At 66.7% G+C, this 55,762-nt stretch carries 57 protein-coding genes and 1 tRNA gene (1 of these 58 cut by a window edge); 49 read left to right on the forward strand and 9 right to left on the reverse strand.

From position 1 onward, the window contains the following. Positions 1 to 18: 18 nt before the first annotated feature. From F1599_RS24000 to F1599_RS24010, 3 genes are read right to left on the reverse strand one after another with little or no spacing between them, the layout of a single operon-like run. Positions 19 to 666, reverse strand: coding sequence for a DUF3106 domain-containing protein (locus F1599_RS24000; protein WP_223819858.1), 648 nt, complete (start codon positions 664 to 666; stop codon positions 19 to 21). Beyond that, positions 641 to 1,069: a DUF3619 family protein gene (locus F1599_RS24005; RefSeq protein WP_149319397.1), complete on the reverse strand. Its 429-nt coding sequence runs from the start codon at positions 1,067 to 1,069 to the stop codon at positions 641 to 643. Before F1599_RS24005 ends, F1599_RS24000 begins: the two co-directional genes overlap by 26 nt. Beyond that, entirely contained in the window at positions 1,066 to 1,632 is a 567-nt protein-coding gene (locus F1599_RS24010; RefSeq protein ID WP_006577025.1) for an RNA polymerase sigma factor, read from the reverse strand. The genes F1599_RS24005 and F1599_RS24010 overlap by 4 nt, the downstream gene beginning before the upstream one ends. A gap of 305 nt (positions 1,633 to 1,937) precedes the next feature. Between F1599_RS24010 and F1599_RS24015 the strand changes: the two genes are divergently transcribed. The 7 genes from F1599_RS24015 (at position 1,938) to F1599_RS24045 (ending at position 9,713) form a co-directional block, all read left to right on the forward strand. Further along, entirely contained in the window at positions 1,938 to 3,701 is a 1,764-nt protein-coding gene (locus tag F1599_RS24015; RefSeq protein ID WP_149319396.1) for an acetolactate synthase 3 catalytic subunit, read from the forward strand. Continuing rightward, entirely contained in the window at positions 3,701 to 4,192 is a 492-nt protein-coding gene (gene ilvN, locus F1599_RS24020; protein ID WP_006577027.1) for an acetolactate synthase small subunit, read from the forward strand. Before F1599_RS24015 ends, ilvN begins: the two co-directional genes overlap by 1 nt. Before the next feature lie 35 nt (positions 4,193 to 4,227). After that, positions 4,228 to 5,334: a ketol-acid reductoisomerase gene (gene ilvC, locus F1599_RS24025; RefSeq protein ID WP_223819863.1), complete on the forward strand. Its 1,107-nt coding sequence runs from the start codon at positions 4,228 to 4,230 to the stop codon at positions 5,332 to 5,334. A gap of 194 nt (positions 5,335 to 5,528) precedes the next feature. Then, positions 5,529 to 6,173, forward strand: coding sequence for a phosphatidylserine decarboxylase (locus tag F1599_RS24030; protein WP_149319395.1), 645 nt, complete (start codon positions 5,529 to 5,531; stop codon positions 6,171 to 6,173). A 25-nt stretch (positions 6,174 to 6,198) separates the two neighbouring features. Continuing rightward, on the forward strand, positions 6,199 to 7,086 hold the full coding sequence (pssA, locus tag F1599_RS24035) for a CDP-diacylglycerol--serine O-phosphatidyltransferase (protein ID WP_150084772.1): 888 nt from the start codon (positions 6,199 to 6,201) through the stop codon (positions 7,084 to 7,086). Positions 7,087 to 7,299: 213 nt separating this feature from the next. Then, a complete protein-coding gene (gene lysM / locus F1599_RS24040; protein ID WP_149319393.1) occupies positions 7,300 to 7,806 on the forward strand; it encodes a peptidoglycan-binding protein LysM in 507 nt (168 codons plus the stop codon). 368 nt (positions 7,807 to 8,174) lie between these two features. Continuing rightward, entirely contained in the window at positions 8,175 to 9,713 is a 1,539-nt protein-coding gene (locus F1599_RS24045) for a 2-isopropylmalate synthase (protein ID WP_006577032.1), read from the forward strand. Positions 9,714 to 9,876: 163 nt separating this feature from the next. Here the strand turns inward: F1599_RS24045 and F1599_RS24050 are convergent, their stop codons facing one another. Continuing rightward, positions 9,877 to 10,401 carry a hypothetical protein gene (locus F1599_RS24050; protein ID WP_149319392.1) on the reverse strand — a complete coding sequence of 175 codons (525 nt, stop codon included), beginning with the start codon at positions 10,399 to 10,401 and terminating at the stop codon, positions 9,877 to 9,879. Positions 10,402 to 10,531: 130 nt separating this feature from the next. On the opposite strand from F1599_RS24050, the gene F1599_RS24055 reads away from it, so the two are divergent. Next, a complete protein-coding gene (locus F1599_RS24055; protein ID WP_150084773.1) occupies positions 10,532 to 11,779 on the forward strand; it encodes a branched-chain amino acid ABC transporter substrate-binding protein in 1,248 nt (415 codons plus the stop codon). Positions 11,780 to 11,989: 210 nt separating this feature from the next. Next, a complete protein-coding gene (gene rpsO / locus F1599_RS24060) occupies positions 11,990 to 12,259 on the forward strand; it encodes a 30S ribosomal protein S15 (protein ID WP_149319390.1) in 270 nt (89 codons plus the stop codon). Between the two features lie 315 nt (positions 12,260 to 12,574). Here the strand turns inward: rpsO and F1599_RS24065 are convergent, their stop codons facing one another. After that, entirely contained in the window at positions 12,575 to 12,814 is a 240-nt protein-coding gene (locus F1599_RS24065) for a hypothetical protein (protein ID WP_149319389.1), read from the reverse strand. Between F1599_RS24065 and pnp the strand changes: the two genes are divergently transcribed. The 39 genes from pnp (at position 12,813) to ureG (ending at position 51,282) form a co-directional block, all read left to right on the forward strand. Then, positions 12,813 to 14,984 carry a polyribonucleotide nucleotidyltransferase gene (pnp, locus tag F1599_RS24070; protein ID WP_149319388.1) on the forward strand — a complete coding sequence of 724 codons (2,172 nt, stop codon included), beginning with the start codon at positions 12,813 to 12,815 and terminating at the stop codon, positions 14,982 to 14,984. The two genes, F1599_RS24065 and pnp, sit on opposite strands and share 2 nt — an antisense overlap. Positions 14,985 to 15,197: 213 nt before the next feature. After that, positions 15,198 to 16,202 carry an NAD(P)H-quinone oxidoreductase gene (locus tag F1599_RS24075; protein ID WP_149319387.1) on the forward strand — a complete coding sequence of 335 codons (1,005 nt, stop codon included), beginning with the start codon at positions 15,198 to 15,200 and terminating at the stop codon, positions 16,200 to 16,202. 320 nt (positions 16,203 to 16,522) lie between these two features. Continuing rightward, complete coding sequence (gene tpiA, locus F1599_RS24080; protein WP_150084774.1) at positions 16,523 to 17,263, forward strand: triose-phosphate isomerase; 741 nt, start codon at positions 16,523 to 16,525, stop codon at positions 17,261 to 17,263. Between the two features lie 45 nt (positions 17,264 to 17,308). Then, positions 17,309 to 17,677: a preprotein translocase subunit SecG gene (gene secG / locus F1599_RS24085; protein ID WP_149319385.1), complete on the forward strand. Its 369-nt coding sequence runs from the start codon at positions 17,309 to 17,311 to the stop codon at positions 17,675 to 17,677. Positions 17,678 to 17,876: 199 nt separating this feature from the next. Continuing rightward, positions 17,877 to 17,961: transfer RNA gene (locus tag F1599_RS24090), tRNA-Leu, on the forward strand. A gap of 169 nt (positions 17,962 to 18,130) precedes the next feature. Further along, positions 18,131 to 18,490: an NADH-quinone oxidoreductase subunit A gene (locus F1599_RS24095; protein ID WP_144828915.1), complete on the forward strand. Its 360-nt coding sequence runs from the start codon at positions 18,131 to 18,133 to the stop codon at positions 18,488 to 18,490. A 6-nt stretch (positions 18,491 to 18,496) separates the two neighbouring features. After that, complete coding sequence (locus tag F1599_RS24100) at positions 18,497 to 18,979, forward strand: NuoB/complex I 20 kDa subunit family protein (protein ID WP_006156837.1); 483 nt, start codon at positions 18,497 to 18,499, stop codon at positions 18,977 to 18,979. 1 nt (position 18,980) lies between these two features. Beyond that, a complete protein-coding gene (locus tag F1599_RS24105) occupies positions 18,981 to 19,580 on the forward strand; it encodes an NADH-quinone oxidoreductase subunit C (RefSeq protein WP_149319384.1) in 600 nt (199 codons plus the stop codon). Positions 19,581 to 19,599: 19 nt separating this feature from the next. Next, entirely contained in the window at positions 19,600 to 20,853 is a 1,254-nt protein-coding gene (locus F1599_RS24110) for an NADH-quinone oxidoreductase subunit D (RefSeq protein ID WP_149319383.1), read from the forward strand. Between the two features lie 166 nt (positions 20,854 to 21,019). After that, positions 21,020 to 21,520 (forward strand): NADH-quinone oxidoreductase subunit NuoE, encoded by a 501-nt coding sequence (gene nuoE, locus F1599_RS24115; protein ID WP_149319382.1) that lies wholly within the window; start codon positions 21,020 to 21,022, stop codon positions 21,518 to 21,520. A 1-nt stretch (position 21,521) separates the two neighbouring features. Beyond that, complete coding sequence (nuoF, locus tag F1599_RS24120) at positions 21,522 to 22,817, forward strand: NADH-quinone oxidoreductase subunit NuoF (RefSeq protein WP_053821438.1); 1,296 nt, start codon at positions 21,522 to 21,524, stop codon at positions 22,815 to 22,817. Between the two features lie 12 nt (positions 22,818 to 22,829). Further along, entirely contained in the window at positions 22,830 to 25,196 is a 2,367-nt protein-coding gene (nuoG, locus tag F1599_RS24125; RefSeq protein ID WP_150084775.1) for an NADH-quinone oxidoreductase subunit NuoG, read from the forward strand. A gap of 30 nt (positions 25,197 to 25,226) precedes the next feature. Beyond that, complete coding sequence (gene nuoH, locus F1599_RS24130) at positions 25,227 to 26,291, forward strand: NADH-quinone oxidoreductase subunit NuoH (protein ID WP_150084776.1); 1,065 nt, start codon at positions 25,227 to 25,229, stop codon at positions 26,289 to 26,291. A gap of 98 nt (positions 26,292 to 26,389) precedes the next feature. Further along, positions 26,390 to 26,881: an NADH-quinone oxidoreductase subunit NuoI gene (nuoI, locus tag F1599_RS24135; RefSeq protein ID WP_149319379.1), complete on the forward strand. Its 492-nt coding sequence runs from the start codon at positions 26,390 to 26,392 to the stop codon at positions 26,879 to 26,881. 127 nt (positions 26,882 to 27,008) lie between these two features. After that, the gene (locus F1599_RS24140; RefSeq protein WP_149319378.1) at positions 27,009 to 27,650 is read left to right on the forward strand and encodes an NADH-quinone oxidoreductase subunit J; all 642 of its coding nucleotides are present in this window, start codon (positions 27,009 to 27,011) and stop codon (positions 27,648 to 27,650) included. A 15-nt stretch (positions 27,651 to 27,665) separates the two neighbouring features. Then, entirely contained in the window at positions 27,666 to 27,971 is a 306-nt protein-coding gene (nuoK, locus tag F1599_RS24145) for an NADH-quinone oxidoreductase subunit NuoK (protein ID WP_006576687.1), read from the forward strand. Between the two features lie 72 nt (positions 27,972 to 28,043). Next, entirely contained in the window at positions 28,044 to 30,152 is a 2,109-nt protein-coding gene (nuoL, locus tag F1599_RS24150) for an NADH-quinone oxidoreductase subunit L (RefSeq protein WP_150084777.1), read from the forward strand. Positions 30,153 to 30,166: 14 nt separating this feature from the next. Then, entirely contained in the window at positions 30,167 to 31,633 is a 1,467-nt protein-coding gene (locus F1599_RS24155) for an NADH-quinone oxidoreductase subunit M (RefSeq protein WP_149319376.1), read from the forward strand. An 18-nt stretch (positions 31,634 to 31,651) separates the two neighbouring features. Then, positions 31,652 to 33,127: an NADH-quinone oxidoreductase subunit NuoN gene (gene nuoN, locus F1599_RS24160; RefSeq protein WP_149319375.1), complete on the forward strand. Its 1,476-nt coding sequence runs from the start codon at positions 31,652 to 31,654 to the stop codon at positions 33,125 to 33,127. A 45-nt stretch (positions 33,128 to 33,172) separates the two neighbouring features. After that, positions 33,173 to 33,481 carry a DUF2818 family protein gene (locus F1599_RS24165; protein ID WP_053821445.1) on the forward strand — a complete coding sequence of 103 codons (309 nt, stop codon included), beginning with the start codon at positions 33,173 to 33,175 and terminating at the stop codon, positions 33,479 to 33,481. Between the two features lie 48 nt (positions 33,482 to 33,529). Beyond that, positions 33,530 to 34,165 carry an NUDIX domain-containing protein gene (locus F1599_RS24170; protein ID WP_223819859.1) on the forward strand — a complete coding sequence of 212 codons (636 nt, stop codon included), beginning with the start codon at positions 33,530 to 33,532 and terminating at the stop codon, positions 34,163 to 34,165. A 146-nt stretch (positions 34,166 to 34,311) separates the two neighbouring features. Then, entirely contained in the window at positions 34,312 to 34,776 is a 465-nt protein-coding gene (locus F1599_RS24175; protein WP_149319374.1) for a DUF1178 family protein, read from the forward strand. An 89-nt stretch (positions 34,777 to 34,865) separates the two neighbouring features. Next, positions 34,866 to 36,068 carry an acyl-CoA dehydrogenase family protein gene (locus tag F1599_RS24180; protein ID WP_149319373.1) on the forward strand — a complete coding sequence of 401 codons (1,203 nt, stop codon included), beginning with the start codon at positions 34,866 to 34,868 and terminating at the stop codon, positions 36,066 to 36,068. A gap of 13 nt (positions 36,069 to 36,081) precedes the next feature. Continuing rightward, entirely contained in the window at positions 36,082 to 37,200 is a 1,119-nt protein-coding gene (locus tag F1599_RS24185; protein ID WP_149319372.1) for an acyl-CoA dehydrogenase family protein, read from the forward strand. 99 nt (positions 37,201 to 37,299) lie between these two features. Continuing rightward, positions 37,300 to 37,752, forward strand: coding sequence for a MaoC family dehydratase (locus F1599_RS24190; protein ID WP_149319371.1), 453 nt, complete (start codon positions 37,300 to 37,302; stop codon positions 37,750 to 37,752). 55 nt (positions 37,753 to 37,807) lie between these two features. After that, entirely contained in the window at positions 37,808 to 38,287 is a 480-nt protein-coding gene (locus F1599_RS24195) for a MaoC family dehydratase (RefSeq protein ID WP_006576677.1), read from the forward strand. Between the two features lie 200 nt (positions 38,288 to 38,487). Next, on the forward strand, positions 38,488 to 39,744 hold the full coding sequence (gene urtA, locus F1599_RS24200; RefSeq protein WP_149319370.1) for an urea ABC transporter substrate-binding protein: 1,257 nt from the start codon (positions 38,488 to 38,490) through the stop codon (positions 39,742 to 39,744). 185 nt (positions 39,745 to 39,929) lie between these two features. After that, positions 39,930 to 41,567, forward strand: a complete 1,638-nt coding sequence (gene urtB / locus F1599_RS24205) for an urea ABC transporter permease subunit UrtB (RefSeq protein WP_150084778.1) — start codon at positions 39,930 to 39,932, stop codon at positions 41,565 to 41,567. Continuing rightward, positions 41,564 to 42,883, forward strand: a complete 1,320-nt coding sequence (gene urtC, locus F1599_RS24210; RefSeq protein WP_223819860.1) for an urea ABC transporter permease subunit UrtC — start codon at positions 41,564 to 41,566, stop codon at positions 42,881 to 42,883. The genes urtB and urtC overlap by 4 nt, the downstream gene beginning before the upstream one ends. After that, positions 42,880 to 43,758 (forward strand): urea ABC transporter ATP-binding protein UrtD, encoded by an 879-nt coding sequence (gene urtD / locus F1599_RS24215; protein WP_150084779.1) that lies wholly within the window; start codon positions 42,880 to 42,882, stop codon positions 43,756 to 43,758. The genes urtC and urtD overlap by 4 nt, the downstream gene beginning before the upstream one ends. 49 nt (positions 43,759 to 43,807) lie before the next feature. Next, positions 43,808 to 44,500 (forward strand): urea ABC transporter ATP-binding subunit UrtE, encoded by a 693-nt coding sequence (gene urtE, locus F1599_RS24220; protein ID WP_149319367.1) that lies wholly within the window; start codon positions 43,808 to 43,810, stop codon positions 44,498 to 44,500. A gap of 58 nt (positions 44,501 to 44,558) precedes the next feature. Then, positions 44,559 to 45,443 carry an urease accessory protein UreD gene (locus tag F1599_RS24225; protein ID WP_150084780.1) on the forward strand — a complete coding sequence of 295 codons (885 nt, stop codon included), beginning with the start codon at positions 44,559 to 44,561 and terminating at the stop codon, positions 45,441 to 45,443. Between the two features lie 235 nt (positions 45,444 to 45,678). Then, on the forward strand, positions 45,679 to 45,981 hold the full coding sequence (locus F1599_RS24230) for an urease subunit gamma (RefSeq protein WP_149319365.1): 303 nt from the start codon (positions 45,679 to 45,681) through the stop codon (positions 45,979 to 45,981). Positions 45,982 to 46,251: 270 nt separating this feature from the next. After that, entirely contained in the window at positions 46,252 to 46,941 is a 690-nt protein-coding gene (locus F1599_RS24235) for a HupE/UreJ family protein (RefSeq protein WP_150084796.1), read from the forward strand. Between the two features lie 160 nt (positions 46,942 to 47,101). Beyond that, positions 47,102 to 47,407 carry an urease subunit beta gene (locus tag F1599_RS24240; RefSeq protein ID WP_149319363.1) on the forward strand — a complete coding sequence of 102 codons (306 nt, stop codon included), beginning with the start codon at positions 47,102 to 47,104 and terminating at the stop codon, positions 47,405 to 47,407. After that, positions 47,407 to 49,125, forward strand: a complete 1,719-nt coding sequence (ureC, locus tag F1599_RS24245) for an urease subunit alpha (protein ID WP_150084781.1) — start codon at positions 47,407 to 47,409, stop codon at positions 49,123 to 49,125. The genes F1599_RS24240 and ureC overlap by 1 nt, the downstream gene beginning before the upstream one ends. 2 nt (positions 49,126 to 49,127) lie before the next feature. Continuing rightward, complete coding sequence (ureE, locus tag F1599_RS24250) at positions 49,128 to 49,799, forward strand: urease accessory protein UreE (protein ID WP_150084782.1); 672 nt, start codon at positions 49,128 to 49,130, stop codon at positions 49,797 to 49,799. A gap of 15 nt (positions 49,800 to 49,814) precedes the next feature. Continuing rightward, positions 49,815 to 50,507 (forward strand): urease accessory protein UreF, encoded by a 693-nt coding sequence (locus F1599_RS24255; protein ID WP_150084783.1) that lies wholly within the window; start codon positions 49,815 to 49,817, stop codon positions 50,505 to 50,507. Between the two features lie 151 nt (positions 50,508 to 50,658). Next, a complete protein-coding gene (gene ureG / locus F1599_RS24260; RefSeq protein ID WP_006578011.1) occupies positions 50,659 to 51,282 on the forward strand; it encodes an urease accessory protein UreG in 624 nt (207 codons plus the stop codon). A 42-nt stretch (positions 51,283 to 51,324) separates the two neighbouring features. On the opposite strand, the gene F1599_RS24265 is transcribed toward ureG, so the two are convergent. The 3 genes from F1599_RS24265 to F1599_RS24275 all read right to left on the reverse strand — a co-directional run bounded on the left by F1599_RS24265 (position 51,325) and on the right by F1599_RS24275 (position 54,322). Continuing rightward, entirely contained in the window at positions 51,325 to 51,708 is a 384-nt protein-coding gene (locus F1599_RS24265) for a helix-turn-helix domain-containing protein (protein WP_149319359.1), read from the reverse strand. A gap of 463 nt (positions 51,709 to 52,171) precedes the next feature. Then, positions 52,172 to 52,864 carry a glutathione binding-like protein gene (locus F1599_RS24270; RefSeq protein WP_150084784.1) on the reverse strand — a complete coding sequence of 231 codons (693 nt, stop codon included), beginning with the start codon at positions 52,862 to 52,864 and terminating at the stop codon, positions 52,172 to 52,174. A 195-nt stretch (positions 52,865 to 53,059) separates the two neighbouring features. Next, positions 53,060 to 54,322, reverse strand: coding sequence for an acyl-CoA dehydrogenase family protein (locus F1599_RS24275; RefSeq protein WP_149319357.1), 1,263 nt, complete (start codon positions 54,320 to 54,322; stop codon positions 53,060 to 53,062). Between the two features lie 196 nt (positions 54,323 to 54,518). On the opposite strand from F1599_RS24275, the gene F1599_RS24280 reads away from it, so the two are divergent. Beyond that, complete coding sequence (locus F1599_RS24280) at positions 54,519 to 55,448, forward strand: LysR family transcriptional regulator (RefSeq protein ID WP_149319356.1); 930 nt, start codon at positions 54,519 to 54,521, stop codon at positions 55,446 to 55,448. Between the two features lie 73 nt (positions 55,449 to 55,521). Here F1599_RS24280 and F1599_RS24285 read toward each other — a convergent pair whose 3' ends face one another. Then, positions 55,522 to 55,762 carry the end of a hypothetical protein gene (locus tag F1599_RS24285; RefSeq protein ID WP_149319355.1) on the reverse strand. 1,202 nt of this gene lie beyond the right edge of the window, so only the last 241 of its 1,443 coding nucleotides appear in the window; its start codon lies beyond the right edge, outside the window; it ends in the stop codon at positions 55,522 to 55,524.

A 55,762-nucleotide genomic window follows, 5' to 3' on the forward strand; every position in this document is an offset into this window, starting at 1 on the left:
TCTCTCCGCCGCCTTTACCTAGGCGGCGCTCGCCGCGTGGGGCGGCACCGCCCGCGCCGGCGTCGTCGTCGAAATCGGCGGCTTGCGGCTGGAGGGCAGCGCGCTGACCGCGCCGGGTCGCGGCGGCACCTTGGCGGCCTCGGCCAACTGGCGCTTCTGCGCTTCGGGCAGTTGCTGGTAGCGGTCCCAGGCCTCGGTCTTGCGCTCGACCGGCACGGTGCGATGGATCTGGAAGTTCTCGCGCGCCAGCCTGCGCTGCTCCGGCGTCAACTGCGCCCACTCGGTCATGCGCGCATGCACGCGCTGCTGCTCGGCCGGCGACAGTTCCTGGAAGCGGGCGGCGATGCGCAGCCATTTGCGGCGATGGACCTCGGTCAGCGTGTTCCACTGGCCGGCCAGCGGCGCGAGCACGCGCTGCTGGGCCGCCGTCAGCTCGGACCAGGCGGGGCGGGCCGTACGGACTGCCGCGCTGGTGGCCGCGCTGGTGCCCGGCCTGGCCGCCGGGCTCGAAGCCTTGGCCCCCGGCTCGACGGCATCGTGGGCATGCGCGGCGGGCGGCGTCAGGCACCACAGCACCATGGCGCCAAGGCCGGCGCCCAGCAGCAGCGCCAGGCCGCGGCGCGTGCGGATCCTCGCCGGCTTATTCGCCATGCTTGAGGAAGACATGGAAGCCCTCGTCCGCGTAGGCGGCGGGCGGCAGTTCGTCGAGCAACATGGCGGCGTCGACATCGGCGAGTTCCTCGATCCGCTGCTGCTGTTGCCATTGGTAGATGCCGGCGAGTCCGCCGGCCAGCGCGACCAGCGTCCATACCAGGCCGAGCCGGCGCACCCAGTCGCCCAGCGGCCGCATGGCGCGGCGAGCGTCGCCGTGCAGCGACGGGCCGGCCGCGGCAAGGCGGGGTGATGTTTGAGGCGCTTCGACGCGGCGGCGCGACAGCGCCACGCGGCGTGCGGCGGCCAGCCGGTCGGCGATGTCGGCCGGCACCTGGTGGGCGGAGGCGTCCAGCATGGCGGTGATCTGCCGGGCCAGGCGGCGTTGCTCGATCTCGGATGCGTTTCTGCTGTTCATAGTCGGAGTCCCCGGGCGCGCAGCGCCTGCGCCAGGGCATGCGTGGCGCGCGAACAGTGGGTCTTGACGCTGCCTTCGGAACATCCCATGGCAGCGGCCGTTTCCGCGACGTCCATATCCTCCCAGTAACGCAGCAGGAAGGCCTCCCGTTGACGGGTGGGCAGGCGCTGCACTTCTTCCTCGATGATGCGCATGGTCTGCACGCGCTCGAACCGGTCTGCGCTGCTCTCGGCGGCCTGCGAACCCGGCTCGCTCTCCAGCGCCTCGAGCAGGTCGGCGTCCTCGCCGTCGCGCTCGTCGCGCAGGTTCGAGAACAGCGTGACCCAGGTATTGCGCACCTTCTGGCGGCGAAACCAGTCGTGGATGGTGTTCTGCAGGATGCGCTGGAACAGCGGCGGCAACTCGGCCGGGCCGCGGTCGCCGTATTTTTCGGCCAGCTTGATCATCGCGTCCTGGACGATGTCCAGGGCCGCCTGTTCGTCCCGTACCGCGAATACCGCGTGCTTGAAGGCGCGGCGTTCGGCGCTGGCGAGAAAATCGGATAGTTCCTGTTCGGTTGCCATGCGGCGGGCAAGGGCGGCCGGCGCGCATGCCGCACCATGGCGGGGCGGCCGGCAGCCCGGAAATCAGCAAAATGCGCCGATGCTAGCAAATAACCGGGCGGCCGTGTCGCCCCGGCGACACGATACGAGACCATAGACCGTGCTGGTGCGATGCAGTATCATCGACGGTTCACGACATCAGTGGTTGTCTCATCTGGCCGCTTATGAGGCGGTCTCCCATGCAGACGCGCACCGCTTGAACCCGTGCCACAAGCCCGGCAGAGAGCATCCAAACAATTTTTTGCCGAAAATTGCAAAGGACTGACATGAACATGCCCAGCGCGGAATTCTCCCACGCCGACAGCAATTCATCCGCCGCACCCGAAATGATCGGGGCGGAAATCCTCGTCCACGCACTTGCCGAAGAAGGCGTCGAATACGTCTGGGGTTATCCCGGCGGCGCAGTGCTGTATATCTACGACGAGCTGTACAAGCAAAAGAAAATCGAGCACATCCTGGTGCGCCACGAGCAGGCCGCGGTCCACGCCGCGGACGGCTATGCGCGCGCGACCGGCAAGGTGGGCTGCGCGCTGGTGACCTCGGGTCCCGGCGTGACCAATGCCGTTACCGGCATCGCCACAGCCTATCTGGACTCCATTCCGATGGTCGTGATCACCGGCAACGTGCCGACCCACGCGATCGGCCAGGATGCCTTCCAGGAGTGCGACACCGTCGGCATCACGCGCCCGGTGGTCAAGCACAACTTCCTGGTCAAGGACGTGCGCGATCTGGCGGCGACGATCAAGAAGGCCTTCTATATCGCGGCGACCGGCCGTCCCGGCCCGGTGGTGGTCGACATCCCGAAGGACGTGTCGCGCAATGCCTGCCGCTACGAGTACCCGAAGGCGATCGACATGCGCTCGTACAACCCCGTCAACAAGGGGCATTCGGGCCAGATCCGCAAGGCATTGGCGCTGCTGCAGAGCGCCGAGCGGCCGCTGATCTATTCCGGCGGCGGCGTGGTGCTGGCCAATGCCAGCGACGAGCTGCGCCAGCTGGCCGCGCTGACCGGCCATCCGGTCACCAACACGCTGATGGGCCTGGGCGCGTTCCCCGGCACCAGCAAGCAGTTCGTCGGCATGCTAGGCATGCACGGCACCTACGAAGCCAACATGGCGATGCAGAACTGCGACGTGCTGATCGCCATCGGCGCGCGCTTCGACGACCGCGTGATCGGCAATCCGGCGCACTTCACCTCGCAGCCGCGCAAGATCATCCATATCGACATCGACCCCTCGTCGATCTCGAAGCGGGTCAAGGTCGACATCCCCATCGTCGGCAACGTCAAGGACGTGCTGCAGGAGCTGATCGCGCAGCTGCAGGCCAGCGACGTCAAGCCCCGCCGCGAGGCGCTGTCGCGCTGGTGGGAGCAGATCGAGCAATGGCGCTCGGTCGACTGCCTGAAGTACGACCGCAACTCCGAGATCATCAAGCCGCAGTACGTGATCGAGAAGATCTGGGAACTGACCGGCGGCGATGCCTTCATTTGCTCGGACGTCGGCCAGCACCAGATGTGGGCCGCGCAGTTCTACAAGTTCGACCAGCCGCGCCGCTGGATCAACTCGGGCGGCCTCGGCACGATGGGCGTGGGCCTGCCGTACGCGATGGGCATCAAGAAGGCGTTCCCGGACAAGGAGGTCGTCACCGTGACCGGTGAGGGCTCGATCCAGATGTGCATCCAGGAACTGTCGACCTGCCTGCAGTACGACACCCCGGTCAAGATCTGCGCGTTGAACAACCGCTATCTGGGCATGGTGCGCCAGTGGCAGGAGATCGAGTACGACAACCGCTACTCGCATTCCTACATGGACGCGCTGCCCGACTTCGTCAAGCTGGCCGAGGCCTATGGCCACATCGGCATGCGCATCGAGAAGACCGCCGACGTCGAGCCGGCGCTGCGCGAAGCCTTCCGCCTGAAGGACCGCACCGTGTTCCTGGACTTCCAGACCGACCCGACCGAAAACGTCTGGCCGATGGTGCAGGCGGGCAAGGGCATTTCGGAAATGCTGCTCGGCGCGGAGGACCTGTGATGCGACACATCATTTCGGTCCTGCTGGAGAACGAACCGGGTGCGCTGTCGCGCGTGGTCGGGCTGTTCTCGGCGCGCGGCTACAACATCGAGACGCTGACCGTGGCGCCCACCGAGGATGCCTCGCTGTCGCGGATGACGATCGTGACGACCGGCTCGGATGACGTGATCGAACAGATCACCAAGCATCTGAACCGGCTGGTCGAGGTGGTCAAGGTGGTCGACCTGACCGAGGGCGCGCATATCGAGCGCGAGCTGATGCTCGTCAAGGTGCGCGCGGTCGGCAAGGAGCGCGAGGAGATGAAACGCACCGCGGACATCTTCCGCGGCCGGGTCATCGACGTCACCGAGAAGACCTACACGATCGAGCTGACCGGCAACGGCAGCAAGCTCGATGCCTTCCTCGATGCGATCGATCGCAGCGCGATCCTGGAGACCGTCCGTACCGGCGGCTCGGGAATCGGCCGCGGCGAGCGCATCCTGAAGGTCTGACGCCGGTCTCTCGCGCGGCAACCCCACCACACCACATTGCAGTATCGACGGCGGCGCGCACGCGCCGACTACATGCGCGGCGCGTCGTCGACTCCCAACATCGGAAAAAGAGCGAAGGAATCATCATGAAAGTGTTTTACGACAAGGACGCCGACCTGTCCCTGATCAAGGGCAAGAACGTCACCATCATCGGCTACGGCTCGCAGGGTCACGCCCACGCGCTGAACCTGAACGACTCGGGCGTCAAGGTGACGGTCGGCCTGCGCAAGAACGGCGCGTCGTGGAACAAGGCCGTCAACGCCGGCCTGCAGGTCAAGGAAGTCGCCGAGGCGGTCAAGGACGCCGACGTGGTGATGATCCTGCTGCCGGACGAGCAGATCGCCGACGTCTACAAGAACGAAGTGCACGACAACATCAAGGAAGGCGCCGCGCTGGCCTTCGCCCACGGCTTCAACGTGCACTACGGCGCGGTGATCCCGCGCGCCGACCTCGACGTGATCATGATCGCGCCGAAGGCCCCGGGCCACACCGTGCGTTCGACCTACAGCCAGGGCGGCGGCGTGCCGCACCTGATCGCGGTGCACCAGAACAAGTCGGGCGCCGCCCGCGACATCGCGCTGTCGTATGCCACCGCCAACGGCGGCGGCCGTGCCGGCATCATCGAGACCAACTTCCGCGAAGAGACCGAGACCGACCTGTTCGGCGAGCAGGCCGTGCTGTGCGGCGGTACCGTCGAGCTGATCAAGGCCGGTTTCGAGACGCTGGTCGAAGCCGGCTACGCGCCCGAAATGGCCTACTTCGAGTGCCTGCACGAACTGAAGCTGATCGTCGACCTGATCTATGAGGGCGGCATCGCCAACATGAACTACTCGATCTCCAACAACGCCGAGTACGGCGAGTACGTGACCGGCCCGCGCGTCGTCACCGAGGAGACCAAGAAGGCCATGAAGCAGTGCCTGAAGGACATCCAGACCGGCGAATACGCCAAGAGCTTCCTGCTCGAGAACAAGGCCGGCGCCCCGACCCTGATCTCGCGCCGCCGCCTGACCGCCGAGCACCAGATCGAGGAAGTGGGTGCGAAGCTGCGCGCGATGATGCCCTGGATCGCCAAGAACAAGCTGGTCGACCAGTCGAAGAACTAAGCGTGCCGAACGCCGCGCCGCCGGGTTTGCCGGCCGGCGCGGCCTCAGCCCCGCAGCCGTTCAGCCTTCCGTCCCCCAGAGGCGGTGGCCATGGCCAGACCATGGTCCGCCGAGGGAAAACGGGCGAGGGCTGGGCGGCTTTTTGTTATCCTTGTCAGACTTGACTGACCTCCATTGACCTCTTTCCCACCTGCATGAACTATCCCCATCCGCTGATCGCCCGTGAAGGCTGGCCGTTTCTGGCCGGCGCTTTTGTCATTTCGCTGCTGGTGCATGCCAGCGCGGGATTCTGGTGGGCGCTGCCGTTCTGGATCGTCACGGTGTTCGTGCTGCAGTTCTTCCGCGATCCGCCGCGGCCGATTCCGACCCAGCCCAACGCGGTGCTGGCGCCGGCCGACGGACGCATCGTCGCGGTCGAGAAGACCCAGGATCCCTACGCCGGCCGCGAGGCGCTGAAGATCAGCGTGTTCATGAACGTCTTCAACGTGCATTCGAACCGCGTGTCGGTCGACGGCACCGTCGAGAAGATCGATTATTTCCCCGGCCAGTTCGTCAACGCCGACCTGGACAAGGCCTCGACCGAGAACGAGCGCAACGCGGTGGTGATCCGCCGCACCGGCGACGGCAAGGTCGTCACGCTGGTGCAGGTCGCCGGCCTGATCGCGCGGCGCATCCTGTGCTACACGCGCGTCGGCGACACGGTGGCGCGCGGCCAGCGCTACGGCTTCATCCGCTTCGGCTCGCGCGTCGACGTCTATCTGCCGCTGGACGCCCGGCCGCGCGTGACGATCGGCGAGAAGGTGTCGGCCTCGTCGACGGTCCTCGCCGAGCTGGATTGAGCCACGGCGATCGAGGAGATTCGGCATGGGTGCATTCAACCGGCGCAACAAGCGCGTGATCGGCGGCAACGTGACCCATCTGCGGCCGTTCCGCCATAACCAGATGCGGGGCGCGGAGATCGATCCGGTGGACGACGACGAGCTCGAGGTCGAATACGTGCGCCCGCGCCGGCGCGGCATCTACCTGCTGCCGAACGCCTTCACCACGGCGGCGCTGTTTGCCGGCTTCTTCGCCATCGTGCAGGCGATGAACATGCGCTTCGATGTCGCCGCGATCGCGATCTTCGCGGCGATGGTGCTCGACGGCATGGACGGCCGCGTGGCGCGCATCACCAATACGCAGAGCGCCTTCGGCGAGCAGTACGACTCGCTGTCGGACATGACCTCGTTCGGCGTCGCGCCGGCGCTGGTGATGTACGAATGGATCCTGAAGGACCTCGGCAAGTGGGGCTGGATCGCGGCCTTCGTCTATTGCACCTGCGCGGCGCTGCGGCTGGCGCGCTTCAACGCCAATATCGGCGTGGTCGACAAGCGCTTCTTCCAGGGCCTGCCGAGCCCCGCGGCGGCGGCGCTGGTGGCGGGCTTCGTCTGGCTGGCGATCGACAACAAGCTGCCGGTGCGCGAGCTGTGGATGCCATGGGTGGCGTTCACGATCACGCTGTACGCGGGGCTGTCGATGGTCACCAACGCGCCGTTCTACAGCGGCAAGGCGCTCGACGTGCGCCACCGCGTCTCCTTCGGCGTGATGATCCTGGTGATGGTGCTGTTCGTGGTGGTGTCGAGCGATCCGCCGGTGGCGCTGTTCGGGCTGTTCGTCGGCTATGCGATCTCCGGCTACGTGCTGTGGGGCTGGCGCGCGATGCACGGCGAGCAGGGCGGCGTGGCGCGTGCCCGGGCGGACGGCTCGGACTGACACCGTCCTCGCCGGAACCATGGCGGATGTCGATTTGATGAACGGGAAAGGCGCTTCGGCGCCTTTTTCGTTTTTGCGTTTCCTTGCGATTCCCCGCTTGTGATGTGCGTCCGATTCGCGGTATGTTGCCGTTGCGTCATGCCGCGAGGGCATGGCGGCCCGCCGCGTAGCCATGCCCGGCTACCGACTTGCCACTGACACAAGGAGAATCCCATGAGCGTGCTGGATTTCATCAAGGAAGCAGGCGAGAAGCTGTTCGGCCGCGAAGCCAAGGCCGCCGAGCCGGCCCAGGCCGCGCCCGCCGCGGATGCCGCGCAGAAGGCCGAGGCGGCCAACCGCACCGCCGGCGAAGCGATCGAAAACTACATCCGCAAGATGGGTCTCGATGCGACCGGGTTGTCGGTGCAGGTCGACGGCGCCCAAGGCAAGGTCACGGTATTTGGTGTCGCGCCGGACCAGGCCACGCGCGAGAAGATCATCCTGTGCTGCGGCAACGTCGAGGGCGTCCAGCAGGTCGAGGACAAGATGTCGGTCAACGTCGAGTCCGAATCGGCCCAGTGGCACACCGTGGCCAAGGGCGACACGCTGTCGGCGATCGCGCAGAAGTACTACGGCAAGGCCTCCGCCTACAACGCGATCTTCGAGGCCAACCGGCCGATGCTGTCGCATCCGGACAAGATCTATCCGGGCCAGAAGCTGCGCATTCCGCCGCAGGCCTGATGCTCCTGCCGCGGCCCCGCATCGCGCGGGGCAGGCCGGCGCGCGGCCGCTGGGGAAAACCCGCGTGTTGCGCGCCGTTGCCATCTCGGCTATATTCGCTGCCATGATTTCGCGCCAAGCCCGACTCGCCCGTACCCTGCTAGGTAGCCTACTAGGCAGCCAGGTCGGGACGCGCGCGCGCTGAGGAAGCGATACCTTAACGCGAAGTCGCACAGGATTTATCCACGCCCCGGCCTGCATCCCTGCACGCCGGGGCGTTTTGCATTGTGCCGCAGCGATCGGCGACGATGCGAACAGCCGGCAGCGGGGCACCCGGAACAGAAACCGCCGAAACCCGTTCGAGCACTTATCCCCCAGGAGCGTTTTCCATGTCGGACAAACTGATCATTTTCGATACCACCTTGCGCGACGGCGAGCAGTCGCCCGGCGCCTCGATGACGCGCGAGGAGAAGATCCGCATCGCGCGCCAGCTCGAGCGCCTGAAGGTCGATGTGATCGAGGCCGGCTTCGCCGCCAGCTCGAACGGCGACTTCGAGGCGATCCGCGCGATCGCGCAGACCGTCAAGGACTCGACCATCTGCTCGCTGGCCCGCGCCAACGACAAGGACATCGCCCGCGCCGCCGAGGCGCTCAAGCCCGCCAACTCCTTCCGCATCCATACCTTCATCGCCACCTCGGCGCTGCATATGGAAAAGAAGCTGCGCATGACGCCGGACCAGGTCTACGAGCAGGCGCGCCTGGCGGTGCGTTTCGCGCGCCAGTTCACCGACGACATCGAGTTCTCGCCGGAAGACGGCAGCCGCTCCGACATGGACTTCCTGTGCCGCGTGCTCGAGGCCGTGATCGACGAGGGCGCGACCACGATCAACCTGCCGGACACGGTCGGTTATGCGGTGCCCGAAGGCTATGCCGCGCTGATCCGCTCGGTACGCGAACGCATTCCGAATTCGGACAAGGCGGTGTGGTCGGTGCACTGCCATAACGACCTGGGCATGGCGGTGGCGAACTCGCTGGCCGCGGTCAAGCTCGGCGGCGCGCGCCAGATCGAATGCACGATCAACGGCCTGGGCGAGCGCGCCGGCAACACCAGCCTCGAAGAGGTGGTGATGGCGGTCAAGACGCGGCGCGACTACTTCAATCTGGATGTGGGCGTCGATACCACGCAGATCGTGCCGGCGTCGAAGCTGGTCTCGCAGATCACCGGCTTCGTGGTGCAGCCGAACAAGGCCGTGGTCGGCGCCAACGCCTTTGCGCACGCCTCCGGCATCCACCAGGACGGCGTGCTGAAGGCGCGCGACACCTACGAGATCATGCGGGCCGAAGACGTGGGCTGGACCGCGAACAAGATCGTGCTGGGCAAGCTGTCGGGCCGCAACGCGTTCAAGCAGCGCCTGCAGGAACTCGGCATCGAGCTCGACAGCGAGAGCGAGGTCAATGCCGCCTTCGCGCGCTTCAAGGAGCTGGCCGACCAGAAGGCCGAGATCTTCGACGAGGACATCATGGCCATCGTCTCGGACGAGGCCCATGACGCCAACGAGCACTATCGCTTCATCTCGCTGTCGCAGCGCTCGGAAACCGGCGAGCGGCCGCATGCACGCGTGGTGTTCAACATGGACGGGCAGGAGTACACCGGCGAAGGCGAGGGCAACGGCCCGGTCGATGCCACGCTGCACGCGATCGAAGGCAAGGTGAACAGCGGCGCCGAGCTGGTGCTGTATTCGGTCAACGCGATCACCACCGGCACGCAGGCACAGGGCGAGGTCACGGTGCGGCTGTCGAAGGCCGGCCGCATCGTCAACGGCGTGGGCACCGATCCGGACATCGTCGCGGCCTCGGCCAAGGCCTATCTGGCCGCGCTGAACAAGCTGCACGACAAGGCGGTGCAGAAGATCAATCCGCAGATCTGATCGCGTCGCCTGCGGGCGCGCCGGACCGCAACGCCGGTCGTTCGCGAGCATGGCTCGCGGACGCCCGGCGTTTTTTTCATGGGCGCCGGCCCAGGCCTGAAACGTGTGGTCCCGCGCCGGCCATCCCTTTCGCAGGTTTCGCTGTCCGCGCCGTGAGCGCTACCTAGCGGATCGTTTCGCGCGGATCGGCCAGCGGATCGGGCGTGATCTGGGTCTGCCGCAGCACGCCGGCGTCGTCGAAATAGAAGTGGAACAGCGACGGCCAGTTCTCCTCGTGCAGGAAGCGGTACGACCAGACATCGCGGCGCATCAGCGGAAAATACTGCGTCGGCTCGCGCGGCAGGCCGAAATGCTCGGCGACGTCGCGCTTGGTCCAGGTGCCGATCCGCGCCTTGTACAGCTCCGTGGTGGTCAGCATCTGGCGGAAGCGCGTCAGCTTGCCGCCGGTATCGAAGTCGGCCGCATAGGCCTGGCGCCCGAGCGGCTGCTTCGAATAGATCCAGCGCACGGTGCCGTCGTCGAGCCGGTAGATGTCGGTGGGCTCGCCGAAGGTCGCGCGTACCGTGCTCTCGGGCGCGCCGATCAGCTTCTGCGCCTCCTGTACCGGCTGCAGGTAAACGCACGCCGTCAACAGGGCGCCGCAGGTGCCGAGCGCCAGCCAGCGGCCAATGCTTTCCAGTGCTTTCATTGCGATCCTCGATCCTTTATTGCAACGGATAGCGGCAGTGTAGCGCCGCAGGCGCCGCATCGCACCGCCGGCGCGATTGCAAGGCGGTGAGCGCTGGCTTACCATGCTGCGCTTTCGCGGAGGTTGTTCGATGGTTGGGAAGGGGTGGCTGGGGGCTTGCCTGTTGGCCCTGGCGGCGGGTGCCGCGTCGGCGCAGGAGCCGATCCGGCTCGGCATGATCGACGGGCTGTCCGGCCCGTTCGCCAATGCCGGCGAGGCGGTGGTGCGCAATCTTCGGCTCGCCATCGACCGGGTCAACGCCCGCGGCGGCGTGCGCACCGCGGAAGGGCAGCGCCCGCTGGAGCTCGTCACCTTCGACAGCAAGGGCAATGTCGACGAGAGCCTGATCCAGTTCCGCGCGCTGCTGGACCGCCGCATCCCCTTCGTGCTGCAGGGGAACAGCTCCGCGGTCGCCGCCGCGCTGGTCGGCGCGGTGAACCGCCACAACGCGCGCCAGCCCGATGCGCGCGTGCTGTTCATGAACTATTCGGCGGTCGATCCGGCCCTGACCAACGAGAACTGCAGCTTCTGGCATTTCCGCTTCGATGCCGGCGCCGACATGCGGATGGAGGCGCTGACCGAGGTCATCCGCGCCGACGCCAGCGTGCGCCGCGTCTACCTGATCGCGCAGGACTACAGCTTCGGCCACCAGGTCTCGCGGCTGGCGCGCGACATGCTGGCGGCCAAGCGCCCCGATGTGAAGATCGTCGGCGACGAGTTCCACCCGATCGGCAAGATCAAGGACTTCGCGCCGTATATCGCCAAGATCAAGGCCAGCGGTGCCGACGCGGTGATCACCGGCAACTGGGGCAACGACCTGACGCTGATGGTCAAGGCGGCGCGCGAGGGCGGCCTCGGCGCCAAGTTCTACACCTTCTACGGCAATGGCCTGGGCGCCCCGGCGGCGATGGGCGAGGCCGGCGTGGGCCGGGTGCTGGCAGTGGCGGAATGGCATCCGAACGTGGGCGGCGCCGCCTCCGATGCCTTCTATCAGGCCTTCCGCAGCCGCTATCCCGAGCCGAAGGACGACTACGTGCATCTGCGCATGCAGATGATGGTCGAGATGCTGGCGCGCGCGATCGAGCAGGCCGGGTCCACCGATGCGGTCAAGGTCGCGCGGGCGCTGGAGGGCATGCGCTACGTCAACGACTTCCATGACGCCACCGTGCGCGCGGACGACCACCAAGTGCTGCAGCCGCTCTATGTGTCGATGATGGAGCGCCAGGGCGGCGAGGTGCGCTTCGACAACGAGGGGTCGGGATTCGGCTTCCGCACGGTCAAGCGGCTGAAGTCGGCGCAGACCACGCGCGCTACCACCTGCAAGATGGAGCGCCCCTAGGTATCTGCCCGCCGGTATTGGAAGGGCACGGGCAGGCGGTTTTGCCCGGCCACCCCAGTTGCGCTATAATGCGCGGCTGTCGTTCAGGCGGCACTCGCGGTAACGCGGGCGCGCCAGGCGGCAATGCAGTGTGCGGCGCAAGCCGCACGTTTATCCCGCACGACGATCGCGGCCCTGGCGCTGCGACGTTCGCAAGTGAAAGGAAACATCATGTCCGTAGCCGATATCAACAAGTCCGAAGTCATCAAGCAGTTCGCCCGCGGCGCCAACGACACCGGCAGCCCCGAAGTCCAGGTCGCTCTGCTGACCACGCGCATCAACGAACTGACCCCCCACTTCAAGGCCAACATGAAGGATCACCACAGCCGCCGCGGTCTGCTGCGCATGGTGAGCCGCCGTCGCCGCCTGCTGGACTACCTGAAGTCGAACGACGCCGATCGTTATCGCGCGCTGATCGAGAAGCTGGGCCTGCGCAAGTAAATTGCGCCAGGCTGCTCGGATCGGGGAAGGGAAGAGGATGGCGATGCCGATGCCGGCATGGTCGGCACTGTCGGTCCTCGCACCGCACGCCCCGGCGTGACGCCAGGATGCCTGCGTCAGCTCTGCTGATGCAGGCATTTTGTTTTTTGCGGCGGCGAATCGGCCGTGGCGGCAAATGCCGCGAAGCCGAATGACGCCGCGGGCGGCCGGCTTGACCGGGCGCCGTTGCCGTTGCGCCACGATGCGCAACGGAGTAAGTTAATTCGTTCTTTTCATTCATGACACCGGAGTCCGGCAAGGAAACAGGGCCTTGTGTCATTCCAGCGCCTCATCGAATATCGGCAGCGATCGTTTCACCTTGATCGCTGCGCGTCGATCGTCGTGCATCGATGCCGCGGCGGCGACCGCGGTGACGCGCTGGAATGGCATAGCACTTCCCTGCGACCGCGCCTGACAGCGATCCGGCAGCAATGCCCGCGGCTGCATCACGCGGGCGCCGGCACGCCGGCGGGCCCGATGGCCCGTCGCCGTGCAAGCACACAGGGGAACGCTCATGTCCATGTTCAATAAGGTCGTCAAGCAATTCCAGTGGGGCCAGCATACGGTCCGCATGGAAACCGGCGAAATCGCCCGCCAGGCCGGCGGCGCGGTGCTCGTCGATGTCGAGGACACCGTGGTGCTCGCCACCGTGGTGGCCGCCAAGCAGCCCAAGCCGGGCCAGGATTTCTTCCCGCTGACGGTCGACTACATCGAGAAGACCTATGCCGCCGGCAAGATCCCGGGCGGCTTCTTCAAGCGCGAAGGCCGTCCGTCGGAGAACGAGACGCTGACCTCGCGCCTGATCGACCGTCCGCTGCGTCCGCTGTTTCCGGAAGGCTTCTATAACGACGTGCAGGTGGTGATCCACGTCGTCTCGCTGAACCCCGAAGTGCCGGCCGATATCCCGGCGCTGATCGGCGCCTCGGCCGCGCTGGCGGTCTCTGGCATTCCGTTCAACGGCCCGGTCGGCGCCGCCCGCGTCGGCTACCAGAACGGCCAGTACCTGCTGAACCCGACCCGCAGCCAGCTGGCCAGCTCGGACCTCGACCTGGTCGTTGCCGGCACCGAGCGTGCCGTGCTGATGGTCGAATCGGAAGCCAACCAGCTGTCCGAGGACGTGATGCTGGGCGCCGTGGTCTACGGCCACGAGCAGATGCAGGTCGCGATCAACGCGATCCACGAGCTGGTGCGCGAAGGGGGCAAGCCCGAGTGGAACTGGGCGCCGGCGCCCAAGAACGAGGCGCTGATCGCCAAGGTTGCCGAGGTCGGTTCGCCGCTGCTGCAGGAGGCCTATCAGATCCGCCAGAAGTCGGCGCGTTCGCAGAAGGTCAAGGAAGCCTACGCCGCGGTCGAGGCCCGTCTGGCCGAAGCCGGCGTCGAGTTCGACAAGGTCGAGGTCGGCAACATCCTGTTCGATCTGGAAGCCAAGATCGTCCGTGGCCAGGTGCTGGCCGGCGAGCCGCGCATCGACGGCCGCGACACGCGCACCGTGCGCCCGATCGAGATCCGCTCGTCGGTGCTGCCGCGCGCGCACGGCTCGGCGCTGTTCACCCGCGGCGAGACGCAGGCGCTGGTGGTGGCCACGCTGGGCACCAAGAGCGATGAGCAGATCATCGACGCGCTGGCCGGCGAATACCGCGACCGCTTCATGCTCCACTACAACATGCCCCCGTTCGCCACCGGCGAAACGGGCCGCGTCGGTTCGCCCAAGCGCCGCGAGATCGGCCACGGCCGTCTGGCCAAGCGCGCGCTGATTCCGGTGCTGCCAGCCGAGGACGAGTTCGCCTACACGATCCGCCTGGTCTCGGAAATCACCGAGTCGAACGGCTCGTCGTCGATGGCTTCGGTCTGCGGCGGCTGCCTGGCGCTGATGGACGCCGGCGTTCCGGTCAAGGCGCACGTGGCCGGCGTGGCCATGGGCCTGATTCTGGAAGGCAACAAGTTTGCCGTGCTGACCGACATCCTGGGCGACGAGGACCACCTCGGCGACATGGACTTCAAGGTGGCGGGTACCGACAACGGCATCACCGCGCTGCAGATGGACATCAAGGTCCAGGGCATCACCAAGGAGATCATGCAGGTCGCGCTGGCGCAGGCCAAGGAAGGCCGCCTGCATATCCTGTCGAAGATGCAGGAAGCGATGGGCCATGCGCGCACCGAACTGTCGGAGCACGCGCCGCGCATGATCACGATGAAGATCCATCCGGACAAGATCCGCGAGGTCATCGGCAAGGGCGGCTCGACCATCCAGGCGCTGACCAAGGAAACCGGCACGACCATCGACATCCAGGAAGACGGCACGATCACGATCGCGTCGACCTCGACCGAGGGCATGGCCGAGGCCAAGCGCCGCATCGAGGGCATCACCGCGGAAGCCGAAGTGGGCAAGATCTACAACGGCACCGTGCTGAAGCTGCTGGACTTCGGCGCCATCGTCAACATCCTGCCGGGCAAGGACGGTCTGCTGCATATCTCGGAGATCGTCAACGAGCGCGTCAAGGACATCAAGGACTGGCTGAAGGAAGGCCAGCAGGTCCGCGTCAAGCTGATCCAGGCCGACGAGAAGGGCCGCCTGCGTCTGTCGCTGAAGGCGGCGATGGCCGAGGAGGGCGGTTCGATCGCGCCGCTGGCCAACGCGGAAGCGCCGGCAGCGCCGGCCGAACCGACGGGCGGCGAGCAGCAGTAAGCCGGTCCGGAGCCGCCGTGCCCGCACAAGCGGGGCGACGGTTTCTCGGTCGGACGCAATGCGTGTGGAAAAACGGCTGGGCGATGCCCGGCCGTTTTTTTGTTTACACTGCCGCCAGTCCCTCAGGGCAGGCGCGATCGTTCGCGCTTTCTTTTTTCCCTTTCCGCATCCCTACCGCGCGCCAGGCGCGGTTTCAGTTTTCAAGGAGCCAGCATGCAAGCCATCGAGATCCGCGAATACGGCGGCCCCGACGTGTTGCAGCCGACCGAGCGCCCCGATCCGGCGCCCGGTCCCGGTGAAGTCCTGATCCGCGTTGCCGCGGCCGGCGTCAATCGGCCCGACGTGTTCCAGCGTACCGGCAACTATCCGGTGCCGCCGGGGGCCTCCGATCTGCCCGGTCTCGAGGTCGCGGGCGAGATCGTCGGCGGCGATCTGTCGCATCCGGACAATCGCTTCGGCCTGAAGGTCGGCGACCGCGTGTGCGCGCTGGTGCAGGGCGGCGGCTACGCGCAGCTGTGCACCGCGCCGCTGGCGCAGTGCCTGCCGGTGCCGCAGGGCCTGAGCGATATCGAGGCCGCGGCCTTGCCCGAGACCTTCTTCACGGTGTGGAGCAATGTGTTCGACCGCGGCTATCTTGGACGCGGCCCGCGCGGCAAGGACGAGACGCTGCTGATCCAGGGCGGTTCGAGCGGTATCGGTACCACCGCGATCCAGATCGCCAAGGCGCTCGGCCACAAGGTCTTCGTCACCGCCGGCAGCGACGAGAAGTGCCGTGCCTGCGAGGCACTCGGCGCCGACCGCGCGATCAACTACAAGACGCAGGACTTCGCCGCCGAGGTCAAGACGCTGACCGGCGGCCGCGGTGTCGACGTGATCCTCGACATGGTGGCCGGGCCGTATCTGGCGCGCGAGCTGTCGTGCATCGCCGACGATGGCCGCATCGTCATCATCGCGCTGCTCGGCGGTGCCAAGGCGGAGATTCCGCTCGGCGACATCCTGCGCCGCCGCATCACCGTCACCGGCTCCACGCTGCGGCCGCGCCCGGCCTCGTTCAAGGGCGAGATCGCCCGCGCGCTGCACGAGCAGGTGTGGCCGCTGCTGGCCGACGGCAGCATCAAGCCGGTGATCCACCAGGTGTTCCCGGCCGCGCAGGCCGCCGACGCCCATCGTCTGATGGAGTCGAGCGAGCATGTCGGCAAGATCGTGCTGACCTGGTAACGGGTGGCCGGGCCGGGCCCGGCTCGGCTCGGCGCGGCCATCGGGCCGGGCTGATGGACTGGACGGCGCTGGGCGGGACCGTGCAGGACCGGGCCGATGGCTTGGGCGGGGTTGGGCTGGCCTGGGCTGGCCTGGGCTCGCCGGGGCTGACCGGGGCTGACCGGGGCTGACCGGGGCTGACCGGGGCTGACCGGGGCTGGTTTGGTCGGGCTTGGTCAGGCTTGGTCGGGCGCTAGGTTCGCGCGCTTTCCGGCCGATCGGCGTAGCGCCCCGTCCCCGCGCACGGTAGAATAGCGGGTTTGATTTTGAGAGGCGCTTTCGTGAGACAAAAGCTCGTCATCGGCAACTGGAAGATGCATGGCAGCCTGGCTGCCAACGAGGCCCTGCTGAACGGTATCAAGGCCGGCGCCCCTGCGGGTGCCAGCCTCGCGGTGTGCGCGCCGTTCCCCTATCTGGCGCAGTGCCAGGCGTTGCTGGCGGGCAGCCAGGTCGCCTGGGGCGCCCAGGACGTGTCGGCCGAGGCGCGCGGCGCGTTCACCGGCGAGGTGGCGGCGTCGATGCTGGCCGAGTTCGGCGTCAGCTACGTGCTGGTGGGGCATTCCGAGCGCCGCACCTATCATGGCGAGAGCGATGCCGGTGTCGCAGCCAAGGCGCTGCGGGCCCTCGAATTCGGCATCGTGCCGGTGATCTGCGTCGGCGAGACGCTGGCGCAGCGCGAGGCGGGCGAAACCGAGGCCGTGGTCGGCCGGCAGCTGCAGGCCGTGCTGGACGCGCTGTCGGTGGAGCAGCTGGGTCGCGTGGTGCTGGCCTATGAGCCGGTCTGGGCCATCGGTACCGGCAAGACCGCCAGCAAGGAGCAGGCCCAGGCCGTGCACGCCTTCCTGCGGGCCCAGGTGGCTGCGCGCGACGCCGGCGTGGCGCAGCGCATGGCGATCCTGTACGGCGGCAGCGTCAAGCCGGACAATGCGGCCGAGCTGTTCTCGATGGCCGATATCGACGGCGGCCTGATCGGCGGCGCCTCGCTCAAAACCGAAGATTTTCTCGCGATCGGCAACGCCTGATGCCGGCCGCACCGACCGTCTGAATCAGGCAAGCGAATCGAATCCATGGCAATTCTGAAAACTCTATTGATGGTCGCGCAGGTGCTGTCGGCACTGGGCGTGATCGGCTTGGTGCTGCTGCAGCACGGCAAGGGCGCCGACGTCGGCGCGGCGTTCGGCTCGGGCGCCTCGGGCAGCCTGTTCGGCGCCACCGGCTCGGCCAACTTCCTGTCGCGCACCACGGCCGTGCTGGCCACGCTGTTCTTCGTCTGCACGCTGGCGCTGACGCTGCTGGGCAACTACCGTCCGTCGGCCTCGCTGGGCGTGATGGGCGCGGCTCCGCAGACCGCTCCGGCCCCGGCCGCCTCGGTGCCGGCTGCATCGGCGCCGGCCGCTGCCGCATCGGCGCCGGCGGCTCCCGCCGTGCCGAAATAATCCGGCATTCGCGCCCGGGATTGCCGAACATTTTGCACTTGTGCATTGAACAAAGTGGCGATCATGGGTTAGAATGCAGGGCTTGAAACGATTCCCCAGCGACGGTTCCTGGCGGTGCGGCCAAATAGCAAAAATGGCCGCAAAACCAGCATACCGAAGGGCTTGAAACCCGGCGCCAGGCAATATTGTTTCTCCCCCAGCCGACGTGGTGAAATTGGTAGACACGCTATCTTGAGGGGGTAGTGGCGAAAGCTGTGCGAGTTCGAGTCTCGCCGTCGGCACCAAACAACTTGATCGGAGTCTGCTCCCGGGCAATGCCCCGGTGAGGGGCTCCGGCAGTCCGCAAGGCGGCGCCGTGATGTCTGCGCAATGGCGTTGGGCGCTTGGGGTGGGCAACAGGACGCCGCTTCAGCTGGTGCTGTTGACAACATTCCAGATAAGGCTGGCCGTACCTTGAATCTCGAAGCCTATTTCCCCGTTCTCATCTTCATCATCTTCGGCGTGGTGCTCGGCCTCGCGCTGATGTCGATCGGCCGGATCCTGGGTCCGAACAAGCCCGACGCCGCCAAGCTCTCGCCCTACGAGTGCGGCTTCGAAGCGTTTGAGGACGCGCGCATGAAGTTCGACGTGCGCTATTACCTCATCGCCATCCTTTTCATTCTGTTCGATCTCGAAACCGCTTTCCTTTTCCCGTGGGGCGTCGCCCTGCAGGACATCGGCTGGCCGGGTTTCATCGCCATGGGCGTGTTTCTGCTGGAATTCATCGTGGGCTTCGTCTACATCTGGAAAAAGGGCGCGCTCGATTGGGAGTGATGTGAAATGGCAATCGAAGGCGTTCTGAACGAAGGCTTCGTCACGACTACCGCTGACAAGCTGATCAACTGGACCCGCACCGGGTCGCTGTGGCCGATGACCTTCGGCCTGGCCTGCTGTGCCGTGGAAATGATGCATGCCGGCGCCGCGCGCTACGACATGGACCGCTTCGGCGTGATCTTCCGCCCGTCGCCGCGCCAGTCGGACGTGATGATCGTGGCCGGCACGCTGTGCAACAAGATGGCCCCCGCCCTGCGCAAGGTGTACGACCAGATGGCCGAGCCGCGCTGGGTCATCTCGATGGGCTCGTGCGCCAACGGCGGCGGCTACTATCACTACTCGTATTCGGTGGTGCGCGGTTGCGACCGGATCGTGCCGGTCGACATCTACGTGCCGGGCTGCCCGCCGACGGCCGAAGCGCTGATCTACGGCATCATCCAGCTGCAGAACAAGATCCGCCGCACCAACACCATCGCGCGCAAGGGTTGACATGGCCAAGCTCGATACCCTGAAGTCCGCGCTGGAGAAGGCGCTCGGCAATCGCATCGGCAAGCTGGTGGAGTCGTTCGACCAGCTGACGCTGATCGTCAAGGCCGACGACTACCTCGAAGTGGCCCGCATCCTGCGCGACGATCCGTCGCTGCGTTTCGAGCAGCTGATCGACCTGTGCGGCGTCGACTATTCCACCTATGGCGACGGCGCCTGGGACGGTCCGCGTTTCGCCGCGATCTCGCATCTGCTGTCGCTGACGCATAACTGGCGCCTGCGCGTGCGCGTGTTCGCGCCGGACGACGACATGCCGGTGATCCCGTCGCTGATCGACGTGTGGAACTCGGTCAACTGGTTCGAGCGCGAGGCGTTCGACTTCTTCGGCATCATCTTCGAAGGCCATCCGGACCTGCGCCGCATCCTGACCGACTACGGCTTCGTCGGCCATCCGTTCCGCAAGGACTTCCCGGTGTCCGGCTATGTCGAGATGCGCTACGACCCAGAGCAGAAGCGCGTCATCTATCAGCCGGTCACGATCGAACCGCGCGAGCTGACGCCACGGGTGATCCGCGAGGAAAACTACGGCGGCCTGAAGCACTGACCGGCACTGAGAACCCGCGATGGCAGATATCAAGAATTACACCCTGAACTTCGGTCCGCAGCACCCGGCGGCGCACGGCGTGCTGCGCCTGGTGCTGGAGCTGGACGGCGAAGTGATCCAGCGCGCCGACCCGCACATCGGCCTGCTGCACCGTGCCACCGAGAAGCTGGCCGAGCAGAAGACCTGGATCCAGAGCGTGCCGTACATGGACCGTCTCGACTACGTGTCGATGATGGCCAACGAACACGCCTACGTGATGGCGATCGAGAAGCTGGTCGGCATCGACGTGCCGATCCGCGCGCAGTACATCCGCGTGATGTTCGACGAGATCACGCGCCTGCTGAACCATCTGATGTGGATCGGCTCGCACGCGCTCGACGTCGGCGCGATGGCGGTGTTCCTGTACGCGTTCCGCGAGCGCGAGGACATGTTCGACATGTACGAGGCGGTGTCGGGCGCGCGGATGCACGCGGCCTACTATCGTCCGGGCGGCGTCTATCGCGACCTGCCCGACACGATGCCGCAATACAAGGCGTCCAAGGTCCACAACGAGCGGGCGATCAAGGCGATGAACGAGGCGCGCTCCGGCTCGCTGCTCGACTTCATCGAGGATTTCACCAACCGGTTCCCGAAGTACGTCGACGAGTACGAGACGCTGCTGACCGACAACCGGATCTGGAAGCAGCGACTGGTCGGCATCGGCGTGGTCAGCCCGGAACGCGCGCTGCAGATGGGCTTTACCGGCCCGATGCTGCGCGGCTCGGGGATCGAGTGGGACCTGCGCAAGAAACAGCCCTACGAGGTCTACGACAAGCTCGACTTCGACGTGCCGGTCGGCGTGGGCGGCGACTGCTATGCGCGCTATCTGGTGCGGGTGGAAGAAATGCGCCAGTCCAACCGCATCATCAAGCAATGCGTCGACTGGCTGCGCCGCAATCCCGGCCCGGTGATGAGCGACAACCACAAGGTCACGCCGCCGTCGCGCGTCGACATGAAGTCGAACATGGAAGAGCTGATCCACCATTTCAAGCTCTTCACCGAAGGCATTCGCGTGCCGGAGGGCGAGACCTACGCGGCGGTGGAGCACCCGAAGGGCGAGTTTGGCATCTACGCGATCTCCGACGGCGCGAACAAGCCGTACCGTCTGAAGATCCGCGCACCGGGCTTTGCCCACCTGGCCGCGCTCGACGAAATGGCCAAGGGCCACATGATCGCGGATGCGGTGACGATCATCGGTACGCAGGACATCGTGTTCGGCGAGATCGACCGCTAACGACGTGCCGCCGCCGGACGACGATCCGGACCGACCGCGGCAAGCCGGCATGGGGCTCATGCCTGCGAGGACAACGCAGCGACGGCTGCAACTGATGCGGACCGCGCCACCGGCTGGCGCGTTTCGCTTGTAAATCGGCGCATTAGGCAACACCACGGCAACGACCATGCTATCAGCAGAAGCTCTCAAGGAAATCGATCGCGCGATCGCCAAGTATCCGGCCGACCAGAAGCAATCGGCCGTGATGGCGGCATTGGCCGTGGCGCAGGGCGAAGTGGGCTGGGTGTCCCCGGAAGTCATGGAATTCGTGGCCAAGTACCTCGACATGCCGCCGGTGTGGGTGGAGGAAGTGGCCACCTTCTACAACATGTACGACACCAAGCCGGTCGGCCGCTACAAGCTGACCGTCTGTACCAACCTGCCTTGCGCACTGTCCGGCGGCGAGCGTGCCGGCGAGTACCTGAAGCGCAAGCTGGGCATCGACTACAACGAGACGACCCCGTGCGGCACCTTCACGCTGAAGGAAGGCGAGTGCATGGGCGCCTGCGGCGACGCCCCGGTGATGATCGTCAACAACACCCGCATGTGCAGCTTCATGAGCGACGCCAAGCTCGACGCGCTGGTCGACGAGCTCAAGGCCGAAGCCGCTGCCAAGGGGGACAAGTAATATGACCTGTCTGCACGACCGCCATATCCAGCCGCTGATCCTGGCCGGGCTGGATGGCAAGAACTGGCATCTGGAAGACTACGTCAAGCGCGGCGGCTATCAGCAGCTCAAGCGCATCCTGACCGAGAAGGTGCCGCCCGAGCAGGTGATCGCCGACGTCAAGGCCTCGGGCCTGCGCGGCCGCGGCGGCGCGGGCTTCCCCACCGGCCTGAAGTGGAGCTTCATGCCGCGTCAGTTCCCGGGCCAGAAGTACCTGGTCTGCAATACCGACGAGGGCGAGCCTGGCACGTTCAAGGATCGCGACATCATCCGCTACAACCCGCACGCGCTGATCGAAGGCATGGCCATCGGCGCGTACGCGATGGGCATCACCGTGGGCTACAACTACATCCACGGCGAGATCTGGAACGAGTACAAGATCTTCGAGGAAGCTCTCGAAGAGGCGCGCGCGGCCGGCTTCCTGGGTGACAACATCCTGGGCTCGGGCTTCAGCTTCCAGCTGCATGCCCACCACGGCTATGGCGCCTACATCTGCGGCGAGGAAACCGCGCTGCTCGAATCGCTGGAAGGCAAGAAGGGCCAGCCGCGCTTTAAGCCGCCGTTCCCGGCCAGCTTCGGCCTGTACGGCAAGCCGACCACGATCAACAACACCGAGACCTTCGCCGCGGTGCCGTTCCTGCTGGCCGTCGGTCCCGAGAATTACCTGAAGATGGGCAAGCCGAACAACGGCGGCACCAAGATCTTCTCGGTCTCGGGCGACGTCGAGCGTCCCGGCAACTACGAGATTCCGCTCGGCACGCCATTCGCGACGCTGCTGGAACTGGCCGGCGGCATGCGCGGCGGCAAGAAGCTCAAGGCCGTGATCCCGGGCGGCTCGTCGGCGCCGGTGGTGCCGGCGGACCTGATGATGGCGTCCGACATGGACTACGACTCGATCGCCAAGGCCGGCTCGATGCTGGGCTCGGGCGCGGTGATCGTGATGGACGAGACGCGCTGCATGGTTCGCTCGCTGCTGCGCCTGTCCTATTTCTACTTCGAAGAATCGTGCGGCCAGTGCACGCCGTGCCGCGAAGGCACCGGCTGGCTCTACCGCATGGTGAACCGCATCGAGCATGGTGAAGGCCGCCAGGAAGACCTGGACCTGCTCAACAACGTTGCCGAAAACATCATGGGCCGCACCATCTGCGCGCTCGGCGATGCGGCGGCGATGCCGGTCCGCGGCATGCTCAAGCACTACTGGAAAGAGTTCGAATATCACGTCGAACACAAGCAGTGCATGGTTCCGGCCTACATCTAAGCGTGGCAGAACATGGTTGAACTCGAAATCGACGGCAAGAAGGTTGAGGTTGCGGAAGGCAGCCTGGTGATGGAAGCGGCCCGCAAGCTGGGCACCTACATCCCGCACTTCTGCTATCACCGCAAGCTGTCCATCGCGGCCAACTGCCGCATGTGTCTGGTCGAGGTCGAAAAGGCGCCGAAGGCGCTGCCGGCCTGCGCCACGCCGGTTACCGCGGGCATGAAGGTCTTCACCAATTCGGAGAAGGCGGTCAAGGCCCAGAAGTCGGTGATGGAATTCCTGCTGATCAATCACCCGCTCGATTGCCCGATCTGCGATCAGGGCGGCGAGTGCCAGCTGCAGGATCTGGCGGTCGGCTACGGCGCCTCGGAATCGCGCTACAAGGAAGAGAAGCGCGTGGTGTTCCACAAGAACGTGGGCCCGCTGATCTCGATGGAAGAGATGACGCGCTGCATCCACTGCACCCGCTGCGTGCGCTTCGGCCAGGAAGTGGCCGGCGTGATGGAGCTGGGCATGCTGAACCGCGGCGAGCACTCCGAGATCACAACCTTCGTGGGCAAGACGGTGGACTCCGAGCTGTCGGGCAACATGATCGACCTGTGCCCGGTCGGCGCGCTGACCAGCAAGCCGTTCCGCTACACCGCGCGGACGTGGGAGCTGTCGCGCCGCAAGTCGGTGTCGCCGCACGACGGCCTGGGCACGAACCTGATCGTCCAGTCCAAGAACCACCGCGTGATGCGCGTGCTGCCGCTGGACAACGAGGCCATCAACGAATGCTGGCTGTCGGACCGCGACCGTTTCTCGTACGAGGGCCTGAACAGCGCCGACCGCCTGACGCGGCCGATGATCAAGCAGGACAACCAGTGGCTCGAGACCGACTGGCAGACCGCGCTCGAATACGTCGCCAACGGCCTGGCCGGCATCAAGCGCGAGCATGGCGCCGACCAGATCGCCGCGCTGGCCAGCCCGCACGCCACCGTCGAGGAGCTCTATCTGCTCGGCAAGCTGGTGCGCGGCCTCGGTAGCGACAATATCGACTTCCGCCTGCGCCAGGCCGATTTCTCGGCGCCGGTAGCGGGCGCACCGTGGCTCGGCATGCCGATCGCGGACGTGTCGACGCTGCAGGGCGCGCTGGTGATCGGCGCCTCGCTGCGCAAGGATCAGCCGCTGCTGGCCTCGCGCCTGCGCCAGGCCGCCAAGAAGGGTGCACGCGTCGCCGTGCTGGGCGCCAGCCCCGAAGATCTGCTGATGCCGCTGGCGGCGCGCATCGCCGTGGCGCCGTCGGCCTGGGCCGCCGCGCTGGCCGGCGTGGCGCGCGCGGTCGCGGCCGCCAAGGGCGTCGCCGCTCCGGCCGGTACGGACGGTTTCGACGGTGGCGCGCTGGCCGAGGCGGCCGCGCAGGCCCTGCTGTCGGGCGAGCGCCGTGCCGTGTTCCTCGGCAACGAGGCGGTCCGCCATCCGCAATTCGCCGCGCTGCACGCGCTGGCGCAGTGGATCGCGGACAACACCGGCGCCACGCTGGGCTTCCTGACCGAAGCGGCCAACACCGTCGGCGCGCATCTGGTCGGCGCGCTGCCGCGCCAGGGCGGGGCCGATGCCCGCGCCATGCTGGAGTCGCCGCGCAAGGCCTATGTGCTGCTGAACGCCGAACCCGAGTTCGACACCGCCGACCCGCAACGCGCGCTGGCCGCGCTGAGCCAGGCCGGCACCGTGATCGTGCTGTCGCCGTTCCGCTCCGACGCCGCGCTGCAATACGCCGACGTGATCCTGCCGATCGCGCCGTTCAGCGAGACCTCGGGCACCTACGTGAACTGCGAAGGCGTGCCGCAAAGCTTCAACGGCGTGGTGCGTCCGCTGGGCGAGACCCGCCCGGCGTGGAAGGTGCTGCGCGTGCTGGGCAATCTGCTCGACGTGCCGGGCTTCGACTACGAGACCGCCGAGTCGGTCCGCGACGAAGCGCTGGCCGAAGCGATCGCTCCGCGCCTGAACAACCGCACGTCCGCCGCGATCCAGGTCGCCGCGCCGTCGGCCAACGGTGCCGTGCCGGCGATCGAGCGCGTCGCCGACGTGCCGATCTACCACTCGGATGCGATCGTGCGCCGTGCCGATTCGCTGCAGCTGACCGCTGCCGCGCGCCGCGCGATGCAGGTGGGCCTGTCGGCCGACCTGTTCGCCGCGCTCGGCGTGGCCGCCGGCGATCCGGTGCGCGTGACGCAAGGGCAGGGCAGCGTCGTGCTGCCGGCCGTGCTCGAGGAAGGTCTGCCCGCCAATACGGTGCGCGTGTCGGCGGCCACGCCGGCCGCCGTCGGCCTCGGGCCGATGTTCGGCACCGTGCTGGTGGAAAAGGCGGTGGAACTGGCCCCGGTGGCCGCGGCTTAAAGAAGCGAATACGACAGGCGAGAGAGAAAGATGATCGATTGGATTACCTCGCAGGGACAGGCCGTCTTCGGTGGCGCATGGACGCCGCTGTGGATCCTGATTCGCGCCGTGGTCATCGTGGTGCCGCTGCTGCTGTGCGTGGCCTACCTGATCCTGTGGGAGCGCAAGCTGATCGGCTGGATGCACGTGCGGATCGGCCCGAACCGGGTCGGCCCGCTGGGCCTGCTGCAGCCGATCGCCGACGTGCTGAAGCTGCTGCTCAAGGAAGTGATGACGCCCTCGCAGGTCAGCAAGGGCCTGTACCTGATCGCGCCGCTGATGGTGCTGATGCCGGCCGTGGCGATCTGGGCGGTGATCCCGTTCCAGGCCGAGGTGGTGATGGCCGACGTCAACGCCGGCCTGCTGTATGTGATGGCGATCAGCTCGGTCGGCGTCTACGGCGTGATCCTGGCGGGCTGGGCCTCGAACTCGAAGTACGCCTTCATCGGCGCGATGCGTGCCGCCGCGCAGATGGTGTCGTACGAAATCGCGATGGGCTTCGCGCTGGTCACGGTGCTGATGGTGTCGGGCAGCCTGAACCTGTCGGCGATCGTCAACGGCCAGAACACCGGCTACTTCGCCAACATGGGCCTGAACGTGCTGTCGTGGAACTGGCTGCCGCTGCTGCCGATGTTCGGCGTCTACTTCATCTCGGGCGTGGCCGAAACCAACCGCCACCCGTTCGACGTGGTGGAAGGCGAATCGGAAATCGTGGCGGGCCACATGATCGAGTACTCGGGCATGGGCTTCGCGCTGTTCTTCCTGGCCGAATACATCAACATGATCATCATCTCGACGATGACCGCGCTGATGTTCCTCGGCGGCTGGGCGCCCCCGGTCGACAGCGTGGTCACCAACGCGATCCCGGGCTTCTTCTGGCTGCTGATCAAGGTGTTCCTGCTGCTGTCGGTGTTCATCTGGATCCGCGCCTCGTTCCCGCGCTACCGCTACGACCAGATCATGCGCCTGGGCTGGAAGGTCTTCATTCCGCTGACCGTCGCATGGCTGATCATCGTGGCGATCTGGATCAAGTCGCCCTGGAACATCTGGCACTGAAATCGCCGCCGATCCCGGCCACGAAGCCGGCCGGGACGGGCCAAACCGGGCCGCGGCGCACGCGCCGCGCCCGGTGGAATTACTAGGAAGCAATCGTCATGCTGCTCGCCATCAAGGACTTCTTCAACAGCCTGCTCCTGAAGGAACTCTTCAAGGGCATGGCCTTGACCGGCCGCTATCTCTTCGCCCGCAAGATCACGGTGCAGTTCCCCGAGGAGAAGACGCCGATCTCGCCGCGCTTCCGCGGCCTGCACGCGCTGCGCCGCTATCCGAACGGCGAGGAGCGCTGCATCGCCTGCAAGCTGTGCGAAGCGGTCTGCCCGGCGCTGGCCATCACGATCGAGTCGGACGTGCGCGCCGACGGCACCCGCCGTACCACGCGCTACGACATCGATCTGACCAAATGCATTTTCTGCGGCTTCTGCGAGGAAGCCTGCCCGGTCGACGCCATCGTCGAAACCCAGATTCTCGAGTACCACGGCGAGAAGCGCGGCGACCTGTATTTCACCAAGGACATGCTGCTCGCGGTGGGCGACCGCTACGAGCCGCAGATCGCGGCGGCCAAGGCGGCGGACGCGAAGTACCGCTGATCGCGCCGGGCGCGCGCATCGGGCCGCAAGGCTTCATATTGAATCGGGCCCCGCGAGGGGCAACTAGAAGGATGCCGCAAGGGCAGGCCGCCGGGGGTGGCCTGTGCCGTGCGGCACGACGAGAACCATGGAATTCACGACCACCATCTTCTACGTCTTCGCAGTGGTGCTGGTGCTCTCCGCACTGAAAGTCATCACCGCCAAGAACCCGGTGCACTCGGCGCTGTACCTCGTGCTGTCGTTCTTCACGGCAGCCGCGCTGTGGATGCTGCTGCAGGCCGAATTCCTCGCCATCCTGCTGGTGCTGGTCTACGTCGGCGCCGTGATGGTGCTGTTCCTGTTCGTCGTGATGATGATCGATATCGATATCGAGCACCTGCGGCGCGACTTCTGGACCTATGTGCCGCTGGCCTCGGTGGTGGGCGCGCTGATCATCGCGGAAATGGCGATCGTGCTGGTGCGCAACTTCATCGGCACCACGCAGCCGCTCAAGCCGATGCCGCAGGGTTCCGACTACTCGAACACCGGCGCGCTCGGCCAGGTCATCTACACCGACTACATCTACGCCTTCGAGGTGGCCGGCATCATCCTGCTGGTGGCCATCATCGCCGCGGTCGCGCTGACGCTGCGCCGCCGCAAGGACACCAAGGCGCAGGACGTGTCCGAACAGCTGCGCACCCGCCGCGCCGACCGCGTGCGGCTGGTCTCGATGCCGGCACAGACCGCGCAAGCCGCCGGCGAGCAAGCCGACGCCGCCAACAAGAACTGAAGATCGGGGAACGACGTGCTCTCTCTCGCCCATTTCCTGGTGCTCGGTGCGATCCTGTTTGCGATCAGCATCGTCGGCATCTTCCTGAACCGCAAGAACGTGATCGTGCTGCTGATGGCGATCGAGCTGATGCTGCTGGCGGTCAATATGAACTTCGTCGCCTTTTCGCACTATCTGGGCGATCTGGCCGGCCAAGTCTTCGTTTTCTTCATCCTGACGGTGGCCGCCGCCGAGTCGGCGATCGGTCTGGCAATCCTGGTCGTGCTGTTCCGCAATCTGGACACGATCAACGTCGACGACCTGGATGCGCTCAAGGGCTGATGCCCGCGAGCCGATCCTGTCGAAACACGTCACCCAACCGACCGCACCCGACCGCACACCAACAAGCGTCCTATGGCAACCACGCTCAACCCCAACCTGCTGCTCGCGATTCCGCTGGCGCCGCTCGCCGGCGCGGCCATCGCGGGATTGTTCGGCACCAAGTTCTTCGGATCGTTCTCGTCGGAGACGCGCGCCGGCCGCGCCATCGCCCACACCGTGACCATTCTCGGCGTGGCGATCGCCTGCCTGCTGTCGCTGCTCGTGCTGCGCGACGTGATGGTGGATGGGGCCAGCTTCAACGCCACCGTCTATGAGTGGATGGTGCTGCCGTTCAACGGCCATCCGCTGAAGATGGAGGTCGGCTTCCTGGTCGACTCGCTGACCGCAATGATGATGGTGGTGGTGACCTTCGTCTCGCTGATGGTGCACATCTACACCGTCGGCTACATGCAGGGCGACCCCGGCTACAACCGCTTCTTCGCCTACATCTCGCTGTTCACCTTCTCGATGCTGATGCTGGTGATGAGCAACAACTTCCTGCAGCTGTTCTTCGGCTGGGAAGCGGTGGGCCTCGTCTCGTATCTGCTGATCGGCTTCTGGTACACCCGTCCGACCGCGATCTTCGCCAACCTGAAGGCCTTCCTGGTCAACCGCGTCGGCGACTTCGGCTTCATCCTGGGCATCGGCCTGCTGCTGGCCTACAGCGGCAGCCTGAACTACACCGACGTGTTCGCCGCGCGCGACCAGCTGGCGACCGTGACCTTCCCGGGCACCGACTGGATGATGCTGACGGTGGCCTGCATCTGCCTGTTCATCGGCGCGATGGGCAAGTCGGCGCAGTTCCCGCTGCACGTGTGGCTGCCGGACTCGATGGAAGGCCCGACCCCGATCTCGGCGCTGATCCACGCGGCCACCATGGTGACCGCGGGCATCTTCATGGTCAGCCGCATGTCGCCGCTGTTCGAGCTGTCCGACGCCGCGCTGTCCTTCGTGCTGGTGATCGGCGCGATCACCGCGCTGTTCATGGGTTTCCTGGGCATCATCCAGAACGACATCAAGCGCGTGGTCGCGTACTCGACGCTGTCGCAGCTGGGCTACATGACGGTCGCGCTGGGCGCCTCGGCCTACCAGGTCGCGGTGTTCCACCTGATGACCCACGCCTTCTTCAAGGCGCTGCTGTTCCTGGCCGCGGGCTCGGTGATCATCGGCATGCACCATGACCAGGACATCCGCAACATGGGCGGCCTGCGCAAGTACATGCCGATCACCTGGATCACCTCGCTGGTCGGTTCGCTGGCGCTGATCGGCACGCCGTTCTTCTCGGGCTTCTACTCGAAGGACTCGATCATCGAGGCCGTGGCCGAGTCGCACATCGCCGGTTCGGGCTTCGCCTACTTCGCCGTGATGGCGGGCGTGTTCGTCACCGCGTTCTACTCGTTCCGGATGTACTTCCTGGTATTCCACGGCGAGGAGCGCTTCGGCAAGCCGCACCTGCACCACGACCACGCCGAGGAAGAGGAAGAGGCGCATGGCGACGACCATCACCATGGCCTGGCTCCGGGCGAGAAGCCGCACGAGTCGCCGTGGGTCGTGACGCTGCCGCTGGTGCTGCTGGCGATCCCGTCGGTGGTGATCGGTGCGATCGCGATCGAGCCGATGCTGTTCGGCGACTTCTTCAAGAACGGCGTGGCCTTCCAGAACGTGATCTTCGTCGGCGAGAACCATCACGCGATGCGCGAGCTGGGCGAGATGTTCCACGGCTGGGTCGCGATGGGCATCCACTCGCTGCAGACCCCGGTGCTGTGGCTCGCGCTGGCCGGCGTGGTGCTGTCGTGGTTCTTCTACATGAAGCGCCCCGACATCCCGGCGGCCATCCAGCAGCGCTTCAGCGGCGTGTACAAGTTGCTCGACAACAAGTACTACATGGACGCCATCAACGAGGCGGTGTTCGCCCGCGGCGCGCGCCTGCTCGGCACGGGCCTGTGGAAGGGCGGCGACCAGGGCCTGATCGACGGCCTGCTGGTCAACGGCGCCGCGCGCGTGGTCGGCTGGGTCGCCTCGGTCAGCCGCTACGTGCAGTCCGGCTATATCTATCACTACGCATTCGCGATGATCCTGGGCATGCTGGTGCTGCTGTCGATCACGATCTTCGGCTCGGCTAGCGCGGTGGGCGCCAAGTAAGGAATACAACGAAAATGGTTCTCTCTTTCGCTATCTGGCTGCCTGTCTTTTTCGGCTTGCTGGTGCTGGCTTTCGGCTCGGATCGCAGCCCGGGCTTCGTCCGCTGGACCGCGTTGTTCGGCTCGATCGTCAGCTTCCTGGTCACGCTGCCGCTGATTCTGAACTTCGACCGCGGCACCGCGCAGATGCAGTTCGTCGAGAAGTATTCGTGGATCGAGCGCTTCAACATCAACTACCACCTCGGCGTCGACGGCATCTCTATGTGGTTCGTGGTGCTGACCGCCTTTATCACGGTGATCGTCGTGATCGCCGGCTGGGAGGTCATCACCGAGCGCGTGGCGGCCTACATGGCCTCGTTCCTGATCCTGTCGGGCATCATGGTCGGCGTGTTCGCCTCGCTCGACGGCATGCTGTTCTACGTGTTCTTCGAGGCCACGCTGATCCCGATGTACATCATCATCGGCGTCTGGGGCGGTCCGAACCGGGTCTACGCGGCCTTCAAGTTCTTCCTCTACACGCTGCTCGGCTCGCTGCTGACGCTGATCGCGCTGCTGTACCTGTACAACAAGACCGGCAGCTTCGAGATCCTGCAATGGCATCAGGCCAGGCTGTCGATGAACGAGCAGGTGCTGCTGTTCCTGGCGTTCTTCCTGGCCTTCGCGGTCAAGGTGCCGATGTGGCCGGTCCACACCTGGCTGCCCGACGCCCACGTCGAGGCGCCCACCGGCGGCTCCGTGGTGCTGGCCGCGATCATGCTGAAGCTGGGCGCCTACGGCTTCCTGCGCTTCTCGCTGCCGATCGCGCCGGACGCCAGCCACAGCCTGGCCGCGTTCATCATCGCGATCTCGCTGGTGGCCGTGATCTACATCGGCCTGGTGGCGATGGTGCAGGCCGACATGAAGAAGCTGGTCGCGTACTCGTCGATCGCCCACATGGGCTTCGTCACGCTGGGCTTCTTCATCTTCAGCGAGATCGGCATCGAGGGCGGCATCGTGCAGATGATCTCGCACGGCTTCATCTCGGGCGCGATGTTCCTTTGCATCGGCGTGCTCTATGACCGCGTGCACTCGCGCCAGATCGCCGACTACGGCGGCGTGGTCAACACGATGCCGAAGTTCGCGGCCTTCGCGGTGTTCTTCGCGATGGCCAACAGCGGCCTGCCGGCCACCTCGGGCTTCGTCGGCGAGTGGATGGTGATCCTGGGCGGCGTCCAGTACAACTTCTGGATCGGCCTGGCGGCGGCCACCTCGCTGATCCTCGGCGCGGCCTATTCGCTGTGGATGGTCAAGCGCGTGGTGTTCGGCGATATCAAGCACCAGCACGTCGCCGAGCTGGTCGACCTGAACAAGCGCGAGTTCGTCATGCTGGGCCTGCTGGCCGCGATGACGCTGTACATGGGCCTGCATCCGAAACCCTTTACCGATGTGATGCACGCATCGGTGGTCAACCTGCTGTCGCACGTGGCGCAGTCCAAGCTGTAAGCAGGGAGAGAACGAATCATGGAATCGACCACGACTTGGGCGCCCGTCGCCCCGATCATCTTCCTGGCGATCGCCATCGCGGCGGTCAACTGGATCGACCTCGCGCGCGGCAAGAACCGCCCGAGCGTCGCCTATCCGCTGTCGCTGCTGATCACGCTGGTACTGACCGTCTGGTTCGGCCTGAACGCCGCCAACGGCGAGACCCACTACGCCTTCTCGAACCTGGCCGTGATCGACCCGATGGCGAACGTGCTGGCCTCGTTCTCGGCGCTGGCGCTGTTCGTGACGCTGGTCTACACCCGCCGCTACCTCGGCGACCGTGACCTGTACGCCGGCGAGTTCTACATGCTGGCGCTGTTCACGCTGGGCGGCCAGATCGTGATGATCACCGGCAACAACTTCCTGACGCTGTACCTCGGCGTGGAACTGCTGTCGCTGTCGTCGTACGCGCTGGTCGCGCTGCGCCGCGATTCGCGCGTGACGTCCGAATCGGCGATGAAGTACTTCGTGCTGGGCGCGCTGGCCTCGGGCTTCCTGCTGTACGGCATGTCGATGATGTACGGTGCCACCGGTTCGCTGAACCTGGGCGAAGTGTTCCGCGTGGTCGAATCCGGCCGCGTCAACACGACGATGCTGGCCTTCGGCGTGGTGTTCCTGGTCGCCGGCCTGGCCTTCAAGCTGGGCGCCGCGCCGTTCCACATGTGGATTCCGGACATCTACCAGGGCTCGCCGACCGCGGTGACGCTGCTGATCGCCGGTGCGCCGAAGCTGGCCGCCTTCGCGATGACGCTGCGCATCCTGGTCGAAGGCCTGCTGCCGCTGGCGGTGGACTGGCAGGTCATGCTGTCGGTGCTGGCGGTGGTGTCGCTCGCGATCGGCAACCTGACCGCGATCGTGCAGAGCAACCTGAAGCGGATGCTGGCGTATTCGACGATCTCGCACATGGGCTTCCTGCTGCTGGGCATGCTGTCGGGCGTGGCCGGCGGCCAGACCGACGGCGCCGCCAGCGCGTACGGCTCGGCGATGTTCTACGCGGTCACCTACGTGCTGACCACGCTGGGCACCTTCGGCATCATCCTGCTGCGCACCAACAAGGGCTTCGAGGCCGAGACGCTGGAAGACCTGAAGGGCATGTCGCGCAAGAACCCGTGGTTCGCGCTGCTGATGCTGGTGATGATGTTCTCGCTGGCCGGCATCCCGCCGACCGTGGGCTTCTACGCCAAGCTGGCCGTGCTCGAGGCGGTGGTCGCGGCGGGCATGTCGTGGCTGGCCGTGGTGGCGGTGCTGTTCTCGCTGATCGGTGCGTTCTACTACCTGCGCATCGTCAAGCTGATGTACTTCGACGTGCCGGCCGGCGAGGAAACGCTGGAAGCCTCCGGCGGCCTGCGTTCGCTGCTGAGCCTGAACGGCCTGGTGATCGTCGCGCTGGGCATCTTCCCCGCCGCGCTGATGAACCTGTGCTACCAGGTCGTGCGCACCACGCTGGGCGCCTGAGCGCCCGGCCGACGCGCACACGAAGCGAATCCCACCCAAACCGCAATGAGCGCATCCGCGGGCGGCTGGTTTGTCATCCTGCTGGCATTGGCCTGTGCCAATCTGCCGTTCGTCAACCAGCGCCTGTTTGCGGTCATTCCGCTCGGCAAGCCGCGCAAGCCGTTCTGGGTGCGGCTCGCCGAGCTGATCGTCTACTATCTGCTGGTCGGCGCGGTCGGGTTCGCGGTCGAGGCCGGCCTGGGCAACCGCTTTGCCCAGGGCTGGCAGTTCTACGCGATCACCGCCTGCCTGATGCTGGTGTTCGCCTTCCCCGGCTACACCTGGCAGTACCTGGTCAAACATCGCGCGAGCTGACGCCGAACCCGGCATGACCTTCGGCGGCCTCGCCATCCCGGAGGGTTCATGTCGTCATCCCATTCGAAAGCCGCCTCCCTGGTCTCTCCCGAAGCGCTCGACGCCGGCGGCGACGACCATCTGAAGGAAGTCCCCCTGGCGTCCGCGACGCTGCACCGGGGCAAGTTTCTGACGCTGAAGCAGGACATCGTGCGGCTGCCCGACGGCAAGCAGGCCGGCCGCGAGTATGTCGAGCACCCGGGCGCGGTGATGATGATCCCGCTGTTCGACGACGGCACCGTGCTGGTGGAGCGCCAGTTCCGCTATGCGGTGCGCGAGGTCATGCTCGAATTCCCGGCCGGCAAGCTGGACCCGCAGGAAGGGGCGCAGCGCTGCGGCGAGCGCGAGCTGCGCGAGGAAACCGGCTACAGCGCCGCGCGCTGGGACTACCTGACCCGCATCCACCCGGTAATCTCGTACTCGACCGAGTTCATCGACCTGTTCCTGGCGCGCGAGCTGACCGCCGGCGAGGCGGCGCTGGACGACGGCGAATTCCTCGAAACGCTGATCGTGCCGGCCGGGCAGGTGATCGACTGGGTCCGCCAGGGCCGCATCACCGACGTCAAGACCATCATCGGCGCGTTCTGGCTGGAAAAGGTGCTGTCGGGCGCCTGGCAGCCGGGCGAGCAGAAGGTGCCGGGCTGAGCGCCGCCCACCTTTAAATTCGCCGAAGCGCTACCATCTTCCCGACAGGCCAGCCTCCGGGCTGGCACCGGTCAGGAAAAAATTAGAACGACCGTTCACAAATTTGCGATTCACGGCTAATATTGCTTTGACGGGCTGGAAACATCATGAAGGTGCTCGACCTGCGCTGTGCGCATGACCATCGGTTCGAAGGCTGGTTTGCTTCGGAGGACGATGCGCAGTCGCAGATTTCGCGCGATCTCGTTCAGTGTCCTGTCTGCGGCGACCACGCGGTGACGCGGCTGCCGAGCGCCCCGCGCCTGAATCTGTCCGGCGCGGCCGAGCGAGCGCCGACGCCGCGGGCGCCGGCACCGCAGGCACAGGAGGCGGTCCCGCAGGCGGCGCAGGTTCTGCAATCGCTGTATCTGAAGGCGGTCAGGCAGGTGCTGGCGCAGACCGAGGACGTGGGGCCGCGCTTTGCCGAGGAGGCCAGGCGCATGCATTACGACGAGGCACCGGAACGCGGCATCCGCGGGACGGCGTCGCCGGAGGAAGTGCAGGCGCTCGCCGAAGAGGGCATCGAAACGTTTCCGCTCGTGGTGCCGGATGCGCTGAAGCAGACGGCTCACTGAATCGCGTCCCGTGCCCGCCTTCGCGCCGGTGCGAGGGCGCGTTGGCCAGAACAATTTGCCGGCCGCAGCCGGCATCACTGGAGACGGGCATGGATCTCAATTACACGGCGGCCGACAACGCCTTCCGCGAGGAAGTGCGCAGCTGGCTGGAAGCCAACCTGCCGGCGGACATTCGCGCCAAGATTCTGAATCACCGCCGGCCCAACCGCGACGATCTGGTGCGCTGGCACAAGATCCTGGCGGGCAAGGGCTGGTCGGCGCCGCACTGGCCGGTCGAGTTTGGCGGCACCGGCTGGAACGCGACCCAGCGCCATATCTGGGATGAGGAAAATGCCCGCGTCGGCGCGCCCGGCGTGCTGCCTTTCGGCGTGGCGATGGTCGCGCCGGTGATCATGAAGTACGGCAACGAGCAGCAGAAGTCGTACTACCTGCCGCGCATCCTGGACTGCACCGACTGGTGGTGTCAGGGCTATTCGGAGCCGGGCTCGGGCTCGGACCTGGCCTCGCTGAAGACCCGCGCCGAACTGACGCCGGACGGCAAGCACTACATCGTCAACGGCCAGAAGACCTGGACCACGCTCGGCCAGCACGCCGACATGATCTTCTGCCTGGTCCGCACCGACCCCGAGGCCAAGAAGCAGGAGGGCATCTCCTTCCTGCTGATCGACATGAAGACGCCGGGCATCACCGTGCGTCCGATCATCATGCTCGACGAGGACCACGAGGTGAACGAGGTCTTCTTCGACAACGTCAAGGTGCCGGTCGAGAACCGCGTCGGCGAAGAGAACAAGGGCTGGACCTACGCCAAGTACCTGCTCGGCCATGAGCGCACCGGCATCGCCCGCGTCGGCAATTCCAAGCGCGAGCTGGGCTTCCTGAAGCGCGTCGCGCGCCAGCAGCAGAAGAACGGCAAGCCGCTGCTGGAAGATCCGGTATTCGGCGCCAAGGTCGCCGCGCTGGAGATCGAGCTGATGGCGCTGGAAATCACCGTGCTGCGCGTGGTCTCGAGCGAGAGCGCCGGCAAGGGCCCCGGCCCCGAGGCCTCGCTGCTGAAGATCAAGGGCACCGAGATCCAGCAGATGCTGACCGAGCTGATGGTCGAGGCCGTCGGCCCGTACGCGCAGCCGTTCGACCGCGACTACCTGGAGTGCGAGACCGAGCATGCGGTGACCGGCTACGACGATGCCGCGCCGCTGGCCGCGTACTACTTCAATTTCCGCAAGACCTCGATCTACGGCGGATCCAACGAAATCCAGAAGAACATCATCAGCCAGATGATCCTGGGGCTGTGAGGAGACAGGAACCATGAACTTCAATCTCAGCGACGAGCAGAAGCAACTGGCTGACGCGGTACGCCGCTTCATCGACAAGAGCTACGACTTCGAGTCCCGCAAGAAGGCCTACAAGAGCGAGACCGGCTACAGCGAAGCGGCCTGGAACGCGCTGGTCGAGCTCGGCCTGACCGCGCTGCCGGTGCCCGAGGCGCAGGGCGGCTTCAACGGTACCGCCATCGACATGATGGTGGTAATGCAGGAGCTGGGCCGCGGCCTGGTGGTCGAGCCGTATCTGGCGACGGTGACCGCGGCCTACGCGCTGAAGCAGGCCGGCGGCCAGGACGCCGTGCTCGAACAGGTTGCCGGCGGCGAGATCAAGCTGGCCACCGCGTTCAACGAGCGCGAGGCGCGCTACGCGCTGAACGACGTGCGCGTGACCGCCAGGGGCGGCAAGCTGAACGGCACCAAGGTCGTGGCGGTCCACGGCGGCCAGGCCGACAAGCTGGTGGTGTCCGCACGCACCGGCGGCGGCAATGCCGACCAGGACGGCATCTCGCTGTATCTGGTCGATGCCAGGGCCCCGGGCGTCACGATCCGCGACTACCGCACCATCGACAATCTGCACGCGGCCGATATCACCTTCCAGGACGCCGCCGGCGAACTGCTGGGCGCCGAAGGGCAGGGCTGGGCGCTGCTCGAGCAGACCGCCGACTACGCCGCGGTGCTGCTGTGCGCCGAGGCCGTGGGCGTGATGGACACGCTGACCGCCGCCACCATCGAGTACGCCAAGACGCGCCAGCAGTTCGGCGTGCCGATCGCGCGCTTCCAGGCGCTGCAGCATCGCATGGTCGAGATGTTCATCCATGCCGAGCAGTCGCGCTCGATCACGCTGCTGGCCGCGGCCCGCTTCGACGAGGCCAGCCCCGAGGAGCGCCGCCGCTATGTGTCGGCGGCCAAGGCCCGCGTCGGCCAGGCCGCGCGCACGGTCGGCCAGGAAGCGGTGCAGATCCACGGCGGCATGGGCGTGACCGACGAACTGCCGGCCGCGCACATGTTCAAGCGGCTGACGCTGATCAACACCACCTTCGGCGATGTCGACCATCATCTTGGCCGCTTCGCCAGCCTGCCGGAATTCCAGCAGGCGGCATGATGGCCAGCCGTTGAGGCAACACAGGCCGCGCTCGGGCGTCAACGTCCGGCGCGGCTTTTTGCTTTGCGGACCAGAACAACCCAGCAGACTGGAGACCCCATGTCCGACACCATGTACTTCGAAGACTTCGTCGTCGGCAGCCGGCGCGAGCTCGGCTCGCGGCTGATCACCGAGGACGAGATCGTCAGCTTCGCGACGCAATACGATCCGCAGCCCTTCCACGTCGACAAGGAGGCCGCCCAGCGCAGCATCTACGGCGGCCTGATCTCGAGCGGCTGGATGACCTGCGCGGTGATGATGCGCATGCTGGTCGACAACATGACGTCGAAGTCGGCCAGCATGGGCTCGCCCGGCGTCGACGAGATCCGCTGGCTCAAGCCGGTCTATGCCGGCGATACGCTGACGGTGTTCGTGTCGGTGCTGGACAAGCGGCCGTCGCAGTCCAAGCCCGATCGCGGCGTCGTGCACACGCAGTGGGAGGCGGTCAACCAGCGCGGCGAGCTGGTCTGCACCGTCAAGGGCATGGGCATGTACGGCCGCCGGCCGGCCTGAATCCCCCATCGAACCGGAACCGTCGTTCCGGCCCGACATTGGACAAGGAGAGAAGATGCGCACCATCGCTTCGCTGGAAGAACTCGAGGGCCTGCAGGGGCAGGAGGTCGCCGTCAGCGACTGGACCGAGATCACGCAGCACCAGGTCAACCTGTTCGCCGAGGCGACCGGCGACCATCAGTGGATCCACGTCGATCCCGAACGCGCGCGGCGCGAATCGCCGTTCGGCGCCCCGGTCGCGCACGGCTTCCTGACGCTGTCGCTGCTGCCCGCGCTGATGCAGAGCGCGATGCAGATGCCGGGCGTCAAGATCGGCGTCAACTACGGCCTGAACCGCGTGCGCTTCACCGCGCCGGTGCCGGTCGGCAGCCGGCTGCGCGCCCGCATCAAGCTGCTGAAGGTCGAGCGCATCGCGCCGCCGCCCAATGCCCCGGACCTGGTCGGCGCGCAATCGACCTGGGAGGTCACGATCGAACGCGAGGGCAGCGACCGTCCGGTCTGCGTCGCGGAATCGATCAGCCGCCGCTACTCCTGACGCCCCGGTGCGGTGCGTCGCACCGCTTTGCATCATCGCACCATCGTGATGCAAGGCGCCGGCGCACCGCCACGGTGCCGTCATGCCAATGCAGTCTCCCGCGCGGCGCCAGGCCGCGTTCTTTTTTTGTGGCACGCTAGTTGCAGAAGTGCTCCCGGGGTGCGTTCTTCCTCGAACACAAACAGAGCTAGGGAGCTGCAATGAAACGACGTGAGGTGTTGAAGCTGTCGGCGTTGGCCGCCGCGGCGATGATCGGTACCAGCCCGCTGGCGATCGCGCAATCGAAAGAGCCGATCAAGGTGGGCGTGCTGCATTCGCTGTCGGGCACGATGGCGATCTCGGAGACGTCGCTGAAGGACGTCGCGCTGATGGCCATCGACGAGATCAACAAGAGCGGCGGCGTGCTGGGCCGCAAGCTGGTGCCGGTGGTCGTCGATCCCGCGTCGAACTGGCCGCTGTTCGCCGAGAAGGCGCGCCAGCTGATCAGCAACGACAAGGTCGCGGTGACCTTCGGCTGCTGGACCTCGGTGTCGCGCAAGTCGGTGCTGCCGGTCTACGAGGAACTGAACGCGCTGCTGTTCTATCCGGTGCAGTACGAGGGAGAGGAGATGTCGAAGAACGTCTTCTACACCGGCGCCGCGCCGAATCAGCAGGCCATTCCCGCGGTCGAGTACCTGATGAGCAAGGAGGGCGGCGGCGCGAAGCGCTTCTTCCTGCTGGGCACCGACTACGTGTACCCGCGCACCACCAACAAGATCCTGCGCGCCTTCCTGAAGAGCAAGGGCGTGGCCGACAAGGACATCGAGGAGGTCTACACGCCGTTCGGCCACAGCGATTACCAGACCATCGTCGCCAACATCAAGAAGTTCTCGCAGGGCGGCCGCACCGCGGTGATCTCGACGATCAACGGCGATTCCAACGTGCCCTTCTACAAGGAACTGGGCAACGCGGGCCTGAAGGCCAAGGACGTGCCGGTGGTGGCGTTCTCGGTCGGCGAGGAAGAGCTGCGCGGCATCGACACCAAGCCGCTGGTCGGCCATCTGGCCGCGTGGAACTACTTCATGTCCGTCAAGAACCCGGAGAACGACGCCTTCAAGAAGCAATGGGCGGCCTGGGTCAAGGCGAACAACCTGCCGGGCGGCGACAAGCGCGTGACCAACGATCCGATGGAAGCGACTTACGTCGGCATCCACATGTGGGCGCAGGCGGTCAAGAAGGCCGGCACCACCGATCCGAACAAGGTCCGCGCCGCGATGATCGGCCAGACCTTCAAGGCGCCGAGCGGCTTCACGCTGACGATGGGCGAGAACCACCACTTGTACAAGCCGGTGATGATCGGCGAGGTCAAAGGCGACGGTCAGTTCTCGGTCGTGTGGAAGACGCCGAAGCCGCTGCGCGCGCAGCCGTGGAGCCCGTTCATCGCGGGCAACGAGGGCAAGCCGGACAAGGTGATGTAAGGGCTGTCGTCGAGGGGGAGCAAATCACCCCCTTTCCCAGACCCTCTCCCCCCGAGGGGAGAGGGGGAACACAGTCGGTTCTCGCATTCCGCAGAGGGAGAGGGCAGCGGCGCCCCTTGTTCCGCTGCGGTTCCGCTGCCGTTCGTTCGATGGCCATCGTCTTGATCCAACCACCACCCATCTCCATGTCCCGATCCATGCTGCCCCGCGCGCCCTGGTGGCGCGCCACGCTCGCCGTGCTGCTGCTGATGGCGGCGCCCGCGCTGTGGGCGGCCGCCGCGCTGACCCAGGCCGATCTGCGGCCCCTGGCCGAAGACGATTTCGATGCCAAGCGCGCCGCCATCGTCGCGCTGGCCAAGGCCGACCCCAAGCAGGCCGGCCCGATCCTGCAGGCGCTGCAGGACGACACGCTGCAGTTCGCGCCGGGCGTCGGCATGGTGCGCGTGGAGGGCGAGCGCGCGATCGACGCCATCACCGGCAAGCCGGTCGAGGTCGATGCGGCCGCGCTGCAATCGCTGACGCTGAACAACAGCCTGCGCGCGCAGATCGACGGCGCGGCTGGCAGCCTGCTGCTGTCCTCGCCCGACGCAACGGTGCGCGCGCAGGCGATCGCCGCGCTGCTCGAGCGCCCCGAGGACGCGCCGCGCGAGGCCGTCGCCGCCGCGCGCCAGTCGGAGGCCGACACCGCGCTGCGCGCCCAGCTCGACGTGATCTGGGCCAATACCGTGCTCGCCGACGGCAGCCGGGACGAACGGCTCGAAGCGATCCGCATTCTCGGCCGCGACAGCGATCCGGTCACGCGCCAGCGGCTGCAGCCGCTGGTCGAACGCGACGAGAGCGGCCAATACCGCGAGCCGGACGCGCAACTGCGCGCCGCCGCGCAGCAGGCGCTCGACAACCTGCAAGCGAGCGAGCGCCAGGCCGAGCTGATCGGCAACCTGTTCGCCGGCCTGAGCCTGGGCAGCGTGCTGCTGCTGGCCGCGCTGGGCCTGGCCATCACCTATGGCCTGATCGGCGTGATCAACATGGCCCACGGCGAATTCCTGATGATCGGCGCCTATGCGACGTGGCTGGTGCAGTCGCTGTTCCGCACCTATCTGCCCGACGCCTTCGACTGGTATCTGCCGGCGGCCTTGCCCGCGGCCTTCCTTGCCGCCGCCGCGGTCGGCTTCGTGCTGGAGCGGCTGGTGCTGCGCCATCTGTACGGCCGGCCGCTGGAAACGCTGCTGGCGACCTTCGGCGTCAGCCTGCTGCTGATGCAGGCGGTGCGGATGCTGTTCGGCGCGCAGAACGTCGAGGTCGCCAATCCCAGCTGGATGAGCGGCGGCGTGCAGTGGATGCCGGGCCTGGTCATTCCGTACAACCGCATCGTCATCGTGGTGTTCGCGCTGGCCGTGGTGGCGATCGCCTGGGCCGTGCTGAACCGCACCCGGCTGGGCCTGTTCGTGCGCGCCACCACGCAGAACCGGACGATGGCGGCCTGCGTCGGCGTGCGCACCTGGAAGGTCGACAGCTATGCCTTCGCCTTCGGCGCGGGCATCGCGGGCCTGGGCGGCTGCGCGCTGTCGCAGATCGGCAATGTCGGCCCCGACCTGGGGCAGGCCTACATCATCGATTCCTTCATGGTGGTCGTGCTCGGCGGCGTGGGGCAGCTGGCCGGCACCATCGTCGGTGCCTTCGGCCTGGGGATCATCAACAAGTTCATCGAGCCGTTCTACGGCGCGGTGCTGGCCAAGATCATCGTCCTGGTGCTGATCGTGCTGTTCATCCAGAAGCGGCCACAGGGACTGTTCGCGCTCAAGGGGCGCAGCGCGGAGGCATGATGCAAAGCTCGATCGATCCCGGTACGCGTGCCTTCACGCTGGCGGTGCCCGCGCGCCAGCCGCTGTTTTCCGCGCGCGGCTGGCTGGCGCTCGCCGTCGTCGCGCTACTCGCGGCCGTGGCGGTGCCGGTGTGCGCGCTGGTGCTGCCCGACACCCATCCGCTGCATCTGTCCGCCTATGCGCTGACGCTGATCGGCAAGATCATGTGCTTCGCGCTGGCGGCGATCGCGCTGGACCTGGTGTGGGGCTACTGCGGCATCCTGAGCCTGGGTCACGGACTGTTCTTCGCGCTGGGCGGCTACGCGATGGGCATGTACCTGATGCGCGCGATCGGCCGCGACGGCGTCTATCGCAGCGAGCTGCCCGACTTCATGGTGTTCCTCGACTGGAAGGAGCTGCCGTGGTTCTGGCACGGCACCGAACACTTCGGCTACGCGCTGCTGCTGGTGTTGCTGGTGCCCGGCGTGCTGGCCTGGCTGTTCGGCTTCTTCGCCTTCCGCTCGCGCATCAAGGGCGTCTACCTGTCGATCATCACGCAGGCGATGACGTATGCCGCGATGCTGCTGTTCTTCCGCAACGAGACCGGTTTCGGCGGCAACAACGGCTTCACCGACTTCAAGCGCATCGCGGGCTTCGCCATCGCCGCGCCCGAGACGCGCACCGTGCTGTTCGTGCTGACGGCCTTCGCGCTGCTGGGCGGGCTGATCGCCTGCCGCTATATCGTGACCTCGAAGCTCGGCCGCGTCGTCACCGCGGTACGCGATGCCGAGACCCGCGTGATGTTCTCCGGCTACAACCCGCTCGGCTACAAGCTGTTCGTCTGGACCTTCTCGGCGGTGCTGTGCGGCATCGCGGGCGCGCTGTATGTGCCGCAGGTCGGCATCATCAATCCGGGCGAGATGTCGCCCGCGAATTCGATCGAGATGGCGGTCTGGGTCGCGGTCGGCGGGCGCGGCACGCTGATCGGTCCGGTGATCGGCGCCTTCCTGGTCAATGGCGCGAAGACGCTGTTCACCGCGCACTTCGCCGAGTACTGGCTGTTCCTGCTCGGCGCGATGTTCGTGCTGGTGACGCTGTATCTGCCGAATGGCGTGGTGGGGCTGCTGGCGCGGCTGCGCCGTGCCGACGGTGTGCGCGCGTCCGCGCCGTCCGCGGCCTCCGCGTCGCCCGCTGCATCCGCGTCACCCGCTGCATCCGCGTTGCCCGCTGCATCCGCGTCGCCCGCTGCATCCGCGTCACCATCTTCATCCGCGTCGCCGACGACGCCCGCCACACCGATCGCGGCGCCGGCCGCCCGCAGCGGAGCAAAAGCATGATCGCCGCAACGGACCCGAACCGAAATCCGACGCCACGCCACGACGCCACGCAGGCGGAAAGCGGCGATGCCACCGGCCTGGGCCGCGTGCTCGAGCGCGGCGCCATCGATGTCTCGCACGGCCCGATCCTCTATCTGGAGGACGTCACCGTGCAGTTCGACGGCTTCCGCGCGCTGAACAAGCTGACGCTGTCGATCGACCACGGCGAGCTGCGCTGCGTGATCGGCCCCAATGGCGCGGGCAAGACCACGATGATGGACGTGATCACCGGCAAGACCGGGCCGCGCAATGCCTCGGTCAGCGGCCGCGTGTTTCTCGGCCAGAGCATCGACCTGATGCGGTTGAACGAGCCGACCATCGCGCAGACCGGCATCGGCCGCAAGTTCCAGAAGCCGACCGTGTTCGAGCAGCACGCGGTGTGGGAGAACCTGGAGCTGGCGATGAAGGCCGACAAGCGCTGGTGGTCGTCGCTGCGCGCGCGGCTCGACGCGGACGGCCGCAACCGCATCGAGCAGACGCTGGCGCTGACGGCCCTGGAAGACGAGGCCTACCGGCCGGCGGGGCTGCTGTCGCACGGGCAGAAGCAGCGGCTCGAGATCGGCATGCTGCTGATGCAGCAGCCGCAGCTGCTGCTGCTCGACGAACCGGTGGCCGGCATGACCGACGAGGAAACCATGCAGCTGGCGAAGCTGCTCGATGGCCTGCGCGGCAGCTGCTCGATGATGGTGGTCGAACACGACATGGAATTCGTCGCCGCGCTGGCGGGCGAGTCCGGCAAGGTCACGGTGCTGTCCGAAGGCAGCGTGCTGGCCGAGGGCACGCTGGACGCGGTCAAGCGCGACGAGCGCGTGATCGAATCGTATTTGGGGCGCTGAACTGCCGCGCTGAATTCGGCGCCGGATTGGAACGCAGAAAGGAAAACCGATGCTGCAAGTCAGCGGATTGAACCAGTACTACGGCGGCAGCCATATCCTGCGCGACGTCAGCTTCGAGGTGCCCGAAGGCCGGCTGACCACGCTGCTCGGCCGCAACGGCGTGGGCAAGAGCACGCTGCTGAAATGCCTGATGGGCGTGGTGCAGACGCGCAGCGGCAGCATCCGCTGGAATGGCCGGGCGCTGGACAAGGCGCCGCCCTACGAGCGCGTCGCCGCCGGGCTGGCGTATGTGCCGCAGGGGCGCGAGATCTTTCCGCGGCTGACCGTCGAGGAGAACCTGCTGATCGGCGCGGCCAGCCGCGGCAAGCCGGACGGTGTGCCCGACCGCATCTACCAGCTGTTTCCGGTGCTGCGCACGATGCGGCAACGTCGCGGCGGCGACCTGTCCGGTGGGCAGCAACAGCAGCTGGCGATCGGCCGCGCGCTGATGAGCGAGCCGAAGCTGCTGATTCTCGACGAGCCCACAGAAGGCATCCAGCCGTCGATCATCCAGGACATTGGCCGCGCGCTGCGGCTGCTGGTCGACGAGTTCGGCATGACGGTGCTGCTGGTCGAGCAGTACTACGAATTCGCGCGCCATCTGGCCGATCACTACGTGGTGATGAGCCGCGGCGAGGTGGTGGCGAGCGGCGAGGGCGGCCGGATGGAAGAAGAGGGCGTGCGGGAGATGATCGCGGTCTAGGCGGCCTCTCTCCTTTTCCCTGTCTTTATCTCGCTTTCTCCCGCTCCTTCGCCGAGTCATGCGCCATCCCGATTTCCCCGCCGACGATCCCGCCGCGACGCTGGCGATGCCGGCCGCGTGGCACGCTAGCCTGCGCCTGCGCTTCGCGGTGCGCGGCGAGCGCAGCGCGCTGGTCGAGCGGCGGCATGCCGGGCCGCTGATGGTGCAGAAGCCGCTGTATCCGGAGGGCGGCATCTGCCACGCGGTGGTGCTGCATCCCCCGGCCGGCATCGCGGGCGGCGACGTGCTCGACATCGATATCGGCATCGAATCCGGCGCGCACGCGGTGCTGGCCACGCCGGGCGCGACCAAGTGGTACAAGTCGCTCGGCCGCGACGCCAGCCAGTGCGTGCGCATCGTGGTCGCCACGGGCGCGCGCCTCGACTGGCTGCCGCAGGAAAACATCGTGTTCGACGATGCGCGCGCGCGGCTCGCGACCACCGTCGAGGTGGCGCCCGGCGCCAGCGCGATCGGCTGGGACGCGCTGGTGCTCGGCCGGCAGGCGTCCGGCGAGCAATGGCGACGGGGCACGGCGTGGATGGACACGCGCATCGGGCAGGGCACGCGCACGCTGTGGCGCGAGCACGCCCGCCTCGATGCCGATTCGCTGCTGCGCCACGCACGCGTGGGGCTGGACGGCCTGCCGGTGCTCGGCACGCTGTGGGCCGTCGGCGCGGGCGCGACGCAGGACCTGGCCGAGCGGCTTGCCGAGAGCCTGCCGTATCGCGCCGATCTGCGTGCCGGTGTGACCTGCCTCGCCGACGCCGAGCAGCCGATGCTGCTGCTGCGCGTGCTGGGCGCGCGCATCGAACCGGTGCGCGAGCTGATGGTGGCGGCGTGGAGCGCGTTGCGCATGCCGATCCATGGGGTCGAGGCGAAGCCGCTGCGGCTGTGGTCGACGTGATGGCGGACGTGAGGGCCGACGTGAGGGCCGACGCGAGGGCCGACGCGAGGGCCGAAGCGAGGGCCGAAGCGAGGGCCGAAGCGAGGGCCGAAGCGATGGCCGGCGTAACGGCGGAGCTGATGGCGAACGTAATGGCGAACGTAATGGCGAACGTCATGGCGGCCGTACCGGTGAACGCGATGGCCTGCGTGCCGTGCCAACCGAAAGACAACGAACCGAACACCGAGGACAGGCGATGGAATTGACGCCAAGAGAGAAGGACAAGCTGCTGATCTTCACCGCCGCGCTGCTGGCCGAGCGCCGCCGCGCGCGCGGGCTGAAGCTGAACTATCCCGAGGCGGTGGCGCTGATTACCGCCGCCATCATGGAGGGCGCGCGCGACGGGCGCACCGTCGCCGAACTGATGCATGCCGGCACCACGGTGCTGTCGCGCGAGGACGTGATGGAGGGCGTCGCCGAGATGATCCCCGAGATCCAGGTCGAGGCGACCTTTCCCGACGGCACCAAGCTGGTCACCGTGCATCAGCCGATCGTTTGACGCACTACGGGCGTATCGCACGCATGCACGCATCGGACGCATCGCACGCATCGCACGCCGGTAAGCAGGCACGCAGGCGCGCAGGCGCGCAGGCACGCAGGCACGCAGGCACGCAGGCACGCAGGCACGCAGGCACGCAGGCGCGCAGGCACGCAGGCACGCAGGCGCGCATCGCACACATGTCGGACATCCCAGCCGCTGACTGAATTTCCGTATTTCACCGAGGACAACATGGCCGGTTTCATTCGCTCCCTTTCTCTCCAACAAGCCATGCCGCGCGGCCTGGCGCGCGCCGCGACGCATCTCGCGGCTTCGGCCACGGTGCTGGGCAGCGCGCCGGCGCTGGCGCATCCGGGCCACGATGTCGCCAGCGTCGGCGCCAGCCTGGCCTCGGGCTTGCTGCATCCGCTGACTGGCGCCGACCATCTGCTGGCGATGGTGGCGGTCGGCGTCTGGAGCGCGCTGGCGGTCGGCACGGCGGGCGCGTTCGGCTCGGTCGGCTCGGTCGGCTCGGTCGGCTCGGTCGGTTCGCTCGGCTCGGTCGGCGCGGGCGGCGGCGTGCTGCGCGTGCCGCTGACCTTCGTCGCGCTGATGCTGGTCGGGGCCGCGCTCGGCCTCGCCGGCGTTGCCTTGCCCGCGGTCGAGCCGATGATCGCCGCCTCGTTGCTGGTGGTCGGCCTGCTGGTCGCGTTGCGCGCGCGGCTGCCGGCAGGCGTGGCGATGGCGCTGGTCGGCGGCTTTGCGGTGTTCCATGGCTACGCGCACGGCGTCGAACTGCCGGCCAGCGCCGGCGCGCTGCCGGCGGTGCTGGCCTATGTCGGTGGCTTTGCGGCCGCGACCATGGCACTGCATCTGGCCGGCATCGCCGCCGGCACGGTGTTGCGCCGGCATGCGCCGTGGCTCGCGCGCGCGGCCGGCGCCGGTGTCGCGCTGTATGGCGTCGGGCTGATGGTGGCCTGATCTGGCAGCCGACAGCCGACAGCCGACAGCCGACAGCCGACAGCCGACAGCCGACAGCCGACAGCCGACAGCCGACAGCCGACAGCCGACAGCCGATAGCCGACGGACGACATCCGACAGCACGAAAGCACGACAGCACGACAGCACGACAGGAGACGCCATGATCCCCGGTGAACTGATGCCCGCCGACGGCGAGCTCGAACTGAACGCGGGCCGCGCGACGATACGGTTGGCGGTCGCCAATACCGGCGACCGCCCGATCCAGGTCGGCTCGCACTTCCACTTCCACGAAACCAACGCCGCGCTGGACTTCGACCGCGATGCCGCGCGCGGCTTCCGTCTCAATATCGCCGCCGGTACCGCGGTGCGTTTCGAGCCGGGACAGTCGCGCACCGTCGAGCTGGTCGCGCTCGATGGCGACCGCATCGTCTACGGCTTCAACGGCAAGATCATGGGAGCGCTGTGATGGCGTTGACAATCGGAAGGCAGGCCTATGCAGAGATGTTCGGCCCGACCACCGGCGACCGCGTGCGGCTGGCCGACACCGCGCTGGTGATCGAGGTCGAGAAGGATTTCACGATCTACGGCGAGGAGGTCAAGTTCGGCGGCGGCAAGGTGATCCGCGACGGCATGGGGCAGAGCCAGCGGCTGGCGCGCGATTGCGTCGACACGGTGATCACCAATGCGCTGATCGTCGACCATTGGGGCATCGTCAAGGCCGATATCGGCATCAAGGATGGGCGCATCGCCGGCATCGGCAAGGCGGGCAATCCGGACATCCAGCCGGGCGTGACGATCGTGATCGGCCCCGGCAGCGAGGTGATCGCCGGCGAAGGCATGATCGTGACCGCCGGCGGCATCGACAGCCATATCCACTTCATCTGCCCGCAGCAGATCGAGGAGGCGCTGATGAGCGGCGTCACCACGATGATCGGCGGCGGCACCGGCCCGGCTACCGGCACCTATGCAACCACGGTGACCCCCGGCCCCTGGCATATGGAGCGGATGCTGCAGGCGGTGGACGCCTATCCGATGAATATCGGCCTGCTGGGCAAGGGCAACGCCAGCCTGCCGCAGCCGATCCTCGAGCAGGTCGAGGCCGGCGCAATCGGGCTGAAGCTGCACGAGGACTGGGGCACCACGCCGGCGGCGATCGATACCTGCCTGTCGGTGGCCGACGCGACCGACGTGCAGGTCGCGATCCATACCGACACGCTGAACGAGGGCGGCTTCGTCGAGGCGACCATCGCCGCGTTCAAGGGCCGCACCATCCATACCTATCACACCGAAGGGGCGGGCGGCGGGCACGCGCCGGACATCATCAAGGTCTGCGGCGAGGCCAACGTGCTGCCGTCGTCGACCAATCCGACGCGGCCCTACACGATCAATACGATCGACGAGCATCTGGACATGCTGATGGTCTGCCATCACCTCGATCCGTCGATCGCCGAGGACATCGCCTTCGCCGAAAGCCGCATCCGCCGCGAGACGATCGCCGCCGAGGACATCCTGCACGACCTCGGCGCGTTCTCGATGATCTCCAGCGACTCGCAGGCGATGGGGCGCGTCGGCGAGGTGATCCTGCGCACCTGGCAGACCGCGCACAAGATGGCGGTGCAGCGCGGCAAGCTGCCCGGCGATCCGCACGATGCGCGCGGCGGCCACGACAATTTCCGCGTCAAGCGCTACGTCGCCAAGTACACGATCAATCCGGCGTTGACGCATGGCGTCGCGCACGAGGTCGGCTCGATCGCGGTCGGCAAGTGGGCGGACCTGGTGCTGTGGAAGCCGGCGTTCTTCGGCGTCAAGCCGAGCCTGATCCTGAAGGGCGGCATGATCGCCGCGGCGGCGATGGGCGATCCGAACGCGTCGATTCCGACGCCGCAGCCGGTGCACTATCGGCCGATGTTCGGCAGCGCCGGCGGGGCGCTGCATCGTTCGTCGCTGACCTTCGTCTCGCAGGCCGCGCTGGCGGCCAACGTGGGCGAGCGCTACGGGCTGCAGAAGACGCTGTCGGCGGTGCGCGGCACGCGCACGGTCAGCAAGCGGGACATGGTCCACAACGACTGGCAGCCGACCGTCACCGTCGATCCGGAGACTTATCAGGTCGTCGCCGACGGGCAACTGCTGACCTGCGAGCCGGCCACCTCGCTGCCGATGGCGCAGCGCTATTTCCTGTTCTGACCATGCACAAGATCGACAAGCATCTTCCCGCGCCGCACGGCATCGCGCCGGTGCTGGTGCGCCGCGCGCCCAAGCTGGTGCTGCCCTTCGGCGACCGCAGCAAGAGCCGCCTGCGCGCCGTGCTCGACAACGGCGAGGAAGCGGCGATCTTCCTGCCGCGCGGCACGGTGCTGCGCGGCGGCGATCTGCTGGTGAGCGCCGACGGCACGTTCGTCGAGGTGCAGGCGGCCGCGGAATCGGTGCTGCAGGTACGGGCCGAGGATCCGCACGCGCTGATGCGCGCGGCCTATCACCTGGGCAACCGCCACACGCCGGTCGAGATCGGCCGCGACTATCTGCGGCTCGAATACGATCCGGTGCTGGCCGACATGCTGATGCGCCTGGGCGTGCAGGCCGAGCGCGCCGAGCTGCCGTTCGAGCCGGAGGCCGGCGCCTACGGCGGCGGCCACAAGCACGGCCACGACGCGACCTTCGCCGAGGACTATGCGGCGGCGCAGGCGGTGTTTCACGAGCATCATGGGGGCTCGCAGTCGCATTCGCACTCGCACTCGCACCAGCATTCGCAGTTGCACTCGCATGGCCATGATCACGAGCACGGCCACGATCACCCGCATGACCATGATCATTCACATGGCGGCCACGCGCACCATGCCGGCTGCGATCACCGGCACTGACTCGCTCGCGCTGCCATGACCCAGCTCCCCCAACTGCTCTCGCTGCTGCATCTGGCCTCGCCGGCGCTGCCGATCGGCGGGTTCAGCTATTCGCAGGGGCTGGAGGCGGCGATCGACTGCGGCATCGTGCGGGATGCCGACAGCGCGGGGCAGTGGATTCGCGACAATCTGCTGCACGTGCAGGTGCATGCCGAGGCGCCGCTATGGCTGCTGCTGTATCGCGCCTGGCGTGCCGGCGACCGCGAGGGCGTGCGCTACTGGAACGACTGGTTCCACGGCAGCCGTGAGAGCGCCGAGCTGCGGCTGGAGACCGAGCAGATGGGATGGTCGCTGGCGCGGCTGGTCGGACAGATGGCATGGGGCGAGCCGGCGCTGCGCGATGATCTGGCGGCGATGTCGCCGGTGTGCCTGCCGACGGCCTTCGCCGCCGCCTGCGTCGCGCTGCAGGTCGACGAGGGCGACGGGCTGGCCGCCTACTGTTTCAACTGGGCCGAGAACCAGATCGCCGCGGCGATCAAGGCGGTGCCGCTGGGACAGGTGGCGGGCCAGCAGATCCTGCGCGGCATGCATGGCTGCGTGCTCGACGCCGTGGCCGAGGCAACGCGCCGCGCCGATGCCGAACCGCCCGCTCTGTCGACGCTGTCGCCGATGCTGGGCCTGCTGTCAGCGCGCCACGAAACGCAGTATTCGCGGCTGTTCCGCTCCTGAGCGCAGCCATGTTCCACGGGCAGACATCCGCAGCCACATATCCGCAGCGACACATTCGCAGCCGTACATTCGCAGCCACATTGGCGGCCACATTCGCAGCCACATTCGCAGCCATACATCCGCAGCCACAAATCGAATCGGACGAGACATCATGACCCGTACCAAGACACTCCCTCCGCTGCGCGTCGGCGTCGGCGGCCCGGTCGGCTCCGGCAAGACCACCTTGCTCGAGATGCTGTGCAAGGCCATGCGCGAGCGCTACGACCTGGTGGCGATCACCAACGACATCTACACGAAGGAAGACCAGCGCCTGCTGACGATCTCCGGCGCGCTGCCGGCCGAGCGCATCATGGGGGTGGAAACCGGCGGCTGCCCGCATACGGCAATCCGCGAGGACGCGTCGATCAATCTCGAGGCGGTCGACCGCATGCTGGCGCGTTTTCCCGATGCCGACGTGGTGTTCATCGAATCCGGTGGCGACAATCTGGCGGCGACATTCAGCCCGGAGCTGTCGGACCTGACGATCTACGTGATCGATGTCGCCGGCGGCGAGAAGATTCCCCGCAAGGGCGGGCCGGGCATCACCAAGTCGGATCTGCTGGTGATCAACAAGACCGATCTCGCGCCGTATGTCGGCGCCAACCTCGACGTGATGGAAAGCGATGCGCGCAAGATGCGCGGGGAACGGCCTTTCGTGATGGGAAGCGTCAAGTCGGGGCAGGGTCTTGACGCGGTGATCCGCTTCATCGAGCGGCAGGGCATGCTGGCGATGTAGCCGCGATGTAGCCGCGATGTGCGGCGCCGTCGGCGGCGCGTGCTAGGTGTGGTTGTTGCGCTTGCGGGCGAGGGCTCGTGCCACCGAGGCGACCAGGTCCTGGTCGTCATTATCGAGCCTTGCCATATAACGCCGCGCATTGCGTTGCGCGGTGGTTTCCTCGCCGCCAAATGGAACGCGTAATTCCTCGACTGTCAACACCGCGTTTTCGCCATCGAACTTCAACATTTCGCCGGGAGGGACGCCGAGGGTATCGGCCAGAGTGCAGATGTTGATCAGCGCTACATTACGCAGTCCGCGTTCGATGCCGCTGAGATAGGAACGCGCCATTCCGCTTTCGAGGGCGAGCTTTTCCTGGGACCAGCCCCTTTGCTTGCGCAGGGCCGTCAGGCGTTGGCCAAATTGCTTGAGAGGATCGCCGACCATGGTTTTGACAAGATGTGAACTCGAAGGAAGTTAAGGGATTGGCCCGGTCGACTCGACATCCTAGAGTCCGTCGCACAATCGGTGTCAGCCAACATAAAGTGTGTGAACTCACCCTATAGGTTGCATTTACTGTCGAAAATCGGATGGGCGGTAGCGGAACGAGGACCGGGGTGCACTGTTTTCGCATGGACGCGAGCGAATGTCATACAGGTATTCACCTGAATCCTCGGTTCCGAAAACGATAGGTTTGTTGTTGCCCGTTAATCTGACGAAATCGGAAGCCGCAGATGGGGCGCTGAGGCGGCCGGAACGGCGAGAGACGGTTGCCGCAGCGTGGCAACACAGGCGAAGAGAGGAGTGAGGCGGGAGCCGGCCGCGGGATGGCCGGCGAGGGACTGCGGGGGCGTCGTCGGGCGCCGCGGCGGAAAAGGCGCCGCGAGTCCTGCCCGCGGCGCCGCGCCGCTCAACGGCGGGCGTATTGTGTGGCGCCGAACAGGATCTCGCGTTCCTTTTCGGTATGCAGCGGCTTGCGTTCGCGCGCCAGTACCTCGACGCCGCGCTTGACCGCGGGGCGCTCGGCGATCGTGTTGAACCAGCGCTTCAGATGGGGATAGTCGTCGAGTTCGACACCCTGGTTCTGCCAGCTGCGCAGCCACGGGAAGGTTGCGATATCGGCGATCGTATATTCGTCGCCGGCCAGCCAGGGACGACCGGACAACTGCTTGTCGATCACGCCATAGAGGCGGCGCGCTTCATTGGTATAGCGGTTGACCGCATATTCGATTTTCTCCGGCGCATAGATCCGGAAATGGTGCGCCTGGCCCAGCATCGGACCGACGCCGCCCATCTGGAACATCAGCCATTGCAGCGTTTCGTATTTGCCGCGCACGTCCTCGGGCAGAAACTTGCCGGTCTTGCCGGCCAGATACACCAGGATCGCGCCCGATTCGAACAGCGAGATCGGTTCGCCGTCCGGCCCTTCGCTGTCGACGATGGCGGGAATCTTGTTATTCGGACTGATCTTCAGGAATTCCTCGCCGAACTGGTCGCCGGCGCCGATATTGATGGGGTGCACCTGGTAGGGCAGGCCGCACTCTTCCAGCATGATATGAACCTTGTGGCCATTGGGCGTGGCCCAGCTGTAGACATCGATCATCGAGGAAGCTCCTGGACGGGAGAGGGCGCCGCCGACTCGCCAGCGGAGCGGAGCGCCGGTTGAATGGACCGACGCATTTAATCACAGAAGAAAAAAACGCGCAGACAAGCTGCGCGTGGATGGCTCGCTGCCGGCGCAGCTGCCCTGGAGTCGTGCGGCCGGATGGCCGCCGATGTTTTTTATCGGGCGACGGCCTCAGCCGCCGCGCGTGACCGGCATCTGGATCTCGTCCGGATTCAGGCTCATGTGCTTGGCCAGTTCCAGCTTGGCGATCGCGTTGCGGTGCACCTCGTCCGGACCGTCGGCCAGGCGCAGCGTGCGCTGGTGCGCCCACCACGAGGCCAGCGGGAAGTCTTCCGACACGCCGGCGGCGCCATGCACCTGGATCGCCCAGTCGATGACCTTCAGCGCGACGTTCGGCGCCACCACCTTGATCATCGCGATCTCGGCCTTGGCCACCTTGTTGCCGACCGTGTCCATCATGTACGCGGCCTTCAGCGTCAGCAGGCGCGCCATCTCGATCTCGCAGCGGGCCTCCGCGATGCGTTCCTGCGTGACGCCATGGCGGGCGATCTGCTTGCCGAACGCGACCCGGTCCAGGCTGCGCTTGCACATCAGTTCGAGCGCGCGCTCGGCCACGCCGATGCTGCGCATGCAGTGGTGGATGCGTCCCGGACCGAGGCGGCCCTGCGCGATCTCGAAGCCGCGGCCTTCGCCGAGCAGGATGTTGTCCGCCGGCACGCGCACGTTCTTCAGTTCGATCTCCATGTGACCGTGCGGCGCGTCGTCATAGCCGAACACCGGCAGATGGCGCTTGACGGTGATCCCCGGCGTATCGGCCGGCACCACGATCATCGACTGTTGCTCGTGGCGGCCCGCATCGGGATTGGTCTTGCCCATCACGATATAGACCTTGCAGCGCGGGTCGCCGGCACCCGACGACCACCACTTGGTGCCGTTGATCACGTAGTGGTCGCCATCGCGCTCGATGCGGCAGCGGATATTGGTCGCGTCGGAGGACGCCACGTCGGGCTCGGTCATCAGGAAGGCCGAGCGGATCTCGCCGCGCAGCAGCGGCTCGAGCCACTTGTCCTTCAGTTCCTCGGAGGCGTAGCGCTCCAGCGTTTCCATGTTGCCGGTGTCGGGCGCGGCGCAGTTGAACACCTCCGGCGACCAGGGCACGCGGCCCATGATCTCGCACATCGGCGCGTATTCCAGATTGGACAGCCCTTCCGGCGCGCGCGGCGAGCGCGGCAGGAACAGGTTCCACAGGCCGGCCTCGCGCGCCAGCGGCTTCAGCTCCTCGATCAGCTTGCTCGGCACCCAGGCGTTGCCGGCCTTGCGGTTGGCCTGGATCTCGGCGTGGAAGCGCTTCTCGTTCGGATAGATGTGCTGGTCGAAGAAGGCCAGCAGCCTGGCGCGCATTTCCTTGACCTTGGGCGAGTATTCGAAATCCATGGTGTCCCCTCACAACCCCTGCGATTTGGCCCCGCCGCTGATGCCGGACCACCGCAGGGCAGCGGACCGGCAGGCGGCGGGCGGGCGCGATATACGCCGACTGGGGCCCACTCTATCCGATTCGCTGGAATATGAAAAATGAATTTTCTGGATTCGACGGTATCAATCTCCTGCATTCCATGCCACAATCGCCGCCATGCAGCTCTCCCGCATCGACCTGAACCTGTTCGTCGTGTTTGACGCCATCTACACCGAAGGCAGCATCACGGCGGCCGCCCGGCAGCTGAACCTGACGCAGCCGGCGGTCAGCCATGCGCTCGGCCGATTGCGCACGCTGTTCGACGACCCGCTGTTCGAGCGGCGCGGGCAGGGCATGGCGCCGACCCCGCTGGCGCGCTCGCTGGCCGGGGAAGTGCGCACCGCGCTGCAGTCGTTCGCCCGCACGCTGCAGGACACGCCGCATTTCGATCCGGCGGCGACGGTGCGGCGCTTCACCATCGGCATGCGCGACGCGCTGGAGTCGACGCTGCTGCCGCCGCTGATGTCGCGCGTCGCCGCGGTGGCGCCGCACGTCGACATCGCCGCGGTGCGCTTCGATCGCCGCGAGATGGAGTCGGAGCTGCTGGCCGGGACGCTCGATGCCGCGATCGACATCCTGCTGCCGGTCTCGCCGGCGATCCACCACGCGCAGTTCATGGCCGATCCGATGGTGGTGCTGGCCCGGCGCGACCATCCGCTGGTGAAGAAGGAATTGACGCTGGAGCGCTATCTGGCCGCCGAGCACGTGCACGTGTCGTCGCGGCGGCGCGGCGCGGGGCTGGAAGACCAGGCGCTGCACCGAATGGGCATGACGCGGCGGGTACGGCTGCGCTGCCAGCACTATGCGGCGGCCTGCCGCATCGTCAGCTGCACCGACCTGCTGGCGACGCTGCCGCTGCGCTATGCGCGCATCGCCAACGAGGCCTATGGCAATCGCCTGCTGACGCTGCCGTTCAAGGTGCCGTCATTGGAGCTGCACTTGTATTGGCATGCGGGCGGGGAGAATGATGGCGCGAACCGGTGGCTGCGGGAGCAGCTGATGGCGGTGATGACGGGGTTGGAGAAGGGCGCGCCGGCAACCTCCTGATCCGTTGCGCCGGCGGCACCGTCGGTAGCGGCGGTAGCGGCGGTAGCGGCGGTGCCGCCGGCGCTCCCCGCGCTCAGTCGGCCATCCGCGGAACCATGACCCAGCTGCCACCGAATAGCGAAAACCGCCGGCCTGCGGCCGCCGCGGTGCCCGAGTCCGGGATGGGGGCCGGATCCTCTGCGATGTCGGCGACCGGCGCGGATTCCTGTTCGGCGATGTCGCGTGCGGACGACTCGCCGCCGGCGCGCTCTTCGCCGTCGTCATCGTCGCTGAGGTCCGACGCTTCGTCGGACGGCGGTTCGCCATGCACCGGT

Origin of the sequence: Cupriavidus cauae, assembly GCF_008632125.1 — a bacterium.
Lineage (GTDB): Bacteria > Pseudomonadota > Gammaproteobacteria > Burkholderiales > Burkholderiaceae > Cupriavidus > Cupriavidus cauae.

What these genes read in the sequence shown, in the direction of transcription:
- F1599_RS24280 (WP_149319356.1), top strand. Translation starts at nt 54,519, where the DNA reads ATGCAGCTCTCCCGCATCGACCTGAACCTGTTCGTCGTGTTTGACGCC.
- F1599_RS24235 (WP_150084796.1), top strand. Translation starts at nt 46,252, where the DNA reads ATGCCGCGCGGCCTGGCGCGCGCCGCGACGCATCTCGCGGCTTCGGCC.
- urtD (WP_150084779.1), top strand. Translation starts at nt 42,880, where the DNA reads ATGATCGCCGCAACGGACCCGAACCGAAATCCGACGCCACGCCACGAC.
- F1599_RS24185 (WP_149319372.1), top strand. Translation starts at nt 36,082, where the DNA reads ATGAACTTCAATCTCAGCGACGAGCAGAAGCAACTGGCTGACGCGGTA.
- F1599_RS24105 (WP_149319384.1), top strand. Translation starts at nt 18,981, where the DNA reads ATGGCCAAGCTCGATACCCTGAAGTCCGCGCTGGAGAAGGCGCTCGGC.
- F1599_RS24230 (WP_149319365.1), top strand. Translation starts at nt 45,679, where the DNA reads ATGGAATTGACGCCAAGAGAGAAGGACAAGCTGCTGATCTTCACCGCC.
- urtB (WP_150084778.1), top strand. Translation starts at nt 39,930, where the DNA reads ATGTCCCGATCCATGCTGCCCCGCGCGCCCTGGTGGCGCGCCACGCTC.
- F1599_RS24075 (WP_149319387.1), top strand. Translation starts at nt 15,198, where the DNA reads ATGCAAGCCATCGAGATCCGCGAATACGGCGGCCCCGACGTGTTGCAG.
- F1599_RS24180 (WP_149319373.1), top strand. Translation starts at nt 34,866, where the DNA reads ATGGATCTCAATTACACGGCGGCCGACAACGCCTTCCGCGAGGAAGTG.
- urtC (WP_223819860.1), top strand. Translation starts at nt 41,564, where the DNA reads ATGATGCAAAGCTCGATCGATCCCGGTACGCGTGCCTTCACGCTGGCG.
- F1599_RS24170 (WP_223819859.1), top strand. Translation starts at nt 33,530, where the DNA reads ATGTCGTCATCCCATTCGAAAGCCGCCTCCCTGGTCTCTCCCGAAGCG.
- F1599_RS24195 (WP_006576677.1), top strand. Translation starts at nt 37,808, where the DNA reads ATGCGCACCATCGCTTCGCTGGAAGAACTCGAGGGCCTGCAGGGGCAG.
- ureE (WP_150084782.1), top strand. Translation starts at nt 49,128, where the DNA reads ATGCACAAGATCGACAAGCATCTTCCCGCGCCGCACGGCATCGCGCCG.
- rpsO (WP_149319390.1), top strand. Translation starts at nt 11,990, where the DNA reads ATGTCCGTAGCCGATATCAACAAGTCCGAAGTCATCAAGCAGTTCGCC.
- F1599_RS24005 (WP_149319397.1), bottom strand. Translation starts at nt 1,069, where the DNA reads ATGAACAGCAGAAACGCATCCGAGATCGAGCAACGCCGCCTGGCCCGG.
- F1599_RS24050 (WP_149319392.1), bottom strand. Translation starts at nt 10,401, where the DNA reads ATGAAAGCACTGGAAAGCATTGGCCGCTGGCTGGCGCTCGGCACCTGC.
- F1599_RS24190 (WP_149319371.1), top strand. Translation starts at nt 37,300, where the DNA reads ATGTCCGACACCATGTACTTCGAAGACTTCGTCGTCGGCAGCCGGCGC.
- pnp (WP_149319388.1), top strand. Translation starts at nt 12,813, where the DNA reads ATGTCCATGTTCAATAAGGTCGTCAAGCAATTCCAGTGGGGCCAGCAT.
- F1599_RS24175 (WP_149319374.1), top strand. Translation starts at nt 34,312, where the DNA reads ATGAAGGTGCTCGACCTGCGCTGTGCGCATGACCATCGGTTCGAAGGC.
- F1599_RS24155 (WP_149319376.1), top strand. Translation starts at nt 30,167, where the DNA reads ATGGTTCTCTCTTTCGCTATCTGGCTGCCTGTCTTTTTCGGCTTGCTG.
- F1599_RS24065 (WP_149319389.1), bottom strand. Translation starts at nt 12,814, where the DNA reads ATGAGCGTTCCCCTGTGTGCTTGCACGGCGACGGGCCATCGGGCCCGC.
- pssA (WP_150084772.1), top strand. Translation starts at nt 6,199, where the DNA reads ATGGGTGCATTCAACCGGCGCAACAAGCGCGTGATCGGCGGCAACGTG.
- F1599_RS24270 (WP_150084784.1), bottom strand. Translation starts at nt 52,864, where the DNA reads ATGATCGATGTCTACAGCTGGGCCACGCCCAATGGCCACAAGGTTCAT.
- ureC (WP_150084781.1), top strand. Translation starts at nt 47,407, where the DNA reads ATGGCGTTGACAATCGGAAGGCAGGCCTATGCAGAGATGTTCGGCCCG.
- secG (WP_149319385.1), top strand. Translation starts at nt 17,309, where the DNA reads ATGGCAATTCTGAAAACTCTATTGATGGTCGCGCAGGTGCTGTCGGCA.
- F1599_RS24055 (WP_150084773.1), top strand. Translation starts at nt 10,532, where the DNA reads ATGGTTGGGAAGGGGTGGCTGGGGGCTTGCCTGTTGGCCCTGGCGGCG.
- F1599_RS24030 (WP_149319395.1), top strand. Translation starts at nt 5,529, where the DNA reads ATGAACTATCCCCATCCGCTGATCGCCCGTGAAGGCTGGCCGTTTCTG.
- nuoF (WP_053821438.1), top strand. Translation starts at nt 21,522, where the DNA reads ATGACCTGTCTGCACGACCGCCATATCCAGCCGCTGATCCTGGCCGGG.
- F1599_RS24010 (WP_006577025.1), bottom strand. Translation starts at nt 1,632, where the DNA reads ATGGCAACCGAACAGGAACTATCCGATTTTCTCGCCAGCGCCGAACGC.
- urtE (WP_149319367.1), top strand. Translation starts at nt 43,808, where the DNA reads ATGCTGCAAGTCAGCGGATTGAACCAGTACTACGGCGGCAGCCATATC.
- nuoL (WP_150084777.1), top strand. Translation starts at nt 28,044, where the DNA reads ATGGCAACCACGCTCAACCCCAACCTGCTGCTCGCGATTCCGCTGGCG.
- F1599_RS24000 (WP_223819858.1), bottom strand. Translation starts at nt 666, where the DNA reads ATGTCTTCCTCAAGCATGGCGAATAAGCCGGCGAGGATCCGCACGCGC.
- nuoG (WP_150084775.1), top strand. Translation starts at nt 22,830, where the DNA reads ATGGTTGAACTCGAAATCGACGGCAAGAAGGTTGAGGTTGCGGAAGGC.
- F1599_RS24015 (WP_149319396.1), top strand. Translation starts at nt 1,938, where the DNA reads ATGAACATGCCCAGCGCGGAATTCTCCCACGCCGACAGCAATTCATCC.
- F1599_RS24265 (WP_149319359.1), bottom strand. Translation starts at nt 51,708, where the DNA reads ATGGTCGGCGATCCTCTCAAGCAATTTGGCCAACGCCTGACGGCCCTG.
- nuoH (WP_150084776.1), top strand. Translation starts at nt 25,227, where the DNA reads ATGATCGATTGGATTACCTCGCAGGGACAGGCCGTCTTCGGTGGCGCA.
- ilvN (WP_006577027.1), top strand. Translation starts at nt 3,701, where the DNA reads ATGCGACACATCATTTCGGTCCTGCTGGAGAACGAACCGGGTGCGCTG.
- nuoN (WP_149319375.1), top strand. Translation starts at nt 31,652, where the DNA reads ATGGAATCGACCACGACTTGGGCGCCCGTCGCCCCGATCATCTTCCTG.
- F1599_RS24100 (WP_006156837.1), top strand. Translation starts at nt 18,497, where the DNA reads ATGGCAATCGAAGGCGTTCTGAACGAAGGCTTCGTCACGACTACCGCT.
- F1599_RS24140 (WP_149319378.1), top strand. Translation starts at nt 27,009, where the DNA reads ATGGAATTCACGACCACCATCTTCTACGTCTTCGCAGTGGTGCTGGTG.
- ureG (WP_006578011.1), top strand. Translation starts at nt 50,659, where the DNA reads ATGACCCGTACCAAGACACTCCCTCCGCTGCGCGTCGGCGTCGGCGGC.
- F1599_RS24225 (WP_150084780.1), top strand. Translation starts at nt 44,559, where the DNA reads ATGCGCCATCCCGATTTCCCCGCCGACGATCCCGCCGCGACGCTGGCG.
- F1599_RS24255 (WP_150084783.1), top strand. Translation starts at nt 49,815, where the DNA reads ATGACCCAGCTCCCCCAACTGCTCTCGCTGCTGCATCTGGCCTCGCCG.
- F1599_RS24110 (WP_149319383.1), top strand. Translation starts at nt 19,600, where the DNA reads ATGGCAGATATCAAGAATTACACCCTGAACTTCGGTCCGCAGCACCCG.
- F1599_RS24275 (WP_149319357.1), bottom strand. Translation starts at nt 54,322, where the DNA reads ATGGATTTCGAATACTCGCCCAAGGTCAAGGAAATGCGCGCCAGGCTG.
- urtA (WP_149319370.1), top strand. Translation starts at nt 38,488, where the DNA reads ATGAAACGACGTGAGGTGTTGAAGCTGTCGGCGTTGGCCGCCGCGGCG.
- F1599_RS24240 (WP_149319363.1), top strand. Translation starts at nt 47,102, where the DNA reads ATGATCCCCGGTGAACTGATGCCCGCCGACGGCGAGCTCGAACTGAAC.
- F1599_RS24045 (WP_006577032.1), top strand. Translation starts at nt 8,175, where the DNA reads ATGTCGGACAAACTGATCATTTTCGATACCACCTTGCGCGACGGCGAG.
- lysM (WP_149319393.1), top strand. Translation starts at nt 7,300, where the DNA reads ATGAGCGTGCTGGATTTCATCAAGGAAGCAGGCGAGAAGCTGTTCGGC.
- nuoI (WP_149319379.1), top strand. Translation starts at nt 26,390, where the DNA reads ATGCTGCTCGCCATCAAGGACTTCTTCAACAGCCTGCTCCTGAAGGAA.
- nuoE (WP_149319382.1), top strand. Translation starts at nt 21,020, where the DNA reads ATGCTATCAGCAGAAGCTCTCAAGGAAATCGATCGCGCGATCGCCAAG.
- F1599_RS24165 (WP_053821445.1), top strand. Translation starts at nt 33,173, where the DNA reads ATGAGCGCATCCGCGGGCGGCTGGTTTGTCATCCTGCTGGCATTGGCC.